The organism is Pseudomonas sp. Z1-14, assembly GCF_051132005.1.
Lineage (GTDB): Bacteria > Pseudomonadota > Gammaproteobacteria > Pseudomonadales > Pseudomonadaceae > Aquipseudomonas.
The window spans coordinates 1294721-1350745 of sequence record NZ_CP071646.1 but is presented as its reverse complement, the minus strand read 5'-3'; the positions used below and the strand labels follow the sequence as shown (position 1 = coordinate 1350745).

Genomic DNA, 56025 nt, shown 5'->3' with positions numbered 1-56025 from the left:
CCATGAGCACCATCCCGAATGTCTGCGAAGTGGTCCCGGCAAAAATGGAATATGAAGATTCCAAGGGCCAGCGCCACATCATGCGCTACAGCGTCATGGGCACCGGCTGCTCCAACGGCTGATCACAACTGATAGTTCTCAGGGCCCGATTTCGATCGGGCCTGGTTGTGTCTGGAGCCACCAAAAACCGCCAGCAAACACAACATGTAGTGCAAAACGGCAAAAATCGATCATTTTCTGAGCAAAAAAGCCCGCCATCCGATCCATGCAAAAAAAATCTTCAACGGCCAAAGCCTTGTAAACCCTCGCTCCCATGCGGGTATGCCCCCCGCGACCTCTTCTGTGAGCTATTTCGCCGCACCACGTAGGCAAAAAAGTCCTTATAATGCCGCCTTAAACGGGCCTGCAATATCCCCTTACAGGGATCAAAGCCAACCTGAAGCCTGCGTAACGGCCGACCATGCCGATGCGTGCAAGCCGCTTCAGTACAACCCGTACATTTTTCTGTTTATTGCCTGCGTCAGCTGCTGCAACAAACGACTTTCCAAGATCCACCGCGGCCAGTAGGCCTTTCAATGGGCATCTGGCCCTCACGCAGGAGACGACACGTCATGCTGAGCTGGGACGAATTCGACAAAGAAGACGACGGCGAAGTCGCGGTAAAAGGCGCCAACGCCGGCCACGCTTCTGAAGCCAACATGGACCGCCTCGACAGCGCCGGCGGTGCCGCCGCGCTCGAAGCCCGCGCCGTGACGGCCAGCGACTCGGCCGCGATCATTCGCGCCAAGGCCGCCCTCGACAAACTCGACGTCGCCGAAGGCCTCGCCGAACTCGAAGGCGCCTCCGCCCGTGTCGCCGTCGATGAAAAGCGCATGATCAACTGCCGCGCCGACCTCAACCAGCTCGTGCCTTTCAAATACGACTGGGCCTGGCAGAAGTACCTGGACGGCTGCGCAAACCACTGGATGCCGCAAGAAGTCAACATGACCGCCGACATCGCCCTCTGGAAAAACCCGGAAGGCCTGACCGACGACGAACGCCGCATCGTCATGCGCAACCTGGGCTTCTTCTCCACCGCCGACTCCCTGGTTGCCAACAACCTGGTCCTGGCCGTGTACCGCCTGATCACCAACCCGGAGTGCCGCCAGTACATCCTGCGCCAGGCCTTCGAAGAGGCGATCCACACCCACGCCTACCAGTACTGCATCGAATCGCTGGCCATGGATGAAGGCGAAATCTTCAACATGTACCACGAGATCCCATCGGTCGCGAAAAAAGCCGCCTGGGGCCTGAAATACACCCGTTCGATCTCCGATCCGAAGTTCGAAACCGGCACCCCGGAAACCGACAAAGAGTTGCTGCGCAACCTGATCGCCTACTACTGCGTCCTGGAAGGCATCTTCTTCTACTGCGGCTTCACCCAGATCCTCTCCATGGGCCGCCGCAACAAAATGACCGGCGTCGCCGAGCAGTTCCAGTACATACTGCGCGACGAATCCATGCACCTGAACTTCGGCATTGACGTGATCAATCAGATCAAGATCGAAAACCCACACCTGTGGGACGCCGAAATGAAGGAAGAAGCAACCCAGATGATCCTGCAAGGGACCCAACTGGAAATCGAATACGCCCGCGACACCATGCCTCGCGGCGTGCTGGGCATGAACGCGGCGATGATGGAGGACTACCTCAAGTTCATCGCCAACCGTCGCCTGTCGCAGATTGGCCTGAAGGAAGAGTACCCAGGGACGACCAACCCGTTCCCTTGGATGAGCGAGATCATGGACTTGAAGAAAGAGAAGAATTTCTTTGAGACTCGGGTGATTGAGTATCAGACGGGTGGGGCTTTGAGCTGGGATTGATTTCTAGTCCTCATTGCACCATCAGCATTCTATTAAAAGCCCCGTGAAAACGGGGTTTTTAGTTTTCTACGGGAGCAAAACTGCGTTTAGCTCTGAGGCTGTAACGCTGTCTTTGCCCTACGCAAAACTCAGAATCGTTCCGTATTGACGCCGTATCGCCTCGTTACCTATCTTAGTCGCAGGTGCCTAAGAAACGCCCAACGTAGTAGCTAATCGCCGAACATAGAACCGCATACTGTCTAAGGACATTTGCATTTCTGTGTGGAGAAGAAGCTGGTTGGGATTTCTTACATCCTCTACGTCGGGCTCGCGCCGCTAACCTTCTAACGTAGAGGTCGTCATGCCCACAAAAACGCAGCTCTGTTCTCCGTGCACCTCGGAGACCCATCATGTCTGATGCTTACATTCCGGCGGTTTTCACCCGTCATAGTCTCAATCTTCATGCCCTTCTAGTTGAAAACCAGGCCTGGTTCAGCGCATCCGATTTGGGTCGTTTGATGGGTAAGCACCTTGATGAGCGCATGACCCGCAAGCTTGATCCTGACCAGCGCAGGATGATGCTCATGCACATCCATGGCTTGACCGAAGAGCGTCTGATGCTGAGCGAGTCGGGCGTCTATGCATTGCTGGTTTATCACTACTGCCCTGAGTATCGGTTGCTGCGTGAATGGATCACGCATCAGGTGGTGCCAACCCTGCGGGATGAGCGCTACTCGCATAAGGTGGAGCGGCCGATGTTGAGTGTGCTGGATTGGCCGAAGATGTCGCTCTGCATGCTGCACTGGCAGGATGAGCCATGGATTCGTTTGCGGGATATGCCAGCGGTGTTGGTGGATGATCCGTTTAGCCAGCATGAATCCTGGTGGCGGAAAGCTTCTCGGATTTTGCGAGGGTTTTGAGTATTCAAGCAGAAGCCGTCGTCCGTGTTCGGGCGACGGCTTCTTGTTTGGGATTGGAGTTGGGGCTGCTGCGCAGCCCAGCGGGAGCAAGCTCCCTCGCCACAGGTATGGCTGAGGTATTTTGTTGAAGTCTCGGATCAAAAAGATTCGTCTGCACTCAGAGCCGGCCCTCAAAACCATCGGTGACGTCAACGGGAGTGCGGTCGAAATCCGCCGACATCCGGATCTTCCCCTTCAACCGCCCAGGCTTGCGCGCCTGCGGTGTATCAGGATGGGGCAGCAGATCCAGATAAGGCTTGCCGGCGTTGGTGATCACCACCCTGTCGCCCCGCCATGCACGTGCACCCAGTTGAAAGAGCTGGGACTTTGCTTCGTGTAGGGTTACTCGCAGTTGCTCTCTCATACACCGCTCCATTGATTTAGCTGGACCAAGCTTGAGCGCTCGATAGGTTCTAGCTGGCGCTTCTAGTCGCTGTCCTGAGGATTGTCACTTAATCGGCCTTGCCGCCATCCTTGGTCTTCGTAACAACGCTACCAAGCTGTGCTGCGGTTTTGCGTCGGGGATTAGCGCCGCGAACAGGCGTTTCAGGATCCGTTTTTCGTTTCTGTGGAGGCGGTGCGTAGATGGATGTTGCAGCCTTCGTCAGCCCCAGTCGCAGCCCGAACTTTCTCAGAATACATTCGAGCGTGTTGATGGTCGGGTTACCCTTGTCCTTCTCGATCTGGTACAGGGCCTTGGTCGACATCTTGCACATGACAGCAAAGGTTTCCTGATCCAGCCCGGTCACCTCAAGCCGTAGTCGGCGAATAGCGGTTCCCAGGGTTTCAACTCCCGTCACATGCTGCGTGACGATGTCATCGATGATCTCCCTGCGTTGTTCGACGCTTGTCTCTTTCATCGAAGTTTCCTAGTCGCTGTTTCAGGTATTTTATTGCCGACTATCTGAGAGATCGGGCTATAACCGGCATTATGGTACCGATTGCTTCGTGTAAGGAACTGCAGAACGAGGGCTGCTTCGCAGCCCAGCGGGGATAAATCCCCTCGCCACGGGTTGCTGTCAGGGCACAAGTACAGGGCAGGCTTGATGGTCGGATTGGGGATTGGGCATCGCAAGCAAGCTCGCTCCCACAGAGTTTTGTGGTGTGCTTGAAACTTTGGGTGCAGCCCGCCGCGTCCTTCGGTATTAATACACTTCCTTTCACGGACCCGAGCCTCGATGAAATTCGACACTGCCTACTGCCTCAGCCTCGATGCCAAGCTTTCGATCTATGACGTTCGGGATCTTAATTTCGACGAGACCATGGCATTCGACTCGGCCAAGGAGCGCTTTCAGTGCCCCAACGATGTGTGTCGGGCGGCGTTTGATGAGGAGAATCGGCTGACGACGTTCAACGCGAAGAACGTCAATTACATCCGTACGCCACATTTCAAGAATCAGCCAACTACCCGGCATATCGAGGGTTGCCCGTATGTCAGTCCGAAGACGCCGGGGTTGGATCTGGGGAGTGGCGAGGCAGGAATGGATGACGGCCGTGAAGAGCATTTTCCGTCGGAGCTGTTGCTGACTCGGCGTGAGTACATTCGCAAGCCGGCGGATCAGCCGAAGGATGTTGATGCGACTCGGCCCACGTCGAACCTCCCATCGTCCCACGGCGACAACGCCCATTTCGCTCAGGACTCAACGCCCGACAAGACCAGCGTCTTCGCCCACCCGGTGGAGTGTTTCGTCTCGAATTTCGACAACAAGGATCTGCTCAAGCGCATGCCGCTGAAGATTGGCGAGCACACCGCGCCCTACAGTTCTTTTTTCAAGAAAATCGATTTTTTGCTGGATAACAGAGGACTGATCTACTGGGGCAAGATCAAGGAGATCAAGGATTACACCCAAAGCTTTCGCATCGATTTCGAAGCGAAGGTCTGGTTCAAACAGCCGGACGAGGCGAAGAAGAAGCCTTATTCGGTCAACGTCTACCTGAGCAAGAAGCTGATCGATAACTACCGCAAGCGCAAGGCGTTCCTGGAAGAGATCAAGCACGCCATCGACAGTGACGCGCCATTGTATTGCTTCTTTTATGGCGTGACGCCGGAGTTGAAGCAGGTGCCGAGCAAGAAGAACCCCGAGCAGACGTTCGGGGTGTTCAGCGCCAATATCGAGAACCTGGATCACTTCCTTATTCGGGAGGCGCCCGGACTGACTGAGTCACTTTAAAAAAGCCAGGGCCTTGATTCGGGCAGCAAATTCCCGACCTTCAGTTCATTGCGTTTCCCGGGCAAGTTCGCGTTCGTACGCCCAGATCTCCTGTTTCACTTCAATGTGCCGCTCATGTGCTGCCTGGGCCGCTGATTCATCCAGGCCGCCATAACGTCGTAACCAGTGAACAATCATCTCTTCATCCGGGTACTGATAGCCCTTGTATTCCTTACTGCCTCTGGGGACGTCGTTCATGCTGCCATCGAAGCGGCCTGCAGAGACCTCATTAGAGGGTAACGTGCCCCATTCAGCGGCGCAGTCCTCGAACGTCCAGGAAATCTCGTTGATGTGCTTTTGCGCACCGCGATGACCGCGCCTGTAAAAAACGTATTCGCGACAGCTCTCCTGGAAACGCTCCATCATCAGTTCGTCGTCAACCCAGTCAAGAAGATCGTGCAGCCCCGCCTGACGCATCAGGCCATCTATCCATCGTTCGGAAAACCGCCGGATAAAACCTTCGATGTCAGCCTTTTTAGCATCGGCGAAAATCATGCAGTAGCGGGTTCGTACGTGGATGACGAACAACACGTGTTTGCGCTGCACAGTGATCGCGTGAACCAGCCATTGTTCGTCGAGTTCACCCAGCTCATCGTCCTCGATAACAGGCGATGGTGGTTTTTCCATCGGGGTGATTTTCTTGCCTTTGCTCATACGGCTGAAAAAGTTGCTCGCCGCTTCGGTGCAGTTGAAGATCAACATTTGGGCTCTCGGAAAATGCTGGAAATACTAGGCGTCTTCGGCCCATTCAATCTCGAAGGGTGGCGATCAGCTTCAGAAATCCTTTCACGTAACTCCTCGCCCAGAACCGCCAATTCCTGATCGCTCAGCAGATCATATGCAACCAGCAATCTCAAAGAGTTTCGTCGGGTACTAGGCCACGCACCGAGCACCTGGCCGGAAACGACCGTTGGTCATTGATCAAGAAAATGAGATTGAAGCGGGATCAAAACAACTGTACAAAAACCCAGTATTTTTGAATCCACAGCTTTGGAGCACCCCCATGGCCTCTCTCGCAATCAAAACCACCCTGGAACGCATCGCCGTCTATCAATTCACCCCTGCCCACAGCGCACAGGCCCGAGCCATGCTGGGGTGGAGTGTCGACGAGCTGTCCCGTGAATCCGGGGTCTCGGTCCAGGCCATCCGACGTTTCGAGGCGGGCGGCGAGTTGCTCGATGTCACCCGCCTGGCCCTGGCGTTTCGATTCGAGGCCGAAGGCCTGGTGTTTTTCCCCGGCTTTACTCCTGGGCGCGGCATGAATATCAAGGGCGCGACGCCCAACCCGATGGAGCGGGCGGACTACGCCATGATCGAGTAGCGGCCCGCTATCAAGCCACGCCGGTCTGGTTCTGATAAACCGAGGGCTCCACGTCCAGCCACCAGGCGCGACCCCGTTGCGGTTGCGCCAGGTTGAAGGCCTCGCCCATTTGTGGCGTGGTGATGCTGACGTTGCGCTCCCAGGCCAGGGCCAGAATGCGATCGAAGGGTTCATACCAGGCGTGCATCGCCAGGTCGAACGTGCCGTTGTGGATCGGCAGCAGCCAGCGGCCCTTCAGGTCGATATGTGCTTGCAGCGTCTGCTCCGGCTGCATGTGGACGTGGGGCCAGTCGACGTTATAGGCGCCGGTTTCCATCAGCGTCAGGTCAAAGGGGCCGTATTGTTCGCCGATGCGTTTGAAACCGTCGAAGTAACCGGTGTCGCCACTGAAGAAGATCCGCGTGGCACCGTCGATCATGACCCAGGACGACCATAAGGTGCTGTTGCTGTCGAACAGGCCGCGTCCGGAAAAGTGCTGGGAAGGCGTAGCGATGAACTCGATACCGTCCACCTCGGTGCCTTGCCACCAATCCAGCTGACGCACCTTGCTGGCATCGACGCCCCATTTTATCAGGGTGTCGCCCACGCCAAGGGGCGCCAGGAAGTGGCGAGTCTTGGCCGCCAGCTTGAGGATGGCCTGATAATCGAGGTGGTCGTAGTGATCGTGGGACAGGATCACCGCTTCGATCGGCGGCAATTCTTCCAGGCTGATGGGCGGCTGGTGAAAACGCTTCGGACCGGCCCACTGCACGGGTGAGGCACGCTCGGCGAACACCGGGTCGGTCAGCCAGAACTTGTCTCTCAGCTTGAGCAGCACCGTGGAATGGCCAAGGCGGAAGACGCTGTGGTTCGGTGCGGCCAGCAGAACGTCCCGGGTCAGCGGCTTGACCTCGATGGTGCCTGCGGGCCGTGTGGTTCGCGGCTTGTGAAAAATCATGTTCCAGATGACGCGCAGGGTCGTACCGAATCCTTCGCGCGGAGTGAAGGCATGATTGCGAAACTTGCCTTGCTCATGCCGTGATGAGGGGTTGTCGGTGCGAAACGAGGGAGTGGTCATGGTGCGATAACTCCAAGGGCGTCAGCGCTGATGCGCTTCGCCGTCGTGGGACGCTGGATGGCCGTTGCATGCACGCTCAGCCGCTTGGCAAAAATTACACCGCACGGTGTAGTTTCTAGATTGCATGAATCCCGGGAGCAAGTAAACTGCCGAGTGTAAGTTCTCCCTTTCCAGCCGACGAGTGCCCATGACCGTACCGCAACGCCTTACCGAGCGAAAACGCGAAGCTATCCTCCAGGCCGCGATTGCCGAATTCCGCAGCAGCGGCTTCGAGATCACCAGCATGGACAAGATCGCGGCGACCGCGGGGGTGTCCAAGCGCACGGTGTATAACCACTTCCCGAGCAAGGAAGAGCTGTTCGCCGAGATTCTCAATCGGTTGTGGAACAGCATCACGGCGGAACAGCTCACGCCCTACAATTCGCAAACACCACTGCGCGATCAGCTGCGAACGCTGCTTCACGCCAAACTGCAGATGCTGGCCGACGAGAATTTCCTCGACCTGGCGCGCATCGCCATCGCCGCCACGATTCATTCCCCCGAGCGGGCCCAGGACATGGTTGCGCGCATGGGCGAGCGTGAAGAAGGCCTGACCGTCTGGGTTCGCATGGCCCAGGCCGATGGCCGGTTGAAACCCGTCGACCCGGCATTCGCGGCCCAGCAGATGCATGGGCTGATCAAGACGTTCGCTTTCTGGCCGCAGATTTCCATGGGCCAACCAAGCCTGGCGCCCCATGAGCAGACGCAGGTGATCGAATCGGCACTGGACATGTTCCTCGCCTGCTACCAGCTCTAAACCTCAGTTCAGCCGCAGGTTGCGCCCCAGCTCGTCGAACAGCGTCACCACCGAGCGCAACGCGCGGCAATCCGGCCGGGTCAGCAACCAGAGCGCCGTGTCATACCCGGCCAAGGGCTCGCCAATGGGCGTCAGGCCCTGGTTGCCATCGATCAGGAAATCCGGCAGCGCCGCAACGCCCAGACCGGCCCGCACCAGTTCAGTCACCGAGAGCATGCTGTTGCAGCGATAGGCAGGCACCACGCCAGGCAAGTGCTGGCGGCGCCAGGTCACGGTGGGGTGATCCGGCAGGAAATCGTCCGGCGCGATCCAGGTCATGGCGGCCAGGTCATCCGCATTGGCCGAGGGCAAATACGTGGCGCCGGCACATACCCGGTAAACCACGGGACCCAGGTTTCGACCCACCAGATGCTCCGGCGGCGTGCGGGTCAGCCGCAAGGCAATATCCGCATCGCGACGGCTCAGGTTGGCGAAGTCATTCGTGGTGCTCAGCTCCAGCGTCAACGCCGGATAGGCAGGCATGAACCTCGCTAAAGCGGGCAACAGCAATGCCTGCAGCACCGAGTCGGTACAGGTCAGGCGTACCGTGCCGCTGACCACGTTGCCGCCCTGCTCCACCCCGACACGCGCGGCCTCCAGCGCCTGCTCAGCGCGCTCGGCCTGCTCGGCCAGTGCCTGCGCGAGGCTCGTGGGTAAATATCCGGCACGGCTTTTCTCGAACAAAGGCTGGCCCAAAGCCGCTTCCAGACGGCGCACCGAGCGGAAAACCGTCGACACATCCACCTCCAGCAGCCGCCCGGCCCGGGCCAGCGAGCCGCCACGGACCAGCGCCAGGATCAGGGATAAGTCGGGATAACCGAGGCGATATTGCGTCGCTGCATTGAACACTTGGATAAACGCCAATATTGATTGCGTGAACGCCAATTTATAGTGGCGACCAGGAATCAACAAGCGGCGAGACTCTCATGGAAAAACAGCGCCCCATCCATATCGCCCTGATCGGCGATCATGACCCGCAAATCACCGCTCACCAAGCGATCCCCCTCGCACTTGAGCTGGCTGGCGAGCGAACCGGCTGTGACATCGGTTTCCAATGGCTGGCCACCGATCTCATCGTCGACGACACGCAGCTTGATAACTTCGATGGCATCTGGTGCGTGCCCGGCAGTCCTTACCGGAACGAAAGCGGGGCCTTGCAAGCCATCCGCTTTGCCCGCGAACAGCGGCGCCCGTTCCTCGGCACCTGCGGTGGTCTTCAGCATGCCGTACTGGAATATGCCCGCAATGTGTTGGGTTGGACCAACGCCGCCCATGGCGAAACCTCTCCAGAGGCGGAACGGGCGCTGCTGACGCCGCTGAGCTGCGCCTTGATCGAAACCATCGACAGCCTTCAGCTCGAAGTGGATTCGCTGATCGCCAAGGCTTATGGCTGCGCGACAGCGTTCGAGGGTTACCGTTGCCGCTTCGGGGTCAATCCGCATTTTGAACAGGACTTGCTGAATGAGCGGCTGCACGCCGTAGCCCGAGATTCGGCCGGCGACCTGCGAGCGGTGGAGCTGCGCGATCATCCGTTTTTTGTCGCAACGCTGTTCCAGCCTGAACGTGCCGCGTTGGAAGGCCGGGTGCCGCCGCTGGTCAAAGCGTTTGTCGAAGCCTGCGCGAGGCAAATGCCATGAACGACCATTATTACGCAGTGATCTTCACCTCGTTGCGTACCGAAGGGGACCAAGGCTACGCCGAAGCCGCCGAACGCATGCTGAACCTTGCCCGAGAGCAGCCCGGATTCCTGGGCGTCGAAACGGCCCGTGGCGATGATGGTCTGGGAATCACCGTGTCCTACTGGCGCGATGAAGCAGCCATCCTGGCCTGGAAGCAGCATCCGGAACACCGCGCGATCCGTGAGCGTGGTCGCTCCACCTGGTACAGCCAATGCCATACGCGGGTGTGCAAGGTCGAACGGGACTATGCCTTCCAACGCTAAACCTGATGCCAGGAAACAAAACACAAAACCTGTGGGAGCGAGCCTGCTCGCGAAGGCGGTATGTCAGCCACCGCTATGTTGACTGATCCAACGCCATCGCGAGCAAGCTCGCTCCCACACGGTTCTCGGTTCAGTTCAGGTTTTGTAGCTCAACCTCCCACCATCTGCCGCACCGCTACGATTTCCGGCAAGTCTTGGCGGGCCATGTACACCCACAGCGGTTCGGTAAGGTTGATCCGGTCGTCGATGTTCTGGTCAAGCAGCAGTTGGATTCGCTCGCGCCTGAGCGCCATGGCGCCGTCTGCCGCAGGAGCCCAAACGAATTCGCAGGTGGGGATGATGCCGTCGGCGGCCACGTCCATGCCAAAGGAGTCTTCGCTGAAACGCACGATGTAATGGCCGGTCTTGCGATTCAGGCCAACGAAGCCCCTGAGCTGGTCGGCGGCCTGGCAGATGAGTGTCGAAGTGGTGCGCATGGTAAACCTCATGGATGCGTCCCGAGAGACGTCTGATCGATGGTTTACACGCAAGGCAGGCGAACAATGAGGTTTCCCTCTACCGGGGAAACTGGTGACCAAGGGTACTTCAAAGCGACTCGAAAATGCGTGGGAAAATTCCTCTTGCATAGGTCAATGTCGGTATGGCGATAGCGTCCGCAGCGTTCAATTGTTAAAAGAGAGGTTTTACAGAACCCACGAAAGGAACTCGAGCATGCCCGTCACCTTTACCCGTAGCGCATTGATGCTGAGCCTGATGCTCGGTTTCGGCCCGGCACACGCCGCCGAGGTGCCAAGTCCCAAGGCCCTGGCAACCCAGCAGGGCATCCCCCATCCCGCGGTCATCGCCCATCGCGGCGCCTCGTTCGATGCGCCGGAGTCCACCGCCGCGGCCTACAAGCTGGCCCGTGACCTGGGCGCTGATTACCTTGAGCTCGACCTGCAACGCAGCAAGGATGGCGTGCTGTTCGTCCTGCACGACGATAGCCTGCTGCGCACCACCGATGTCGCCACCAAGTTCCCCGAGCGCAAGGACAGCACCGCCAACGAATTCACCATGGCCGAACTCAAGACGCTGGACGCCGGCAGCTGGTTCAACGCGGCCTACCCGGAGCGTGCGCGTCCTGCCTTTGTCGGCCTGAGGATCCTGACCCTGGATGAGGTCATCAATATCGCCGAGGGCAACCCGCAACAGAAGCCGGGGCTTTACATCGAAACCAAGGAACCGAAGCTGTTCCCGGGCATCGAGCGCGACCTCAAGGACAAGCTCCAGGACCGCGGCTGGCTGAGCCCGTCCGGTTCCAAGCTGGCCAAGCGCGCCCTCGGTGTGGGCCAGGGCAAAGGCAAGGTGGTATTGCAGACCTTCGAAAAGAGCAGCCTGGAACTGCTGCACAAGGAAATGCCCAAGGTGCCGAAAATCCTGTTGCTGTGGGTCGGCGAAGGCAATATCGAGCCCAAGTCCAAGGTGCCGTTTGCCGAGTCCGGCGAGACCGACAAGGCGGTTTACTACGCGAAACAGGAGCCCAAGGACAAGGCCGAATTCGAAAAATGGGTCCAGTACGCCAAGGCCCAGGGCGCCATCGGCACCGGCCCTTCGGCAGCATTGACCCACGGCGGCAGCCAGAGTTATGCGGATCTGGTGAAACCCTGGATGAACCAGTACACCCACGATCAGGGTTTGCTGGTACATGTCTATACGGTGGATGAGCCGGTGGACTTCAAGAAAGTCATGGATGCCGGTGTGGACGGCATTTTCACCAACCGGGCCAGCGAATTGCTCAAGTACTTCAAACGTCCTGAAACAGGCAGCGTGACGCAACTTCTGCAGAAGAACGGTTACTGACGGACAGCAGCGGATCGGCGCATTCGCTGCAAGTTTTCCGAATTAAGGGTGAGTTAAGTTGCCAGAGATAATCTGAACCCACTTAAACGAATCAACCTTAACGACACCAAGGAAAGACAATATGAAAACTTTGACTGCCCTGTTCACCGCTGCCGCCCTGACCCTCACCGCCGGCCTGGCCCAGGCTGATGTACGAATCGACCAGGTTCCTCAGTTGGTCAAGGACGGCAAGATCAAGTCCTTGGAATCGATGAATGCCGAAGCCCTGAAGTTGCACCCAGGCGCTACCATCACCGATACCGACCTGGACAATCACTTCAACGGCTACGAATATGAAGTGGAACTGAAAACTGCCGATGGCAAAGAGTTCGACGTTGACTTCGATGCAACAACCGGCAAAGTCCTGAGCAACAAACAAGATACTTAATCAGTCGTACAAAGAAGCCGCGCAACTTCCAGGTTGCGCGGCTTTTTTGCATCCGAAAATAAATCGCTGCTGACCCGCCAACCCAGTCCAACCGTCACAAAACATTCAAACAACCCTGCAATGATGCCGCTCAAGTGAACCTGTCATCGCCACGACAGGCACTCCCGCCAGCGAGCCCGCATGAATCACAGCATCGATCAAAGCCACCGCGATCCGGATCTGTTCGGCCTGCTCTACGGGTTTCGCTTCCGCCCCGGCGAGCGCGGGCGAGAGATCGATTCGGCCCAGGCCCTGCGATGCCTGCAGCAACCGGAGGACGCCGACGAATTCCTCTGGCTGCATCTGAACCTGGCTCATGCCGCTTGCGAGCGCTGGATGAAAAACCATCTGGCCTTGCCCGAGGAGTTTTTCGAAGCCCTGCACGAAGGCTCGCGCTCGACCCGCATCGAGCACGTCGACTCGGCCTTGCTGGCCGTGGTCAACGATGTGGTATTCAACCTCAGCAACCTGGTGTCGTCGGACGTGTCCACGTTGTGGGTTTGCGTTCACAGTCGGCTGATAATCAGCGCACGCCTGCAGCCATTGCACTCGGTGGACAAGCTGCGTTCGTCGGTCAAGGCTGGCGAGTGCTTCCGTTCGCCGCTGGAATTGCTCGTGCATCTGCTGCGTGACCAGGGCGAAGTGCTGACCCAGATCGTGCGCAAGACCAGCCTCAGCGTCGACCAGATCGAAGACCAGTTGCTGTCCTCGCGGGTGTCCAACAACCGCGCCGAATTGGGTAGCCAACGGCGGATACTGGTGCGTCTGCAACGCCTGCTGGCATTGGAGCCGGGTTCGTTGCTGCGGCTGCTCAATCGCCCGCCACAATGGTTGCAGAAAGAAGACGTCAAGGAGCTGCGCAAATCCACCGAGGAATTCGCCCTGATCATCAACGACCTCACCGCGTTGGGCGAGCGGATCAAATTGCTGCAGGAAGAAATCGCCGCCAACCTCAATGAACAGAGCAACCGCACGCTGTTCACCTTGACCGTGGTCACGGTGCTGGCCTTGCCCATCAACATTATTGCCGGTTTTTTTGGCATGAATGTCGGCGGCGTGCCGCTGGCCGATGATGCCCATGGCTTCTGGATTCTTGTCGCACTGGTGGCGACGTTCACGCTGATCGCCGGACGCTGGGCGTTCCGCAAGCGCCGTGATTATTGAATCGATCCCTGTTTGCCGCTCGTATGAGCTTTTGTGGCGAGGGAGCTTGCTCCCGCTCGGCTGCGCAGCAGTCGTAAGTTTTTTCCTGATGCACCGCATTGAATGGCTAAGGGGCTGCTACGCAGCCCAGCGGGAGCAAGCTCCCTCGCCACAGGTTTCAATCAGGCCCTATTCCAAGCGGTCAATGCACTCAAGCACTCAACCGCGCCGTCACTTCATTCAACTGCCCGGACAACCCGTGCAGATCCCGGCTCGCCGCTTCGGTGCGCTGCACGTTGTCCAGGTTGGTGCTGGCAATGCAGGTGATTTCCGTCAGGTTGCGCGAGATGTCCTCGGCCACCGAGGTCTGCTCTTCCGCTGCCGTGGCGATCTGGCGGTTCATGTCGCGAATCGCCTCGACTGCCTGGGTGATGCGTTCGAGCATCTCGCCGGCCTGGGTCACCTGCTCGACACTTTCCTCACTGCGCGACTGCCCGCTTTCGATGGCCTGGGCCGCGTCCACCGCCCCGGTCTGGACGGTCTGGATGATCTGATTGATCTCGATGATCGACGACGCCGTGCGTTGAGCCAGGCTGCGTACTTCATCGGCGACCACCGCAAAACCACGCCCCGCCTCACCGGCCCGGGCGGCTTCGATGGCAGCGTTCAGGGCCAGCAGGTTGGTCTGTTCGGCGATCCCGCGGATCACTTCCAATACCTTGCCAATGCGCCCGCTATCAGCTTCCAGGCGACGAATCACCGTGGCCGTGTTGGCAATTTCGCCACGCATCTGCGTGATGGTGTGGATAGTACCTTGCATCACTTTCTCGCCCTGCTGCGCCGAATGATCGGCGTCATCGGCAGCGCGCGCCGCATCGGCGGCATGGCGGGCAACTTCCTGGGCGGTGGCGGACATCTCGTTCATCGCCGTCGCCACCTGATCGGTACGCTCGAATTGCTCGCTGGTGCCCTGGCTCATCAGGCTGGCAATGGCATTCAACTCGCCGCTGGCACTGTCCAGCTCGGTGGCACTGCGTTGCAGGCGGGTGAAGGTTTCGGCAAGGAAATCGCGCAGCGTGTTGGCCGCCAGGGCCAGGTCGCCCAGCTCATCCTGGCGCGTGCTGGTGACACGCTCGGCGAAACGCCCGCGGCTCAGTTGAGTCACGTACTCGATCAGCTTACGGATCGGCTGCACCAGGTTGCGGTTGACCAACCACAGACTCAGCAACCCGATCAGCACTCCCGAGACGAGCATGATCACCGTCCCCAGCAGGATCGTGCGATCGGCACCGGCACTGATCAGCGCCGACTGCTCATCACCCAGTTTGTGCAGCTCGACCACCAGCTCGCTCATCTGCTCGCTGGTCGCACGGTCCACGCCCTTGACCGCGGCATCACCTGCCGCCGCGTCGGCGCCCGCCGCAACATAGGCATCACGGCCCTTTTGATAGGCCGCGCCCAGTTGGGCATGCTCGCCCCGCAGGCGTTCGATGCGCGTCTTGACCTGCGCCGGAACACCCTCATGTTTGATCAGGTCGCCAAGGATGCCCTGGACATCGCGTTGACGGTCTTCGAATTGCTTCCAGTATTTCTCCAGATCCGCCGGCTGCTTGCCACGCAGCAGGACGTTTTTCCATTCCTGGACCTGGACCTTGAATTGCAGGTTGGCCTCGTCGATCAATTGCGACGCACGCAACGGGCCATCGATCAGGTTGCGATAATTCTGGATACCATCGGACAGAAAATGAAAGGACGCCAGGGCGATCAGCAGCATTGCCAGCAAGCTGCCGCTCAGCAACGCCAGAATCTGGGCTTTCAGGGATTTTTGTAAAAACATGAAGTCGATCTCTCGGCAAAAAGGACCGTCCATGTCCAAGGTCCACTGTCGCAACTGAGCGTGCGGGATATAGCATGCCATCGGCACGTATACCCTGTTCTTGAGCCTTGGCGACCACCGGTAATGGCGTCGTTTTCCGTGAGTGAACATGACCTGTCCGGACAACTCCTTTTGTCGCTCCGCCTGGATTAAAAAGTCTTTTTGTCATTTCTTCTGGGGTATCCTGCCCACGCTTTGTACAAGCGCGGATCTACCCGATCGATCAACAGACTTTGCGAGGAGCGCGAAATGCACGAGATTCCGAATCTCCCCTTCCCAAGCCTGCACGAACCTGAGCAGACGCCCACGCTACAAGCCGGGGGGCAACCCGACGCCCAGCAACCCGAGCCGCCGCAAGCCACTGAACGCCGCCAGGCCGACAGCGAAGACTGATACACCCGCACCAACAGACTGTGTGGAAAGCGCTAAGATGCGCTTTCCACACCGCCTGAATCCGAGCCCTGCACCATGACCGACGACACTTCCTCCTTCAGCCCGGCCCAGGCCAGCGTACTGATCGACACCGCCGAGAAAATGGTCGACATCTGGACCCGCCTCTCACCCGAGAAACAAGCCGCCCTGCTGGCCCGCTTCGGCACGGAAGAAAATGCCCTGGCCGCTCTCGTCACCACGCATCTGGTCGCTGGCAAAACCCCTGGCGAGACGCCGTCCGGCAAATAGTTCTACTTTTCCAAGCTTCGCCCGCACGGTCGCCGTTATCATAAGCAGCCTATCTATCCAGCTGCCCCGTGGACCTTTCACCCATGCCAGATTCCCAGCGCCCCTTGGCGGTCACGCTGCAAGTCGTCTCCATCGTCCTGTTCACCTTCATCGGTTATCTGAACATCGGTATTCCCTTGGCCGTACTGCCCGGCTTCGTTCATGGCGAGCTGGGCTTCGGCGCGGTGATCGCCGGGCTGGTCATCAGCGTGCAGTATCTGGCCACCCTTCTCAGCCGGCCTTATGCGGGGCGCATCATCGACAACCTGGGCAGCAAACGGGCGGTCATGTTCGGCCTGGCCGGATGTGGCCTGAGCGGCGTGTTCATGCTGGTCTCGGCCTGGACCGCGGGCATGCCGGCCCTGAGCCTGGGCAGCCTGCTGATTGGACGCCTGGTGCTGGGCAGCGCGGAAAGCCTGGTAGGCTCCGGCTCGATTGGCTGGGGCATCGGCCGGGTCGGCGCGGCCAATACCGCCAAGGTGATTTCCTGGAACGGTATCGCCAGCTACGGCGCATTGGCGATCGGCGCGCCGCTGGGGGTCTGGCTGGTCAAGTCCCTGGGGCTGTGGAGCATGGGCGTCAGTATCATCCTGCTGGCGGTGCTCGGGCTGGCACTGGCCTGGCCGAAAACCGCAGCGCCGATCGTCACCGGCGAACGCCTGCCATTCATGCATGTGCTCGGGCGCGTACTGCCCCATGGTTGCGGCCTGGCCCTGGGCTCCATCGGTTTTGGCACCATCGCCACCTTCATCACCCTGTATTACGCCACCCGGCATTGGGATAACGCCGTGCTCTGCCTGAGCCTGTTCGGTGCGAGTTTCATTGGTGCACGCTTGCTGTTCGGCAACCTGATCAACCGTCTCGGTGGCTTCCGGGTGGCGATCGCCTGCCTCTCGGTGGAAACCCTGGGCCTGCTGCTGTTGTGGCTGGCGCCGGATGCGCAGTGGGCCCTGGCGGGGGCTGCGTTGAGTGGTTTCGGGTTTTCGCTGGTATTCCCGGCGCTGGGGGTGGAAGCGGTCAACCTGGTACCGGCCTCCAGCCGTGGGGCGGCAGTGGGCGCGTATTCACTGTTCATCGATCTGTCGCTGGGCATCACCGGTCCGTTGGCCGGCGCGATTGCCGCGGGTTTCGGCTTTGCCTCGATCTTTCTGTTCGCCGCGCTGGCAGCCCTCGGTGGGCTGGCATTGAGTGTCTACCTGTATCGCCAGGCCCCTCGGTATCGCGAGGAGCGGGACAGGCGCTAGAAATCCACTTTGCCGCGCCCGGCCTTGATCGAGCCGCGCTTGGTCTTGGATTCGAGACGACGTTTTTTCGAACCCAGGGTCGGCTTGGTCGGACGGCGTTTCTTTTCGACCTTGGTGGCGCTGAGGATCAGCTCGACCAGGCGCTCCAGCGCATCGGCCCGGTTCTGTTCCTGCGTGCGGTATTGCTGGGCCTTGATGATCAATACGCCGTCGCCGGTGATGCGACTGTCGCGCAGGGCCAGCAGCCGCTCCTTGTAGAACTCGGGCAGCGACGAGGCCGGAATGTCGAAGCGCAAGTGCACAGCGCTGGAAACCTTGTTGACGTTCTGCCCGCCGGCGCCCTGGGCGCGGATGGCCGTCAGCTCGATCTCGGCGTCCGGGATGTGCACAGTGTTGGAAATGACCAGCATGGAAAGCGTCCGGTGTCAGGCTCCACAGGATACCGCGAATTCCCCATCCACCCCCTGCCCTTTGGGAATGGTTGGGAACCAACTCTATGAACACTGCAGAACCAATGTGGGAGCGAGCCTGCTCGCGAAAGCGGTGGGTCAGTTGTAGTGATATTGACTGTACTGCCGCCTTCGCGAGCAGGCTCGCTCCCACAGGGGGGTTGTGTTTGGCGTTGAATAACAAACCCGGCACTTGGCCGGGTTTGTCGTACTGGCGAAAAACTTACTTGGCGGCAGCCGCCACGGCCAGTTCATGCCGGGCACTGCGCTTGTTCTTGATCACGTAGCACACCCACATGAACACCACCCACACCGGAATCGCGTAGACCGAAACCTGGATGCCCGGGATCAGCAGCATCACGCCGAGGATGAACACCACGAACGCCAGGCAGACGTAGTTGCCGTACGGGTACCACAACGCCTTGAACAGCGGCGTCTGGCGAGTCTGGTTCATGTGCTGGCGGAACTTGAAGTGCGAGTAGCTGATCATCGCCCAGTTGATCACCAGAGTGGCAACCACCAACGACATCAGCAACTCCAGCGCATGCTGGGGGATCAGGTAGTTCAGCAGCACCGCCACCAGAGTGATCGCCGCCGAAGCGAGGATCGACCGCACCGGCACGCCACGCTTGTCGATTTTCGCCAGCGCCTTGGGCGCATCGCCCTGCTCGGCCATGCCCAGCAACATGCGGCTGTTGCAGTAGGTGCCGCTGTTGTACACCGACAGCGCGGCGGTCAGCACCACGAAGTTGAGGATGTGCGCCGCGGTGTTGCTGCCCAGCATCGAGAACACCTGCACGAATGGGCTGCCACTGTAGGCATCGCCAGAGGCGTTGAGGGTGGTCAACAGACTGTCCCATGGTGTCAGCGAGAGCAGCACCACCAGCGCACCGATGTAGAAAATCAGGATCCGGTAGATCACCTGGTTGATGGCCTTGGGGATCACGGTTTTCGGCTTGTCGGCTTCGGCAGCGGTGAAACCGAGCATCTCCAGGCCGCCGAAGGAGAACATGATGATCGCCATGGCCATCACCAGGCCGCTGACGCCGTTGGGGAAGAACCCACCGTGGGACCACAGGTTGGTAACCGAAGCCTGCGGGCCGCCGTGACCGCTGACCAGCAGGTAACTGCCCAGGGCGATCATGCCGACGATCGCTACCACCTTGATGATCGCGAACCAGAACTCAGCCTCGCCAAACACTTTGACGTTGGCCAGGTTGATCGCGTTGATGAGGATGAAGAACGCTGCCGCCGAGGCCCAGGTCGGGATGTCCGGCGCCCAGTAATGGATGTATTTGCCGACGGCGGTCAGCTCGGACATGCCCACCAGGATATAGAGGATCCAGCAGTTCCAGCCCGACAGGAATCCGGCGAAACCGCCCCAGTATTTGTGCGCGAAGTGACTGAAGGAACCGGCCACCGGCTCTTCGACAATCATTTCGCCCAACTGGCGCATGATCATGAAGGCGATGAAGCCGCAGATTGCGTAGCCGAGGATCATCGACGGGCCGGCTGATTTCAGCACCCCCGCCGAGCCGAGGAACAACCCGGTACCGATCGCGCCACCGAGGGCGATCAGTTGGATGTGGCGATTTTTCAGGCCGCGCTTCAGCTCGCCTGAATGCGTATTTTCTACAACGGTCATGCGTCACCTATTTGTTTTTATCTGTGACGAAATCGGACCCGACACGCTTGTGGCGTGGCGGAGTGAACAAGGCGGATAACCTTGAAAGTGCGTGGGTACGCGAAGGGTCACAGTAAAACGCGGCGCATTGTACACTGCACTACCCTCGCTGCCAGACACCAGCAGACCAGCGTCTCACCCCGCACTTGAGGTCTGGCGCGCATCTGACCCTTCCCGCGGGCTTGAAACAAGCGCTGCGCAGTATCAAAAAACGCGTCAAGCCGAGCCACTCGGCAGTTTTTTCTTACAGCCCTCCCAAATGCCGATACCGGTTCGCTCGACCGGTCAAAACCGTCAGTATTCCTTTACAAGCCGTAACGTAAACTTTCCATGCAGGAATTTTCCGTAGGCTGACTGCAAATTGACGGTAGCTAGCTACCTATCAAAAAAAGCACCTCAGCCAGCTGTTTTTCAACGGGTAAATTCGCTTAAAAAAATAGAACAAAAAGTTCAAACGAAAAAAATAAAATTTTTTTTTGCATTCCAAAAAACCCTCGACTAGGTTTTCAGCCACTTGCCCAGGCATCGTGCCGGCGAGTTTTTGCGGTGCCGATTCAGTTGGGTCCTGCCCGCCGGATCGGCCCGCGTTTTCCGCAAAAGTCATCTAGGAGATTCACTATGCAAGCACTGGACAAAGACTTGGAAACCGAACTGCAACTGGATGAATGGTTCGAAGCACCGACCCATGAAGCCGCCGTTGAAATGATGCAAGCCGACGCCGTTGTGCCGTTCGGCACGGCAATGTGGCCCCTGTAAGCGCTACCCGGCGGAGCTGATCCGGCCGGTCGGCTCTGCCATTTACCGCGAGGGACGCCACATCAATCGCCAAGGAAGAATAAGCATGGACACCCAACGAGCCATCTCCCATTTCCTTTACTACCTCGAACATCATCCCGCCCTGGCCGGCATCCAGCCCGCCAAGGTATTGCTCGGCCACACGGCCGACTACGAAGCCCTGACCGGCGCGATTGCCGAACAGGCCGGCAGCGGCTCACCGTTCAGGTTCAGCGCCATGCGCCTGGATCTTGAACCTACGGAGCGCCTGTCCCAGGCAATTGCCGACAGCGATCTGTACATTTTTTTCTATGACTCTTCGACCCTGCCCAATCCCCGCCCCGACGGCCCGGACTTTGTCCGTGCGCTGCAAGGCGTGATGGCGGAAAACTGGAAGAAATCGCTGCTGTTCAAGGATTACGGCGAATATTTCTACGACACCTTCAGCGTCATTCCGCAACGCATCGCCGGGCTCAACAGCCACCTCATCCGCCGCATGTCCCAGGCTACGACGTTGAGCTTCGAGGATGAGCACGGCTCGTATTTCGACACGGCGCTGAACAGCGTCAAGAAGTGGACCGATATCAATGGCGTCGGCAATTACGACCTGGCGCCAGGCGAAATCGCTACCCACAGCGACACCATCAATGGCCGGGTGAAATTTGTCGGCACGTTTCTCAGTACGATTCCCTTCGCGCGCAAGTACGGCGTGTTGCAATCGCCGCTGGAGCTGTGGATCGAAGATTCCACCATCCAGAAAATCGCCACCGACGTACCGGGCCTGGAGCACGACTTCAACAAGTACCTGGACGCCAACCCGTCCAACCGCCGCATCGAGGAACTGGGCATCGGCACCAACGAAGGGGTCAAGGGCCTGTACGCGCGCAATGCCGGTTTCGAAGAGCGCCATTGCGGCTTGCACCTGGGGCTCGGTGGCGGGGCCAAGGGTAGCCATCACCTGGATCTAATTTTCCAAGGGGGTGTGCTGGCGCTGGACAAGGAGCCGGTGTTTGAGGGGCGGTTTGTGCTTTAAAAGCAGCTTCGAGCGGCGAGCTTCAAGCGGCAAGAAGAAAGGACAATCTTTTGAATAGCGGTGGGATTGCTGGCCTCTTCGCGAGCAGGCTCGCTCCCACAGGGGCGCTCAATGAGGTCAAATGTGGGAGCGAGCCTGCTCGCGAAGGCGGACCCAAAGGCACCACATCACTGAAGCCAGACCAAAAAAAACGCCAACCCAACGGTTGGCGTTTTTTCTTGCAGCTAGAAGCTTGTAGCTCGCAGCTGTATTACTCCGGCTTACGACGCCCAAACCCCGGACGCTGCCCCGAACCTGCCGGCGCGCCACGGCGCTTGCCCGACGGTGCATCACGGTCGGCCAGGATGATACCCGGGCGTTTTTTTGGCGCCGGCTTGGCCGGACGCTTGGTGTCGGCCGGACGATCGGCGACCGGCGTACCACGACCCGCCGGCGCACCACGACCTTCGCCGCGCTCGGTACGACCGTTGGCCGGACGTGGCGTACGCGGGCCGCGCTCGCCGTCCTGGCGTGGCGCGGGTTTGCGGGCCGGACGCTCGCCTTCGATCTGTGGCTCACGGGAAGGACGCGGGCCAGTCGCTGCGCCTTCGGCCGCCGGACGCAGCGTACGCACGCGCTCGGTCTTGCCCATCGGACGCGAGGACTTGCGCTGCATCCGCTCCAGCTTGTCCTTGCTCTTGGCGGTCATCTGCGGCATGGAGACAGGCTTGAGGCCCACTTCGGCTGCGAGGATGTCGACTTCCTGCTGGGTCATTTCACGCCAGCGGCCCATCGGCAGGTCGGAGTTGAGGAACACCGGGCCGAAACGCACGCGCTTCAGGCGGCTGACCACCAGGCCCTGGGATTCCCACAAGCGCCGCACTTCACGGTTACGGCCTTCCATCACCACGCAGTGGTACCAGTGGTTGAAACCTTCACCGCCCGGCGCCTGCTTGATGTCGGTGAAACGCGCCGGGCCGTCTTCCAGCACGACGCCAGCCTTGAGGCGCTCGATCATCTCGTCATCGACTTCGCCACGCACGCGCACGGCGTATTCACGGTCCATCTCGTAGGACGGGTGCATCAGGCGGTTGGCCAACTCACCGTCCGTGGTGAACATCAGCAAACCGGTGGTGTTGATGTCCAGGCGACCGATGTTGATCCAGCGGCCTTCTTTCGGACGCGGCATCTTGTCGAACACCGTCGGACGGCCTTCCGGGTCGTCACGGGTGCAGATTTCGCCGTCGGGCTTGTTGTACATGATCACGCGGCGCACCGTTTCGGCGGCCTCTTCGCGCTTGATCACCTTGCCATCGATGGTAATGGCGTCGTGCATGTCGACACGCAGGCCCAAGGTGGCGTCTTTGCCGTTGACCTTGATGCGGCCCTGGGTGATCCAGGCTTCCACGTCACGGCGCGAACCGACGCCTATACGGGCGAGGACTTTTTGCAGTTTCTCGCCTGCTGGGCCGATTTCCTGGCTGTCGTTCTGGTCTAGGTCTTTCATTTCTGGGCACCTCCCGGTGTGGTCGAGTCAGGCTTGGCCTGACACTTTGAAAACGGGTCTTTCGGCGAAGGGATCGCCAAAGGGTCGCGAATCATACGCTCGTTGAAGGATTCGCGCATCAGAGACTAGCTGATGGAAACGCGCTCAGCGTTTTTTCCGCCGACCGGTGGCACCCAGCTTGATCAGGCGTAGCGCCGCTTCGGCCAGCACGGCGCGCTTGTCGTCCTTGTCGAGTTTTTTCCAGGCCTTGATCTCGCGCTTGCTGCGCCCGCAACCGATGCAAATATCTTCGTCGAACTTGCAGAGGCTGATGCAGGGGTCTTTGGTGGAGCTCATGATTCACCCAACAGTTAATGTGGGAGCGAGCCTGCTCGCGAAGGCGGCGTATCAGCCAAAATCATGTTGACTGAGCGGACGCTTTCGCGAGCAGGCTCGCTCCCACAAGGGACGGCGGTGTGTCAGTCGTCGAACTGGCGCCGTTCGTTTTCGATCGCTTCGGCCAGGGCGCGGGCTTCGGCTTCTTCGTCGCTCAGCTCGGGTTCTGGCGGCTCAAGGGCGGCGACGGCGGCCAGCAGTTTTTCCCGGGCTTGGGCAACGCCGAGGATGTCTTCTTCAGGTTCAGGTTCCCATTCCGCTTCAGGCTCGGGCTCCACCGCGCTATCGGGCTCCGCCAGCTCATCCGACTCACCTTCAGGACCAGGAGCGTCACGCAGCAGGTCATCGAAGTCGGTCTTCAAGCCCTCCTCCATGGTGTCCAGCTCCAGCAGCAACGAGTGGAAACTGGTCTCTTCCTTCGGCTCTTCGGGCTCGGCGCTGGCGTCGGCCAATTCCTGCAAGGCCTGGGGCACCGGGGCGTCGTCGAATTCGAGCATCGGCTCGGGCTCCAGTTCCCGCAGTTCGGCCAGCGGCGGCAGGTCGTCGAGGTTCTTCAGGTTGAAGTGATCGAGAAACGCCTTGGTGGTGGCGAACATCGCTGGCTTGCCCGGCACATCGCGATAGCCGACGACGCGGATCCACTCACGTTCCAGCAAGGTCTTGACGATGTGGCTGTTGACCGCCACGCCACGCACGTCCTCGATCTCGCCCCGGGTGATCGGTTGGCGATAGGCGATCAGCGCCATGGTTTCGAGCATCGCACGGGAATAACGCTGCGGCCGCTCCTCCCACAGGCGCCCGACCCAGGGGGCGAATTTTTCGCGGATCTGCAAGCGGTAACCGGACGCTACCTCCTTGAGTTCGAAAGCCCGGCCTTCGCAGGATTTACCCAGCAGCGTCAGGGCTTTCTTGAACACGGCAGGCTCAGGCCGTTCGCCTTCTTCGAAGAGTTCGAACAGGCGCTCCATCGACTGTGGCTTTCCAGAGGCCAACAAGAAAGCTTCAAGCAAGGGCGCCAGTTCACGGGGTTCGGTCAGATTCATCGGTTTGCTCGTTATTCGGCTCGGGCCCGCACATGGATCGCTGCGAACGGCTCATTCTGCACCAGCTCGATCAAGGATTCCTTGACCAATTCCAGGACCGCCATAAACGTCACCACCACGCCCAGCCGCCCTTCCTCGGCGGTGAACAGCTCGACAAAGGGCACAAAACTGCCGCCCTTGAGCCGCTCCAGCACATCGCTCATGCGCTCGCGGGTGGACAATGCCTCACGGCTGACCTGGTGACTTTCAAACATGTCGCCTCGGCGCAGGACCTCGGCCATGGACATCAGCAGTTCTTCCAGGCTCACGTCCGGCAGCAACTTGCGCGCCCGCGCCTCGGGTGCGTCGAGCCTGGGCACCAGCACATCGCGCCCGACCCGACTCAAGCCGTCGATGCCTTCGGCCGCGGCCTTGAAGCGCTCGTACTCTTGCAGGCGACGGATCAGCTCGGCCCGAGGATCGTCCTCTTCCGCCTCGACCTCGGCCGAGCGCGGCAGCAGCATGCGCGATTTGATCTCGGCCAGCATGGCCGCCATTACCAGGTATTCCGCCGCCAGCTCCAGGCGCACCGACTGCATCAATTCGACGTAGCCCATGTACTGCCTGGTGATTTCCGCCACGGGGATGTCGAGGATGTTGATGTTCTGTTTGCGGATCAGGTACAGCAACAGGTCGAGCGGCCCTTCAAAGGCTTCGAGGAAAACTTCCAGCGCATCCGGCGGGATGTACAGGTCCAGGGGCATTTCCATGACCGCCTGGCCATAGACCATGGCGAACGGCAGCTCCTGTTGCGCGCCGGCCTGGCTGTCGACATTTTCGACCGCGGTTTCCACAACCGACATTCAGGCCTCGACCATGAACGGCGTCGGATCGCCGCAGCCGACGCGTACCACTTGCGGTTCGCCGTCGGCCAGGTTGATCACCGTGGACGCCTTCATGCCGCCGTAACCGCCGTCGATGATCAGGTCGACCTGATGCTCCAGCAGTTGGCGCATTTCATAGGGGTCGGTCAGCGGATCGGTCTCGCCGGGCATGATCAGCGTCACGCTCATCAACGGCTCACCGAGTTCCGCCAGCAGCGCCAGGGCAATGGGATGGCTCGGCACCCGCAGCCCGATGGTGCGCTTCTTTGGGTGCAGCAACAGCCGCGGGACTTCCCGGGTGGCATTCAGGATAAAGGTATAAGGGCCCGGCAGATGGGCCTTGAGCAGGCGGAAAGTGCCGGTGTCGATCTTGGCGAACAAGCCCAACTGCGAGAGGTCGCTGCAAATGAGCGCGAAGTTGTGCTTGTCGTCCAGCTGACGCAGGCGTCTTACCCGCTCGACCGCGTTTTTATCGCCGATCTGGCAACCAATGGCATAGGACGAGTCGGTGGGATAGACCACGACGCCACCGCCACGGATGATTTCCACAGCCTGTTTGATCAGGCGCGCTTGCGGGTTTTCCGGATGAATCTGGAAAAATTGACTCACGTGTTCTACCTGTTCAGACGGCGGCGATAACGGGATCATGTTTGAATCTACACCATAGTGGTGGCAGATCTTCCGGCAACGGGCGGTATTCGCCAATCTCGGACCAGCCTCCGGGGCCGTGGAAATCACTCCCGGCGGTCACCAGCAGGCCAAACTCCCGGGCGAGGATCGCCAGGCTGCCGACCTGCTCGGCCGGCTGATGGCCATTGACCACTTCGATGGCATGGCCCCCTGCTTGAATATAGTCGGCTATCAGGCGGCGGCGCTTGCTGCGGGTGAATTCATAATGCCAGGGATGCGCCAGGCTGACCCACGCCCCGGCGGCCCGCAGAGTCTCGACCGTTTCTTGCAGGGTGGGCCAGTGCTGCTTGACGTCCCCCAGCTTGCCGGCCCCCAGCCATTTTCGGAAGGCTTCGGCGCGGTCCTTGACGAAGCCCTCGCGCACCATCCAGTCGGCAAAATGCGGCCGGGCCGGGGCGTTGCCGCTGTCGCCCAGTTCCTGCTGGACCTGCCGGGCGCCTTCCAGCGCGCCGGGCATGCCCTTGAGGGCCAGTTTGCGGCTGATCTCCTCGGAGCGCAGCCAGCGACCGTCGCGCAATTCGGCAATGGCCCGGACCAGTGACGGTGCATTCACATCAAAGCCGTAGCCCAGCACGTGGATGGTCGCACCGCCCCAAGTGCAGGACAGTTCGACGCCGTTGACCAGTTGCATGCCCAGCGCGGTGGCGGCGCTACGCGCTTCGTCGAGGCCTTCGAGGGTGTCGTGATCGGTCAGGGCCAGGACTCGCACGCCGTGCTCGAACGCCCGCGCCACCAGAACCGCAGGCGCCAGGGCGCCATCGGAGGCCGTGCTATGGCAGTGCAAATCAACATTCACGAGACTTTGTTACCTCAAATCAGCTGGCCCTATCGCGGCCAAGGATGTTTGTTATTATGCCGCCACATCCTGCTTCTGGCTGCCACTGTGAAACAATTCATCGATTTCATCCCGCTCCTGCTGTTTTTCATCGTCTACAAACTTGATCCACGGACCGTCGACGTCGCCGGCCACTCCTTGACTGTAGGCGGTATCTACAGCGCCACCGCGGTGCTGATCATCAGTTCCCTGGTGGTCTACGGCGCGCTGTTCGTGTCCCAGCGCAAGCTGGAGAAGAGCCAGTGGCTGACCCTGATCGCCTGCCTTGTATTCGGCAGCCTGACCCTGGCCTTCCACAGCGAGACCTTCCTCAAATGGAAAGCCCCGGTGGTCAACTGGCTGTTCGCCCTGGCCTTCATCGGCAGCCACTTCGTCGGTGATCGCCTGCTGATCAAGCGCATCATGGGCCACGCGCTGAGCCTGCCGGACGCGATCTGGACCCGATTGAACATCGCCTGGATCGCCTTCTTCCTGTTCTGCGGCGCCGCCAACCTGTTCGTTGCGTTCACGTTCCAGCAATACTGGGTCGACTTCAAGGTCTTCGGCAGCCTGGGCATGACCTTGCTGTTCCTGATCGGCCAGGGCATCTACCTGTCCCGTCACCTGCACGATGCCGAACCCACCACGCCAAAAACCGAGGACTGACATGCTCTACGCAATCATTGCCACCGACGTCGCCGACTCCCTGGAAAAACGCCTGGCCGCGCGCCCGGAGCATCTTGAGCGCCTGCAAAAGCTCAAGGCTGAAGGTCGCATCGTACTGGCCGGCCCACACCCGGCGGTGGACAGCAACGACCCAGGCGCCGCCGGTTTCACTGGCAGCCTGATCGTGGCCGAGTTCGAATCCCTGGCTGCCGCACAGGCGTGGGCCAAGGCCGACCCGTTCGAGGCGGCCGGCGTCTACGCCGAGGTCGTGGTCAAGCCGTTCAAGCAAGTCCTGCCGTAAATCCCCAGGGGCAATGAGCCTGCGCGGCTCATTGTCCTGTTGCTCATCTTTCTCATTTGCCTGCCGACAACCTGTCTAATCTCGATTGGAATTCAGGAGTTGCAATGCGCAAAGGTCGGTTGTGCCTGTTGTTGGTCTCGTTGGCGATTGGAGCCCCCGCCCACGGCGAGGAAAGCACCGAGGCTGCTCATTCGGCGCCCTTGTCCCTGAGCGCGGGCGGCCAGATCGCCGAATTGCAGCAGCGCCTGAAAGACAGCGAGCGCATGCGTGAAGCACTCACCCAGCAACTGCAGAACACCAACGGCGAACGCGAGAGCGCGCTGGTGGGACGGCTGCGCCAGGAGAACCAGCGCCTGAAGTTGCAACTCAAGGAAGCCCAGTCCAGCCCGCTGCCGCGCCTGCTGACCGAACAGCAACAGTGGTTCGTCGTCGGCGCCGGGGTAGCGCTATTGGCCCTGCTCTGCGGTATCTTTGCCAGCGGTGGACGTAGACAACGTCGGCAATGGCTAAATTGAGTGAGTCATGAGCGAGCTGTTACTGATTGATGATGACCAGGAGCTGTGTGAGCTCCTCGGCAGTTGGCTGGGCCAGGAAGGTTTCCAGGTCCGCGCTTGCCACGATGGCCAGAGCGCCCGCAAGGCCCTGGCCGAAACCGCCCCGGCGGCGGTGGTGCTGGATGTGATGCTGCCCGACGGCAGCGGCCTGGAACTGCTCAAGCAGTTGCGCAACGATCACCCGGAATTGCCGGTGCTGATGCTCTCGGCCCGCGGCGAACCGCTGGATCGCATCCTTGGCCTGGAGCTGGGGGCTGACGATTACCTGGCCAAGCCTTGCGACCCGCGAGAGCTGACCGCCCGCCTGCGCGCCGTGCTGCGCCGCAGCCATCCCGCCGCGGTTTCCAGCCAGATCGAACTGGGTGACCTGACCTTCAGCCCGGTGCGTGGCGTGGTCAGCATCGATGAACAGGAACAGACCCTCACCGTCTCCGAAAGCCGCCTGCTCGAAGCACTGCTCAAGCAGCCGGGTGAGCCGCTGGACAAGCAGGAACTGGCGCAGATTGCCTTGGGCCGCAAGCTGACCTTGTACGATCGCAGCCTCGACATGCACGTCAGCAACCTGCGCAAGAAGATCGGTCCCCACCCCGACGGCCGCCCGCGCATCGTCGCCCTGCGTAGCCGGGGCTACTACTACAGCCTCTGAGAACACTGCTTGGACCGAGGAACATGGCTAACCCTGTGGCGAGGGAGCTTGCTCCCGCTCGGTTGCGCAGCAACCGCAAAAGCTTGGGGCCGCTTCGCCCGAAGCGTCGGACCGGCCCAGCGGGAGCAAGCTCCCTCGCCACAAAAGCGCCCTCACCCTAGCAAGCTCCCTCGCCACGGGGTTTTGTACAGGCTGTTTGTCAGCATTGCACCAAACCGTCTTTACCCAAGCTTTACCCACCCCTGACCGCCGCTGACCTTGATCTTTGTAATCTGCACACATCCGGAACTGACCGGGAACGAGACAAGGAGAGACACCATGCGCAAGACCCTTACCGCTCTGATGTTCGCCGCCGCCCTGCCGACCGTGGCCATGGCCATGCCCGAAGGCCCGGGGCCGATGGGCCCGATGGACGGTTCGCGTCACGGTGGCCAGATGCACGATAAAGGCCCCTTCAGCCAACTGGACCTGACCCGCGAACAACGCGAGCAGATTCGCCGGATCATGGGTGAACAGCGCCATGAGCAACGCGAACTGGTCGACAAGTACCTGGCCAAGCTGTCGCCAGCCGACCAGAAAGCCATGCAGGACGAAATGGAAGCCCGGCACCAGAAAGTCGATGCCCAGATCCGTGGCTTGCTGAAGCCCGAGCAACAGAAAGAGTTTGACGCCATCCAGAAAAAACGCGCCGAACGTCGGGCCGAGTGGGCCGAATTCAAAGCCTGGAAAGCGCAACAACCGCAAAAAGCGCAATAATGCGCTGAAGCACCCCTAGCCCAACGGCATGCCGCCGTTGGGCTTTCCTGGTTTTCGAGGATAAATCCGTGCGTTCACTGTTCTGGCGCATCCTGGCCAGTTTCTGGCTGGCCATCGCCCTGGTCGCGGGGCTTTCGATCCTCATGGGCCACATGCTGAACCAGGACGCCTGGATCCTCAGCCGCCATCCTGGGCTCAACACCCTGGCCGAAGAATGGACGCAATCCTACGAAAGCCAGGGCGAAGAGGCCGCGCAAGACATCCTGCAACAGCGCAAGCGCAAGTATCACATCGACGTCCAGGTGCTCAACGAGAGCGGCGACCCGGTGGTGCGCGGCACCTTTCCCCATCGCGCCGCGGCTTTCGAAGCGCGCCAGAACAACGACGACCGACGCCTCCCCTGGCGGCGCTTGACTGACGAGTTCACCAGCGCCAAGACCGGTGACACTTACCTCTTCATCTACCGCATCCCCCATCCCGAACTGGACGCCTGGCACCGCGACAGCCTGCTCTGGCCCCTCAGCGCCCTGGCCATTGCGCTGGTGGTACTGACCTTATTCAGCCTGTTAGTGACGCTCTCCATCACCCGCCCGCTGAGCCGCCTGCGCGGCGCGGTGCATGATCTGGGGCAAGCCACGTACCAGCAGAACAGCCTCGCCAAACTGGCCAACCGCCGGGACGAATTCGGCGTACTGGCCACTGACTTCAATCGCATGGGTGCGCGCCTGCAAAGCCTGATCGCCAGCCAGCGCCAATTGCTGCGCGATGTTTCCCATGAACTGCGCTCGCCCCTGGCCCGGCTGCGCATCGCCCTGGCGCTGGCGGAGCGGGCGAGCCCCGCCGAGCGTGAAAAACTCTGGCCGCGCCTGACACGCGAATGTGACCGCCTGGAAGCATTGATCAGCGAAATCCTGGTGTTGGCCCGGGTCGACGCCGACAACGCCAGCGCTGAGGAAGTCGACCTCAACGGTTTGCTGGAGAACCTGCAAAAAGACGCCCAGCTGGCTTCACCGGAGCAACACGTGCGCCTGGAAACCGAGCCGCAACTGACGCTCAAGGGCTGGCCCACCATGATCGAGCGGGCGGTGGACAATCTCCTGCGCAACGCCCAGCGCTTCAACCCTGCCGGGCAGCCCATCGAAATGCGTGCCGCGCGCCAAGGCGAAAGGATAGTGATCAGCGTGCGCGACCACGGCCCCGGCGTAGAGGCGGAACACCTGGGCCAGTTGAGCGAACCGTTTTATCGCGCCCCCGGCCAGACCGCCCCCGGGCATGGTCTCGGCCTGGCGATCGCGCGCCGTGCGGCGGAACGGCATGGCGGAACCCTGGGATTGGCGAACCACCCCGACGGCGGATTCATCGCCACCTTGGAATTACCGCTGGTGCCGGGCGCGGTGGTGCAACCTTGAGCACCAAATGAAGGCTTGACCTTTCGAGTAGATGATAAGCATTATCATCTACTCGAACCGGACCGAGCCCTACCGTGAGCCAATCACGCTTCCATCATGTGTTCCTCGCCCAGCGCCTGCCGCTGCTGCGCACCCTCGAACGCATGGTCAACAACCCCAGCACCGCCGAAGACCTGCTCCAGGAAACCTACCTGCGTGTCACCCGCGCCCTGAACGAGCGCACGGTCGAGCATCTCGAACCCTTCGTCTTCCAGACCGCCCGCAACCTGGCGCTCGACCATTTGCGCGCGCGACGCATCCAATCACGCACGCTGCTGGACGACGTGCCGATGGATGTGGTGAACAACGTCATCGCCCCGCAAAGCAGCGCCGAGGATGCCGCCCATGCCGGCCGGTTACTCGAACAACTCAACCTCAGCCTGCAGTCGCTGAGCCCGCGCCAACAGCAGATCTTCATCCTCAACCGCCTGCATGGCCACAGTTACCAGGACATCGCCGAACGCTTGGGCGTGTCGATGAGCACCGTGCAGAAAGAACTGAAACTGATCATGGCGATTTGCGTGGGCGTAGCCGAACGCCTGGACGCCGATTGAGTCTGCAGGACACTGGCGGCCAACGACCACGCCGATTGCGTTGGCCGACGAGCCTGCTAGTCTTGGTCGCCTGATTACAAGCAGCCGTGCACAGACACTGCCGAGGAACCACCGTGACGGACAACCATCGCTCCCCTGAAGCCGCTGCGGCACAGGACACCACCCACGCCATGGACCAGGCGCTGGATTGGCTGGTCCTGCTCGACAGCCCCAGCGATGAACAGACCCGACAGTTCCAGGCCTGGCTGGCGGCAGATCCGCGTCATGGCGAAGCGTTCTCCAGAGCCCAGGCGATCTGGAACGGCCCGCAGATCATCGAAAGCGCCCGGCAGCTCCAGGCCCGCCCCAAGGCCACCGCGCTGTCGCGTCTTCGAGCCCATTGGAAACCCCTGGCCACCGCCGCCGTGCTGTTGCTCGGGTTGTTCAATTTCAGCGACCTGCCCCTGCAATTGCAGGCCGATCACCTGACCGTGGTCGGTGAGCGCCAGCGGCTGCAACTGGAAGATGGTTCCAAGGTCCTGCTGAATACCGACTCGGCGTTTTCCAGTTCCTTCGACGAACAGCGGCACGTGGCCCGCCTCTACAAGGGCGAGGCTTTTTTCGAGGTGCCGGCCAGTCGCAATGTGCCGTTGGAGATCGACGCCGGGCCGGTCACCGCCAGTGTCAGCGACACCACGTTTGCGGTGCGTTACCTGGACGGCGTCGCTCAGGTCCAGGTGCAGCGCGGCGATGTCGACCTGCGTGCGACCCGCTACGATGCCCATGTCCGATTGTCGGCAGGAGAAAGCATCCGCATTGGTCCCAACGGCTTCGACCGCCCGGCACGCCTCGATGTCGGTACGGACCTGGCGTGGGTCCAGGGTCGGCTGGTGTTCGAGAATCGGCCGCTGGGCCAGGTACTGGCGGAGTTGCGACGCTACTACCCGGGCTGGATCATCAACAACAACCAGCAGTTGGCCGGCGTGGCAGTGACAGGTAACTATCGCCTCGACCAGCCGCTGGACGTGGTGCGTTCCCTGGCCCATATCACCTCTGCCCGCCTCCAGGAATTCCCGGCGCTGGTAATCCTGAACTGAATGAGAATTATTTTTACTCGATAGCTTTCGCTGGTTCGTCTCGTTATAGCCAATGCAATTGATTCGCATCTCGCGATGCGATCTGCACCTATAACAGATGCGACACGGAGCGCTATCGATGTCCTCTCGCCTTACTTGCCGGTTTCTTGCCCCCTCTTGCACGCTGTCACTGCTGACCGCCGCCATCCTGATGGCCGGTACCGCGCCGGCGGCCCTGGCTGCCACCGCCGAGCAACCGCCAGCGCGCAACATGGGCGACTACACCTTCAGCATCGCCCGGCAACCACTGGTTTCCGCCCTGAACGCATTTACCGCCGTCACCGGCTGGCAGGTGGGGCTGCCGGCAGAGCTGGCCGAAGGCGTCGCCTCGCCGGGGGTGAACGGCTCGCTGCCGCCGGAAAAAGCCCTGGAGCGCCTGTTGGTGGGGACCAACCTGAGCTATCGCAAACTGGGCAATAACAACATCGTCCTGGAAAAGCGCAGCGCCAGCAGCGCGCTGGAGTTGCAACAGGTGACCATCAGCGCCACCCGCCAGGAACAAGACATCGCCAGCGTACCGAGCACCGTTTCGATCCATGATCGCCAGGAGCTGGACCGCAACAACGTCAACACCATCAAGGACCTGGTGCGCTATGAGCCCGGCGTGTCGGTGGGCGGCGCGGGCCAGCGCGGCGGCATCAGCGGTTACAACATCCGCGGCATCGACGGCAACCGGATCCTGACCCAGGTCGACGGCGTGGAAATCCCCGGCGGTTTCTTCAACGGCCCGTACGCCAAGACCCAACGCAACTACGTCGACCCGGAAATCATCAAGCGCGTGGAGATTCTGCGCGGCCCGGCCTCGGTGCTGTACGGCAGCAACGCGATCGGTGGTGTCGTCAGTTATTTCACACTCGATCCGGACGACATCATCAAGCCCGGCAAGGACGTCGGCGCGCGTCTCAAGACCGGCTACAGCTCCGTCGATGAGAGCTGGCTCAAATCCGCCACCGTCGCCGGCCGCAGCGGGCCGTTCGACGGGTTGTTGCATTACAGCCAGCGCGACGGCCACGAGACCGAGTCCTACGGCAGCAACAACGGCACCGGCCTGGACCGCACCGCCGCCAACCCGGAAGACGTGCGCGCCAACAACGTGCTGGCCAAACTCGGCTGGGACTACAGCGATGACGCACGCCTGAGCCTGGTGTACGAGAAGTACAAGGACGATCGCGACGTCGACCTGAAAAGCGCTTACGGCGGGCCCTATGCCAACGGCCAACCAGCCATTTCCGCCTCCATCCTGCCCGGCGGCATGTACCAGTGGCGCACCGGTAACGATACGATCACCCGCGAGCGTTTCGGCCTGGAGCACAGCTTCGCCCTCGACAGCCTGCTGGCCGACAACATCAAGTGGAGCCTCAACCACCAGATCGCCAAGACCGACCAGCGCACCGCCGAGTTTTATTTCCCGGTCACCCGCCGGGTGTTGCGCACCCGTGAAACGCTCTATGAAGAAAAACAGTGGGTCTTCGACGCGCAGGCAGACAAGTCATTCAGCTTGGCCGACACCGATCACACACTGACCTACGGCACCACGCTCAAGCATCAGAAAGTCACCGGCTCACGCAGCGGCAACGGCGTGTGCCTGGCGATCGGCGTGGGCTGCCCCGCCGTCGGCGCCATCAGCACCCGGGACGTATTGGCAAAAGCCAGCGACTTCCCCGACCCGACCATCAACACCTACAGCGTTTTCGCCCAGGACCAGATCAGCTGGGACAAATGGACCTTCACGCCAGCGCTGCGCTACGACTACACCCGGCTCAAGCCACGCCTGACCGAGGAATTCCTGCGCACCGTGGACCCCACCAACGGCGGTACGGTGAGCGGCGAGGACAAGAACTGGCATCGCGTCTCGCCGAAGTTCGGCCTGACCTACGCCCTGACCGACCAGTACACCTGGTACGGCCAGTACGCCGAAGGGTTCCGCACCCCGACCGCCAAGGCCTTGTACGGACGTTTCGATAACGCCGGCGTGGGCTACAGCGTGGAACCCAATCCCGACCTGGAACCGGAAAAAAGCAAAAGCTACGAAACCGGCCTGCGCGGTCGTTTCGACTCCGGATCGTTCGACGTGGCGGTGTTCTACAACAAGTACCGCGATTTCATCAACGAAGACGCCATCACCCCCGGCGCCGACCAGTTGACCTTCCAGAGCAACAACATCAAGCACGCCACCATCAAGGGCATCGAAGCTAAGGGACGCCTGGACCTGGACGTGTTCGGTGCGCCAAAAGGCCTCTACACCCAAGGCTCGGTGGCGTACCTGTATGGCCGCAACAACGACACGGGCGAGCCGCTCAACAGCGTCAACCCGCTTACCGGCGTGTTCGGCCTGGGCTACGACCAGGAGCAGTTCGGCACCTTGCTCAGCTGGACCCTGGTCCAGAAGAAAAACCGCGTCGACGACAGCAACTTCAATTCGCCCGACGGCGTCAGCGGCCAGTTCAAGACGCCGGGCTTCGGCATTCTCGACCTGAGCGGCTACTACAAGGTGACTCACGACGTCACCGTCAGCGGCGGTCTCTACAACCTCACCGACAAGAAGTACTGGCTGTGGGATGACGTACGCGGCTACGACAGCGTCGGCGAAGCGGCGGTGCTGAGCCCGGCCAACCTCGATCGCCTGACGGCGCCGGGGCGCAACTTCGCGGTCAACCTGATCTGGGATATCTGATCCGGTTCCAGGCAAAAAGCCATCCGTGGCGAGGGAGCTTGCTCCCGCTGGGGTGCGAAGCGCCCCCAAGATCTAACGGTCGCTGCGCACTGGAGCGCCAGCCCGGCCGAGCGGGAGCAAGCTCCCTCGCCACGGTGTATTTCACTCCAAGGAGTTTTTCATGACCACCCCACGCCCCACTCTACGTTCCCAGCGCCTGAACCAGATCACCCACGAGCCCCACGGCAAGCTCGACGCCCTGGTCAAGGCCCACGCCCCATTCGAAACCAAGGCCAGCTACGCGCGCTTCGTCGTCGCCCAGTACCTGTTCCAGTCAGAACTGGTGGCGCTGTACAACGACGCGCAACTGGCTGCCCTGATACCCGACCTGGCGGCCCGCTGCCGCGCCGAAGCGGCCAAGGCGGATCTCGCGGACCTGGACACCGAAGTGCCCGCGCCGGTGGCCGGAGCGGTAAAAAACCCGAGCCAGGCCGAAGCGCTGGGCTGGCTGTTCGTTTCCGAGGGCTCGAAGCTCGGCGCCGCGTTCCTGATCAAGCGTGCCGTGGCCCTGGGAATGAACGAAACCTTCGGCGCCCGGCACCTGGCGGAACCGGCGGGCGGCCGTGCCGAAGGCTGGAAAACCTTCACCCGTACCCTCGACGGCCTGGCCTTCACCGAACAGCAGGAAGCCGAGGCGGACAAAGGCGCGCTGGAGGCCTTCAACCGGTTTACCGTGCTGCTGGAACACGCCTATGCGGCCGAGTTGGCCTGAAAACTCTTCTCCGGGCCTTGGTGGGAGCGAGCCTGCTCGCGAAGACAGAAGATCATCCGCCACAACTGTTGGCTGACACACCGCCTTCGCGAGCAGGCTCGCTCCCACAGGGATTTTGCACATGATCAGAAACCCCCCATGAACCGTCCCCGAAAACCCAGCCAACTGCTCTTCGCCCTGCTCGCCTACACCAGCCTGGCCATCGGCCTCATCGCCTTGGTCGTGCCCGGCCTGCCGACCACCGAGTTCATCCTGCTCGCCGCCTGGGCCGCGACCCGCAGTTCGCCGCGTCTGAGCGCCTGGCTGGAGCACCATCGGTTATTCGGACCGATGCTGCACAACTGGCGCAACGGCAAGGTCATCCCGCGCCGGGCCAAGGTCGGCGCCACGATCAGCATGCTCGGTTGTGCCGCAATGATGTGGCTGATGCTTGCCCACGGCTGGCCGATGTACCTGGCCATGGCCGGCATGGGCCTGGGCAACCTGTGGATCTGGTCACGCCCGGAAACTCGTGGCGAGGGAGCTTGCTCCCGCTGGGGCGCGAAGCGGCCCCCTACGCAATTTTGAACTATGATCGCTCTCTCGCCTGGAGGGCTTTCGATGTCAGATCTGCTCACATCCATGCAAACCGCCCTCGGTTTGCCCACGACTCCGATCCCCTTCACTGGCGAAGGCGCCCTGCCCTCTGCGTTCGCCGTTACCGAGTTGGCCTGCGCCAGCATCGCCACGGCCGGTCAAGCAGTCGCCGAACTCATTCATCAGCAGACCGGCCGCCTGCCGACGCTTGAAGTCGACCGGCGCCTGGCCTCGTTCTGGTTCGCCACGTCCCTGCGGCCCGTCGGCTGGAGCGTACCGCCGCTGTGGGACCCGGTGGCTGGCGACTACGCCACCGCCGACGGTTGGATTCGCCTGCACACCAACGCACCGCATCATCGTCTTGCCGCGGACAAGGTCCTCGGTACCTGCATCGACCGCGCCGACATGGCGAGCAAAGTTGCCCGTTGGAACAAGGCCGAACTGGAACAGGCCGTGGTCGACGCCGGTGGTTGCGCCGCACAGATGCGTTCCTGGCAGGCGTGGCAGGCCCATCCGCAAGGTTTGGCGGTGAACGCCGAACCGCTTGCTCACTTCGATGACATGAGTGCAGCTTCGCTTGAACCCTGGCTCGGCTCAGTCGCCCAGCCGCTGGCGGGCTTGAAGGTGCTTGACCTGACCCGCGTGCTGGCCGGCCCGATTGCCAGCCGTTTTTTGGCCGGGCTGGGCGCCGATGTGCTGCGTATCGACCCGCCGACCTGGAACGAACCCGGCGCGGTTCCGGAAGTTACCCTTGGCAAACGCTGCGCCCGCCTCGATCTGCATCAGCCCGCCGACCGCGCGACGTTCGAAGCATTGCTCAAGGATGCTGACATCCTCCTGCACGGCTATCGCGCCGACGCGCTCGAACGCCTGGGCTACGGCGCCGCACAACGCCGCCGACTGGCGCCTGGGCTGATCGACGTCAGCCTCAACGCCTACGGCTGGAGTGGCCCCTGGCAACACCGACGCGGCTTCGACAGCCTGGTGCAGATGAGCAGCGGCATCGCCGAGGCCGGCATGGCCTGGAAACAGGCAGACAAACCGACGCCGCTGCCCGTTCAAGCGCTGGACCACGGCACCGGCTACCTGATGGCGGCCAGCGCGATCGTACTGCTGGCTAGGCGCTTGGCCGATGGCCGTGGCGGTTCGGCACGCTTGTCGCTGGCCCGCACGGCGAAGCTGTTGATCGAGGCTGGCACCGGCGATGGGGCTGCGTTGCGCCCCGAAGACGAGGCCGACCAGGGACTGCTGGTGGAACAAACGCCCTGGGGCCCGGCGCACCGCCTGCAGGTGCCGCTGAAAATCACCGGCACACCGTTGCAGTGGGCCCTGCCAGCCACCGAACTGGGCGCACATCGCCCTCAGTGGTGATCGTTCGATCGCCATCGCGAGCAAGCTCGCTCCCACATGCTATTTTTTCGACAAACGCAGATCCCACGACCTACACAGAATCACCGTGGGAGCGAGCCTGCTCGCGAAGAGGCCGGCACATCCAACATCTCAATCGACTGACACACCGCCTTCGCGAGCAAGCCCGCTCCCACAGGTTTTGCATCCAGCCCTTTCAGCTCATGCTTCGCGGTTGAACTGACCCAGATCAGCTGTCGCCCCTTTGAATCGACTTAGGCTGTTGACTCTCCTTCGCATGAGAGTCCTGCAATGTCCGATACCCCCGGAAAACTTCGACTGGGCGCGCTGGTTGCGCTGGTAGTGGGTTCGATGATTGGCGGCGGGATCTTTTCCCTGCCGCAGAACATGGCCGCCAGCGCCGATGTCGGCGCCGTATTGATCGGCTGGGCCATCACCGCAGTCGGCATGTTGACCCTTGCATTCGTGTTCCAGACCCTGGCCAATCGCAAACCCAATCTGGACGGCGGGGTGTACGCCTACGCCAAGGCCGGGTTTGGCGACTACATGGGGTTTTCCTCGGCCTGGGGTTACTGGATCAGCGCCTGGCTCGGCAACGTCGGCTACTTCGTCTTGTTGTTTAGCACCCTGGGCTATTTCTTCCCGGTGTTTGGCGAAGGCAACACCGTGACGGCAGTGATCGGCGCTTCGCTGTTGCTGTGGGCCGTGCACTTCCTGGTACTGCGGGGCATCAAGGAAGCGGCGCTCATCAATCTGGTGACCACCGTCGCCAAGGTCGTGCCGCTGCTGCTGTTCGTGCTGATCGCGGTGTTCGCCTTCAAGCTGGATATCTTCACCGCTGACATCTGGGGCTTGAAAAACCCGGACCTGGGCAGCGTGATGGATCAGGTGCGACACATGATGCTGGTCACCGTGTGGGTGTTCATCGGCATCGAAGGCGCGAGCATTTTCTCGGCCCGCGCCGAAAAACGCAGCGACGTCGGCAAGGCCACGGTCATCGGCTTCATCACGGTGCTGTTGTTGCTGGTACTGGTGAACGTGCTCTCGCTGGGCATCATGACCCAACCTGAACTGGCGAAGCTGCAGAATCCGTCCATGGCCGCCGTACTCGAGCACGTGGTCGGTCACTGGGGCGCTGTGCTGATCAGCGTCGGCCTGGTTATCTCGCTGCTCGGTGCCCTGCTGTCCTGGGTCTTGCTGTGCGCCGAGATCATGTTTGCCGCCGCCAAGGACCACACCATGCCGGCCTTCCTGCGCCGGGAAAATGCCAATCATGTACCGGCCAACGCGCTGTGGCTGACCAACGCGATGGTCCAGCTGTTCCTGATCGTCACGCTGTTTTCCGCCAGCACCTACCTGTCGCTGATCTACCTCGCCACCTCGATGATCCTGGTGCCGTACCTGTGGTCGGCGGCCTACGCACTGCTGCTGGCGGTACGCGGTGAAACCTATGAAAACGCCCTGGCCGAACGGCGCAAGGACCTGTTCATCGGCGCCATCGCGCTGATCTACGCGATGTGGCTGCTGTATGCCGGCGGGATCAAGTACCTGCTGCTCTCCGCCCTGCTCTACGCCCCCGGCGCGATCCTGTTCGCCAAGGCCAAGCGCGAACTGGGCAAACCGGTTTTCACCTCGGTCGAGAAGCTGATTTTCGCCGCCGTGGTGGTCGGTGCCCTGGTGGCTGCCTACGGCCTTTATGACGGCTTCCTGAGCCTGTAGCCGGCTGACTGTTTCATCTGGAGGATTTTTAATGACCACGGAAAAAGTGAAATACGGCGTCCATTCCGAAGCTGGCAAACTGCGCAAAGTCATGGTCTGCTCACCAGGCCTCGCCCACCAGCGGCTGACGCCGAACAACTGCGACGAACTGCTGTTCGATGACGTGCTGTGGGTCAACCAGGCCAAGCGCGATCACTTCGATTTCGTCACCAAGATGCGTGAACGCGGTATTGACGTGCTGGAGATGCACAACCTGCTGACCGACATCGTCGCCATCCCCGAAGCGCTCGACTGGATCCTGCATCGCAAGATCACCGCCAACTCCGTGGGCCTCGGCCTGGTGCATGAAGTGGGCGCCTGGTTGCGCAGCCTGGAGCCACGCAAGATCGCCGAATACCTGATCGGCGGCGTCTCGGCCGATGACCTGCCGGACAGCTTCGGCGGCAAGACCATCCAGATGTTCCGCGACTTCCTCGGGCACTCCAGCTTCATCCTGCCGCCGCTGCCCAACACCCAGTTCACTCGCGACACCACCTGCTGGATCTACGGCGGCGTGACGCTGAACCCGATGTATTGGCCGGCCCGCCGCCAGGAAACCTTGCTTACCACCGCCATCTACCGATTCCATCCCGAGTTTACCCAAGCCGATTTCCAGATCTGGTACGGCGACCCGGACCTGGACCACGGTAAAGCCACCCTCGAAGGCGGCGACGTAATGCCCATCGGCAATGGCGTGGTATTGATCGGCATGGGCGAACGCTCGTCGCGCCAGGCCATCGGTCAACTGGCACTGAACCTGTTCAAGCACAACGCCGTCGAGCGGGTGATTGTCGCGGGGCTGCCACGTTCCCGCGCAGCGATGCACCTGGACACCGTGTTCAGTTTCTGTGACCGCGACCTAGTGACGATTTTCCCTGAAGTCGTCAGCCAGATCGTCGCGTTTTCGCTGCGCCCGGACGAGAGCAAACCCGGCGGCATCGACGTGCGGCGCGAGGAAGGCAGCTTCCTCAGTACCGTCGCCAGCGCCCTCAAGCTGCCCGCGCTGCGGATCGTTGAAACCGGCGGCAACAGCTTCGCCGCCGAACGCGAGCAATGGGACGACGGCAACAACGTGGTCGCCCTCGAGCCAGGCGTGGTCATTGGCTACGACCGCAATACCTACACCAACACCCTGCTGCGCAAGGCCGGGGTGGAAGTCATCACCATCAGCGCCGGCGAACTCGGTCGTGGCCGTGGCGGCGGCCATTGCATGACCTGCCCGATCGTCCGCGACCCAATCGACTACTGACCTCTGAGCCTGGGTCGTTTTATCGAAAACGGCCCAGGGGATAACCGACACCCAAGGAGATCCATGATGGCTTTCAATATGCGCAACCGCAGCCTGCTGAGCTTGATGCACCACACCCACCGCGAGCTGCACTTTTTGCTCGACCTGTCCCGCGACCTCAAGCGCGCCAAGTACACCGGCACCGAGCAACCGCACCTCAAAGGCAAGAACATCGCGCTGATCTTCGAGAAGACCTCGACCCGCACGCGTTGCGCCTTCGAAGTCGCGGCCCATGACCAGGGCGCCCACGTCACCTACATCGACCCCGTCTCGTCACAGATCGGCCACAAGGAAAGCATGAAGGACACCGCCCGGGTGCTGGGGCGGATGTTCGACGCCATCGAATACCGTGGCTTCGAGCAGGAGATCGTCGAGGAACTCGCCAAGTTCGCCGGCGTGCCGGTGTTCAACGGCCTGACCGCCGAATTCCACCCCACGCAAATGATCGCCGACACCCTGACCATGCGCGAACACAGTGACAAGCCGCTGCATGACATCAGCTACGCCTACCTGGGCGATGCGCGCTACAACATGGGCAACTCGCTGCTGATGATCGGCGCCAAGCTGGGCATGGACGTGCGCATCGGCGCGCCAAAAGCCCTGTGGCCGCATCAGGACTTCATCGACCAGTGCCAGGCCTTCGCCGCCCAAAGCGGTGCACGGATCACCATCACCGAAGACCCGGAAGAAGCGGTCAAGGGCGTGGACTTCATCCATACCGATATCTGGGTCTCCATGGGCGAGCCGGTGGAGGCCTGGGACGAGCGCATCCAGCAACTGCTGCCCTATCAGGTCAACGCGCAAATGATGAAAGCCTCGGGCAATCCGCGGGTGAAATTCATGCACTGCCTGCCGGCCTTTCATAACAGTGAAACCAAGGTCGGCAAGGACATCGCCGCGCGTTATCCGAACCTGGCCAACGGCGTGGAAGTGACCGAGGACGTCTTCGAATCCCCGGCGAACATCGCCTTCGAACAGGCGGAGAACCGCATGCACACCATCAAGGCGATCCTGGTGGCGGCATTGGCGGATATCTGAACACCGGCCCGATCCCCTGTTGGAATGCTCTTCACTGTGGGAGCGAGCTTGCTCGCGATGGCGGAGTGTCAGCTTGCATTGATGTTGGATGTGCCGCCGTCATCGCGAGCAAGCTCGCTCCCACAAGGGAACTGTTTTGTTCGATCTGACTTGAAAGGACAGCACCATGCGCATCGTCGTTGCCCTGGGCGGTAATGCCCTCCTGCGTCGGGGTGAACCCATGACCGCCGACAATCAACGCAGCAACATCCGCACCGCGACCGAACAGATCGCCAGGATCCATCCCGGCAACGAGTTGGTCATCGCCCACGGCAACGGCCCGCAGGTCGGCCTGCTGTCGCTGCAGGCGGCGGCCTACACCTCGGTCACGCCGTATCCGCTGGACGTGCTGGGCGCCGAAACCGAAGGCATGATCGGCTACATCATCGAACAGGAACTGGGCAACCTGCTGGACTTCGAAGTGCCCTTCGCCACGCTTTTGACCCAAGTCGAAGTGGACGCCAACGACCCGGCTTTCCAGAACCCGACCAAGCCCATCGGCCCGGTCTACAGCCGGGAAGAGGCGCAGCAACTGGCCGCAGAAAAAGGCTGGGCGATTGCCGCCGACGGCGACAAGTTCCGCCGGGTGGTCGCCAGCCCACGGCCCCGGCGCATCTTTGAAATCCGTCCGATCAAGTGGCTGCTGGAAAAAGGCAGCATCGTGATCTGTGCCGGCGGTGGCGGCATCCCGACGATGTACGACGCCGACGGCAACCTGCAAGGCGTCGAAGCGGTGATCGACAAGGACCTGTGTTCGGCACTCTTGGCCGAACAGCTGGAAAGCGATCTGCTGGTCATCGCCACGGACGTCAACGCCGCTTTCATCGATTTCGGCAAGCCGACCCAGAAAGCCATCGCCCAGGCTCACCCCGACGAGATGGAAAAACTGGGCTTCGCCGCCGGGTCCATGGGGCCCAAGGTGCAAGCCGCCTGCGAATTCGCCCGCCACACCGGCAAGGTCGCGGTGATCGGGTCGCTGTCGGACATCGAGGCTATCGTCCAGGGCACCGCCGGCACGCGCATCAGCACGGCAACGCCGGGGATTGTTTATCGGTAACCACAAAACTTATACGGCAGGCGCGGTGTCTGCCGTTCTCCACGCCTTCGAAGGAGAGACCCTTATGGCCACGTTCCAACCCGGTCACCTGCACATGGAACGCCATGCGCTGAACAAGGACGACTACAGCTACAACCTGTGCATCGATTACGAGGTGATCCAGGATCCCGAGGAAGGAACGGGCATGTCGTTCCGGCTGCACGGCACGGTGGAAGACAAGAGCGTGGACGAGACGTTTTTCCTGGCCAAGGACCAGGCCTTCGACTTCGCCCGCCACGCCACGCGCATCGCCCAGCAGTACGGCATGCCCAAGACCGCCAGCATCGGCTCGATGCACAAGTATTACGACGAGATGTTCGAAGACGTGCGGCACCAGCTCGACGTCAAGCCGGGTGATCCGATGAAGCCTGAGCATTTGGAATAATCCTGACACCCACTTCGGGCCTGCAAAGCACCTGTGGCGAGGGAGCTTGCTCCCGCTCGGTTGCGCAGCGACCGCAAAATCCTCGGGCCGCTGCGCAGCCCAGCGGGAGCAAGCTCCCTCGCCACAATGAATCCCTGCACCTGGCGCTATCAGTGGCCTGAATACCGGGCTACACACAAGACCCGCCCGACTGGCAACTCGCCATGGCTGACCTATGCTGAAAACAGTACCCCCGGGTATTCGTTCAGAGGTCATCGCCATGAACATCAAAACAAGAAGACGCCTCGCCATTTTTGTCACCTGCACGGCCACGCTAGCGCTGTATGGCACCGCGGCTTATCGGGTCGAACAGGCCAGGCAATTGCCCCGTGAATACGCCAGCTGCAACTTTGAACGCTGCATACCGCACAACGCATCCCTGAACGCTCTGCGCTGAAGCGGTTTCAGTCGTCCTGCTGATCGGCCTTTAGCCGGTCGCGGAAGGCCTTAGGCGAAATGCCCACACGCCGGCGAAACAGCCGGGTGAAATTGGTCGGGTCGGAAAAGCCGAGCAGTTCGGAGATCTCGTAGATGGTCATGCCGGTGTAGGTCAGCAGCCGCTTGGCCTCCAGCAGCTGACGCTCGTGCATGATCTGCAACGCCGGTTGCCCGGCCAGTTCGCGACAGGTGCCGTTGAGGTGCGATACCGAGATGCCCAGGCGATGGGCGAGGTCTTCGACCTTGACGTGCTGGCGATAGGTTTCCTCAACCAGTTGGATGAACCCGTTGAGATATTCCCGGGCCCGTTGCGGGCGCTGCGACGAGGTACGCCTGTCCATTACCTGGCGACTGACCCAGACCATGATCACGCTGACCAGTGCATGCATCAGCATTTCCCGGGCCGGTTCGTGGCCAACATATTCCGCCTGCAAGGCGCTGAAAAGGCTGTTGAGGTAGTCGGCGTTTTCGCCGGCCGGGTAGGCTTCGGCCTGGGCCAGGACATTCACCGAATGCCCGAGCTGCCCTTGCAGATGCGTCACCAGCGGCGCCGCCAGGGTAACCACGTAACCTTGCACATCCTCGGAAAAGCGAAAGCCGTGCACTGACAAGGGCGGCAGGATCTGCACGGCCGGCTCGTCGAGCCGGGTGCGCTGGCCTTCTATTTCCAGCTCGGCCTGGCCCTTGTAGACAAACAGTAACTGACACAGGTCCGCATGCCGATGGGGTTTGATTTCCCACTGGTGTTCGCTGCTGCGCGTGGAAATGGTTTCGCAATGCAGCAGGTCCGGCGTCGGCCAGTCCTGGCTCTCGCCGTAGAGCTTGAACACCGGTATCGAAGGCAGCTCGGTTTTCTTCATACGAGGGTTGGCCTCGGGTTACGGGCGGTAATCGCACCGATTGGCAGAAAGTACAGGTTTCAGCGCAGTTTTCCCCTTCAATTGACAGGTTCGCAAGCGAAAAATGCAGGCCAGGATTACTAATAATAAACACCGACCCTGGTCGCGTGCTCTTGCGAGTCATAACAACAATGAAAACCCTCAAGACCCAAGTCGCCATTATCGGCGCCGGCCCCTCTGGACTGCTGCTCGGCCAGTTGTTGCACAACGCCGGCATCGACACGCTGATCCTGGAACGCCAGACACCCGACTACGTCCTCAGCCGCATCCGCGCCGGCGTGCTTGAGCAAGGCATGGTGCAGTTGCTGCGCCAGGCCGGGGTCGGCCAGCGCATGGATGCCGAAGGCCTGCCCCATGATGGCTTCGAGCTGGTCCTCAATGGCCGGCGCGTGCACATTGACCTGAAGGGACTGACCGGCGGCCAGAACGTCATGGTCTACGGCCAGACCGAAGTCACCCGCGACTTGATGGCCGCCCGCGAGGCCTGCGGCGCGCAGACCATGTACCAGGTCGATAACGCCCAGCCCCACGACCTGCAGACCGACCAGCCCTTCGTGACCTTCGAGCATGCGGGCGAAACCTGGCGTCTGGACTGCGATTACGTGGCCGGCTGCGACGGCTTCCACGGTGTTGCGCGGCAATCGATCCCGGCGGAAAAACTCAAGGTCTTCGAGCGCGTCTACCCGTTCGGCTGGCTCGGCATCCTGGCCGACACCCCGCCGGTCCACGAGGAGCTGGTCTACGCCCGCCATGAGCGCGGCTTTGCCCTGTGCAGCATGCGCTCGCGGACCCGCACCCGTTATTACCTGCAAGTGCCCGCCGAGGAACAGATAGCCGACTGGCCGGACGAGCGTTTCTGGAGCGAGCTGAAAAACCGCCTGCCCGCCGACCTGGCCAAAGCGCTGGTGACCGGCCCTTCCATCGAAAAAAGCATCGCGCCGTTGCGCAGTTTTGTCGTCGAACCGATGCAGTACGGGCGAATGTTTTTGGTCGGCGACGCCGCCCACATCGTCCCGCCCACCGGTGCCAAGGGGCTGAACCTGGCCGCCAGCGACGTCAGCACGTTGTTCAACATCTTGCTCAAGGTCTATCGCGACGGTCGCGTGGATCTCCTGGAACGCTATTCGGCCATTTGCCTGCGGCGGGTCTGGAAGGCCGAACGGTTCTCCTGGTGGATGACTTCGATGCTGCATCGCTTCGACGACGATGCGTTCAACCAGCGCATCAGCGAAGCGGAGCTGGAATATTTCGTCGACTCCGAGGCCGGTCGAAAAACCATTGCGGAAAATTATGTCGGCCTTCCTTACGAGGCTATCGAATAGCCAACTATCGATTTAAACTGCGGGCTCCCGTCTATTCGCCTCCCCGGCGCGATGCCCGCAGGTCCAGCCTTGAATCAGCTCGATACGCCTCAAGTCCCGCAACCCGCCATCCGCAGCGTGCTGGTGGCGCTGATGCTGGCGATTTTCCTCGGTGCGTTGGACCAGACCATCGTCGCCGTCTCGATGCCGGCGATTTCCGCGCAATTCAAGGATGTCAGCCTGCTGGCCTGGGTGATCTCCGGCTACATGGTCGCGATGACCGTTGCGGTGCCAATCTACGGCAAACTGGGCGACCTGTACGGCAGGCGGCCATTGATGCTGTTCGGCATGGGCCTGTTCACGCTCGCCTCGCTGTTCTGCGGCCTGGCGCAGGACATGCAACAACTGGTAGTGGCGCGGATTTTCCAGGGCATCGGCGCTGGCGGGATGATTTCCGTGAGCCAGGCGATCATCGGCGACATCATCCCGCCCAGAGAACGTGGCCGTTACCAGGGCTACTTCAGCAGCATGTATGCGGTGGCCAGCGTCGCCGGGCCGGTGCTGGGCGGCTACATGACCGAATACCTGTCCTGGCGCTGGGTGTTCTGGATCAACCTGCCGCTGGGCCTGGGCGCCTGGCTCGTGGCCCGGCGCACGCTGGTGGGGCTGCCGGTGCCGCAACGCACACCCATCATCGACTACCTGGGCACCGTGTTGCTGATCATCGGCCTGACCGCCTTGCTGCTGGGCATCACCCAGGTGGGCCAGGGCCACGCCTGGCACAGCCGCGAAGTGCTCGGGCTGCTGAGTGGCGCCGTGGTCGTGCTGGGGGTATTCGCCTGGCATGAGCGCCGCGCCCGGGAGCCGTTGCTGCCCATGCACCTGTTCGTCAACCGCAGCGCGGTGTTGTGCTGGTGCACGGTGTTCTTCACCAGTTTCCAGGCGATCTCGCTGACGGTGCTGGTGCCGTTGCGCTTCCAGAGCGTTACCGGCGCCGGGGCCGACAGTGCCGCGCTGCATCTGCTGCCACTGGCGATGGGCCTGCCGATGGGCGCCTATTTCGCCGGACGGCGCACCTCGATCAGCGGTCGCTACAAACCGATGATCCTCAGTGGCGCCCTGCTCTTCCCGTTCGCCATCCTCGGCATGGCCTTCACCCCGCCCGCGGCATTCTGGCTCAGCAGCCTGTTCATGCTGCTTGGCGGCATCGCGTCCGGCATGCAATTTCCCACCTCGCTGGTGGGTTCGCAGAATTCGGTGCAGCAACGGGACATCGGTGTGGCCACCAGCACCACCAACCTGTTCCGCTCACTGGGCGGCGCGGTCGGCGTGGCATTGATGTCGGCGTTGCTGCTGGCGCTGTTGCAGGACTCGGGTTTCGCCCAGCTCGCCGGTTCGTCAATGATCGGCGAAGGGCATTCCGGCAACGTGCTGCTCGACGGCCTGAACGCCGCGCCGGGCGCGGCACGGGATGCCTTGCGCGAGGAACTGCAAGCGACGTTCCGGCATTTGCTGATGATCAGCGCGGCGGTATCGTTGCTGGGGTTGGCGGCGGCGCTGGCAATGCCCGATTGCCTGTTGCGCGGGCGAGAAGAAAAAACTCGCTAGTGCGGATGGCACTGACCCCTGTGGCGAGGGGATTTATCCCCGCTGGGCTGCGCAGCAGCCCTAAAACCGACGCCGCAATGTGTCAGGTTAGCTGAGTGTTTTTCTGGGGCTGCTCTGCAGCCCAGCGGGGATAAATCCCCTCGCCACAAAAGCTGTTTCGCCAGCAGTTAGTCTCAAGCAGTCGCCGCCACCCCACCCGGTTCCACCACCGCGCTCATCCCTTCCTTCATCCGCTGGGCATCGCGCACGAAGCAGCGAGAGGCCAGGAACAGGAACACCATGGTCAACAGCAGCGCCACCGGGATCAGGTACATCGCGTCATGCAGGCCGATCGCCTTGAACGCTTCGGTCATCTGCGGGGCGCCTGCGGCCGCCATGGCCGTGCGGGCGAAGTAATCCGACAGGCCGCCGACCACCACCGGCCCCAGGCCACCGCCGAGCAGATACAGCCCGGCAAAATACAACGCCATCGCCGTGGCCCTCAGGCGCGGCTCCACCACGTCCTGGATCGCGGTGTAGACGCAGGTGTAGAAGTTATAGGCAAACAGCCAGCCGACGCTGAACACGGCGACAAAAATGCCGATTTCGATGCGCCCGGCATGCAGGGCCCAAGCGGTAGTCACCGTGGAAATCGCCAGGCTGAAGGCCGCGAACAACAACCGGCCATTGGGCACGCGCTGGTGAATTTTGTCGGCCACCCAGCCGCCAAGGGTCAACCCGAACAACCCGGTCACACCGACCATGATCCCGGTCGCCACGGCCGCCTCGTGCAGCGGCATCCCGAAATAGCGCTGCAGCATCGGCACCAGGAAGGAGTTGCAGGCATACGTGGCGAAGTTGAAGCACAGCCCCGCCAGGATCAGCCAGAGAAAGGTCGGAATCGCCAGCAACCGGCGAATCGGCTTGTCGACCTTTTCCTGAGACACCGCCACGGTTTCCGCCGCGCCGCGCTTGGGTTCCTTGATGAAAAACATGAACACCGCCAGCACCAGGCCCGGCACCGCCGCAATGAAGAACGGCGCGCGCCAGCTGTCGAACGCCTTGACCATCGCGCCAATGGTAAAGAAAGCCAGCAGCAGGCCCAGCGGCAGCCCCAGCATGAAAATGCCCATCGCCCGAGCCCGACGGTGCGCCGGGAACAGATCGCCGATCAACGAGTTGGCCGCCGGCGCATAACTGGCTTCACCGATGCCCACGCCCATGCGCACCACCAGGAACGCCCAGAAACTGCCCACCAGGCCGTTTACCGCCGTCAGCCCACTCCAGGCCGCCAGGCCCCAGCCCATCAGTTTGCTGCGCGAACCGGTATCGGCCATGCGTCCCAATGGCAGGCCCGCGATGGCATAGACGATGGTGAAGGCGGTACCGATGATGCCGATCTGAAAATCGCTGAGGCTCCACTCCATGCGGATCGGCTCGATGATGATCGCCGGGATGGTGCGGTCGAAAAAATTGAACAGGTTGGCCAGGAACAGCAGGAACAGAATGCGCCAGGCATTCGCCGCTTGGGTCGAGTTCTGCATGGGTCCGTCTCTTCTTATTGTTGGGCGAGGCATCCGAGCCCGGAGTCTGCAATCTAGACAGCAGCGTGCGCGCTGTCTTCAATCATTCGCGCGGCTGATACCCGACCATGGTGAATGGCGCATCCATGACGACGGTCATTTTTCTGTAGGAAATGCCATCATTTTGCCCCTTCATGATTAAAGATCGTCCTACAGATGCCGATCCAGATAATCAGGAAAGATTCTCCCGAGCGGGGCCCAGGCATTGCCTGGACGCTTGGGCCGACCTTCGCGCGATCAAAAGACGCGAGCTCCCATCCGCGATGGTTCGATGACCCAATCGTCGAACCGACCAGTCAGGCATACGGCGCACAATGACCTCCAAAAAAACAGCCACTGCGGTTTCCGATCTGACCCTGAGCCCGGCCGCCAACGGCGCGGACGCCTCGGCGCTGTCGAGCAGCTCGCGATCCCTGGCGACCCAGCAATATCTGTATTTCACCGAGACCAACACCGACCGCATCCTCGACAACCTCGATGGCCTGCGTGATGCCGTATTCCCCCGCCCGCCGCACCTGGTGGATGACGAGAGCGAACGTGGCCAGCAGGAATTCCCCTCGGTGTGCCTGATCGGCCTCGGGCGCTGCGGCTCCAACATCGCCCTGGACGTAGCGGAACTGGTCTACAACGCGCGCAAGTTCTATCTCAACGAATTCAACGCCGAAGACAAGCACTACGGTGACAAGGGCTATCGCCCCGCTCAGTGGATGCGCAACCTGCGCCTGGGGACCGGCAAGGCCAGCAAACCGGTGTTCCTGGTGGAACCGCTGGTCATGCTCGGCGACCTGGACAAAGACATCGCCGGGCGTATTCGGTTTTCCCGCAAGGGCGAAAAAAGCGGGTTCTTGCGCGACTACAGCAAGATGAAAATCATGGACCTCTCCGAAGTCCACGCCGGTGGTGCCGGTAACGCGCCGATCCTCGGCCAGTACCTGGCGAAGATAATCCTGAACAAGGACACCCAGCGCTTCTCCAGCCCCGACTGGAAAATGATCCACTCGTACCTGATCGACAGCTGCGGCATCAAGGCCAACCAGTCGCGCCTGTACTTCTCGATCTTCAGCGCCGGCGGCGGTACCGGTTCGGGCATGGCTTCGGAGTTCGGACTGGCCCAGCAGTACTCGTACATGAACAAGACGTTCGACACCAAGCCGATGGACGAACACGACAGCAAGAGCGGTCATTCCTTCGTCTTCGAACCGATTTTCACCAGCGGCATCTGCGTGCTGCCGAACATTTCCGATCACCGCAGTGAAATGTCCGAGGCGCTGCACATCAACGCCGGACGGCTGCTGTGCAAATACCTCTCGGAAGAATGGGATTTTTCGTACAACTTCGCCAATGAAGACAGCAGCGAAGCCAGCGTCATGGGCCGTATCCGCCCATGGAACGCGATGATGCTGATCTCCAACGACATCATGCGCTACGCCGAAGAAAGCGATGACGGCAACATCCAGAACATCGATGTCAATGCCATGGAAAAGCACGCCAACCAGTACATTTCCCAACAGATCTTCAACATCCTCACGGCCCAGGCCGTGACCACCGACTACGACCAGAACTACTTCCGGCGCGCCGGCATCGACATCGGCGAAACCATTCGCCTGGATGCCAACGACCTGTTCATGAGCCTGGCCGGCCCGGTGGCGATTGCCTACGCCGAATCCGTCGTTCCGGAAACCCCGGCGCCGAGCGGCGACAAGTTCAAGGTGTTCGAAAAAGAGCCGCCGCGCCTGAACATCGACGACCTGTTCTTCCGCTCCATCGACCTGCCGCACTTCAACAAGGTCACCCAGGCCATCGAAGGCATCAGCCTGTTGCCGATCGAGTCAAAGCGTTACCGGGCCTCGCTGGAGCAATACAAGAATTCCGGCTATGACGCCGCCGCCCTGCACGACCTGCACTTCTTCAAGAACTGCTCGTCGGTGGTGTCGATCGTCTCGCTGCCCAAGGACTACAAGCTGTCCTACATGGACCTGAACCGGCTCAAGACCCACCTCAACAGCCTGTTCCCGAACACCACGCTCAAGCGCTATGCGCTGGTGATCGGCGCCTCGGCCAACTTGTCGCTGACTACCCTGATCGCCAAGAGCCCGTGCCTGTCGGATGACTTCCTGACCCTGATCGTGGCGTTCATCAAGCGCTGCTTTGCCCGCACGCCGTATCGCTTCGACGAGACCCTGGACAACTCGATCCTGGACTTCATCATCAATGAAGAATTCGATGAAGGACGCATCGATGAGTTGCTCAACGAATTCGAGAACCCGGCGAAGATCCTCGACACCAACTGGTACGCGATCAAGCCGATGTACGAGAAGAAGTACCGCGAGCTGATCAGCGACAAGGACAAGTTCGTCTCGATCAATGACATCCGCCTGTCCCGCGACTGCGTGAAGAAGTCCATCAAGTATCTGCGTGAGATCTACCGTCACCGGATTGGCAAGACCAAGGTTATTTCGCTTAATAACCATACTGGCAAGAGTTACTGAGGCTGGCGTGACACCGAGGCGCCCGATTCGCGAGCAGGCTCGCTCCCACAGGATTTGTGAACACAGATCCCTTGTGGGAGCGAGCCTGCTCGCGAAGGGGCCTTGAGCGGCACCGCAAAAACAATATCCAGAAACAATTAGGCAGCCCACCGGCTGCGCAAAAAACTGTTCCCGTTACGTATACGTCACCCTGCCCTGTGGCGTTTCGCCACGGCAGGCTGCCATCACGCTACTCACCTACACACTTTCGAAGATGCAAAAACACGAACCAACTTGGTGCACCGATCAATTCGACGCCCTTTCCTGGACCATTATCCACGGCGAAACCACCACGGCCCACAGCAGCGGATCACGCTCGAGAAAATCCAGCGCCCGCGTTTCAGACAGCTTGGCGAGCTGCCCGCCGGCCAGCCAGGCGGCGACTTTGGTACCTTCGTCCTCGGCAATGGCCTCGGCGGCGGCGATCAGATCCAGTGCTGGATCGACCCACAATAGGGCACCCTTGGCAAAGAACGGTTCCAGCTCCTTCCAGGTAATGGATGCGGTTTCACCGAGCAATTTGGCATAGAGGGTGCTAGGTTCTTGATTCATGGGAGCTGTCCGGAAAAGAAATCGGCGCGAATGATAACGTCGGTGGTCTGGCAGAAAAACCCGGTTGCAATTGCAGCACCGATTGAAAAGCGCAGGAAAGCCAAGGATTGCCGATTTGACCGGACAAACCCCGCCGCGAATCTGTCTTTTTCTTTCAATAAAGCGACACCCCCAGGTTTTGCCCCCAAGCGCCAGCTTCCCTTGCCAACAATCGGCGCTCTACACTGTACCGGTACAGTTGCCGGGGGCATTTTCCGCGAGGGTATCCAAGATATCTGACCCGGTTCTGCTGCTACGGCGCCAGGACTATAAAAACTACAACAGCATGAGTGGAGCACTATGACTAAGGCTACTAAGCAGATTTCCAAACTGTTTGCCGCTATGGTTCTGGCCGGGGTTGCCAGCCATTCGTTCGCCGCCGACACCATCAAGATCGGCATCGCCGGCCCGAAAACCGGCCCTGTAGCCCAATACGGCGACATGCAGTTCAGTGGCGCGAAAATGGCCATCGAACAGATCAACGCCAAGGGCGGCGTCGACGGCAAGAAACTCGAAGCCGTTGAATACGACGACGCCTGTGATCCAAAACAAGCGGTCGCGGTCGCGAACAAAGTCGTCAACGACGGCATCAAGTTCGTGGTCGGCCACCTGTGCTCCAGCTCCACCCAGCCCGCTTCCGACATCTACGAAGACGAAGGCGTGATCATGATCACTCCGGCGGCTACCAGCCCGGACATCACCGCTCGCGGCTACAAGATGATCTTCCGTACCATCGGCCTGGACAGCGCCCAAGGTCCGGCGGCAGGCAACTACATCGCCGACCACGTCAAGCCGAAAATCGTTGCGGTCCTGCACGACAAGCAGCAGTACGGCGAAGGCATCGCCACCGCTGTGAAAACTACCCTCGAGAAGAAAGGCACCAAGGTTGCCGTGTTCGAAGGCGTCAACGCCGGCGACAAGGACTTCTCCTCGATGATCGCCAAGCTCAAGCAAGCCAATGTCGACTTCGTCTATTACGGCGGCTACCACCCGGAGCTGGGCCTGATCCTGCGTCAAGCCCAGGAAAAAGGCCTGAAAGCCAAGTTCATGGGTCCGGAAGGCGTGGGCAACGACTCGATCTCGCAGATCGCCAAGGAAGCTTCCGAAGGCCTGCTGGTGACCCTGCCGAAATCCTTCGACCAGGATCCGGCCAACGTCGCCCTGGCTGATGCGTTCAAGGCCAAGAAAGAAGACCCGAGCGGTCCGTTCGTATTCCCGTCCTACTCCGCTGTGACCGTGATCGCCGACGCGATCAAGGCTGCCAAGAGCGAAGACGCGACCAAAGTGGCTGAAGCCATCCATGCCGGCACTTTCAAGACGCCAACCGGTGACTTGAGCTTCGACGACAAGGGCGACCTGAAGGACTTCAAGTTCGTGGTTTACGAGTGGCATTTCGGCAAACCTAAAACCGAAGCTTCGCCTCAGTAAGGCCTGGCCTGACTGACTGCCAATAAAGCCCACGGCGTGCCGTGGGCTTTGTTTTAAATGTATTGGGCCGCGCTGGCGTGATCCGCCAGTCTCCCCACCTGAAAATCTCAAAACCGTCATCAGCGGTTCGCTGGCAAACCTCGTGTTCGAAGTGGATGCAGATCCACGGGACCCGGGCGGGAAAATGACTCCACCAGTGAAATGCGTATCAGGTTTTTAGGAGCGCTGTAATGCCTGACATCTATCACTTCTTCCAGCAGCTGGTTAACGGCCTGACCGTTGGCAGCACGTATGCCCTGATCGCCATCGGCTATACGATGGTCTACGGCATCATTGGAATGATCAACTTCGCCCACGGCGAGGTATACATGATCGGCTCCTACGTGGCGTTCATCGCCATCGCCGGGCTGGCCATGATGGGACTCGACAGTGTCCCGCTGTTGATGACCGCAGCTTTCATCGCGAGCATCGTGGTTACCAGTTCCTATGGCTACAGCATCGAACGGATCGCCTACCGCCCGCTACGCGGCAGCAACCGTCTGATCCCGCTGATTTCCGCCATCGGTATGTCGATCTTCCTGCAGAACACGGTACTGCTTTCGCAAGACTCCAAGGACAAATCCATTCCCAACCTGATTCCGGGCAACTTCGCCATCGGGCCAGGCGGGGCACATGAAGTGCTGATTTCCTACATGCAAATCGTGGTGTTCGTGGTGACCCTGGTCGCCATGCTCGGCCTGACGCTGTTCATCTCCCGTTCCCGCCTGGGCCGCGCCTGCCGCGCCTGCGCCGAGGACATCAAGATGGCCAACCTGCTGGGCATCAACACCAACAACATCATCGCCCTGACCTTCGTCATCGGTGCGGCCCTGGCGGCCATCGCCGCGGTGCTGTTGAGCATGCAATATGGCGTCATCAACCCCAACGCCGGTTTCCTCGTGGGCCTGAAAGCCTTTACCGCCGCGGTGCTCGGCGGCATCGGCAGCATCCCCGGCGCGATGCTCGGCGGATTGGTGCTGGGCGTGGCGGAAGCCTTTGGTGCCGACATCTTCGGCGACCAGTACAAGGACGTCGTGGCGTTCGGCTTGTTGGTTCTGGTTCTGTTATTCCGGCCGACCGGCATCCTGGGCCGTCCGGAGGTTGAGAAAGTATGACTAGGCATCTCAAATCGGCGCTCTTCAGCGCCCTGCTGGTCTGGGCCGTGGCCTATCCGGTACTCGGTCTCAAACTGACCATCGTTGGTATCAACCTGGAAGTGCACGGCACCAGCCCGACCATCCTGGCGACCATCGCCGTATGTTCCGTCCTGATGTTCCTGCGGGTGCTGTTCAGCACGCAGATCGGTGCGGCGTGGAAAGCGTCGCCCGGCGTGCCGGTGATCCCGGCCAAGGCCAGCAACTTCCTGACCCTGCCGTCGACCCAGCGCTGGATCGTGCTGGGCCTGATCGTCGTGGCCCTGGTATGGCCGTTCTTCGGCTCTCGCGGCGCGGTGGACATCGCCACGCTGATCCTGATCTACGTGATGCTCGGCCTCGGCCTGAACATCGTTGTAGGCCTGGCCGGCCTGCTGGACCTGGGTTATGTCGGCTTCTACGCCGTCGGGGCCTACAGCTACGCGCTGCTGTCGCACTACTTCGGCCTGAGCTTCTGGATCTGCCTGCCGATCGCCGGGATGATGGCCGCCACCTTCGGTTTTCTGCTGGGGTTCCCGGTCCTGCGCTTGCGCGGCGACTACCTGGCGATCGTGACCCTGGGTTTTGGCGAGATCATCCGTCTGTTCCTGCGCAACCTGACCGACATCACCGGCGGCCCGAACGGCATCAGCAACATCGAGAAGCCGACGTTCTTCGGCCTGACCTTCGAACGTAAAGCCGCCGAAGGCCTGCAGACCTTCCACGAGTACTTCGGCCTGCAATACAACTCGATCAACAAGGTGATCTTCCTCTACCTGGTT

The 56025-nt window shown here is 61.0% G+C and carries 59 protein-coding genes (2 of these 59 only partly in view); 41 read left to right on the top strand and 18 right to left on the bottom strand.

The genetic code is table 11. The annotated features are described in order from the left end of the window. The 3 genes from J3P89_RS06425 to J3P89_RS06415 form a co-directional block, all read left to right on the top strand. Positions 1-122, top strand: the final stretch of a protein-coding gene (locus J3P89_RS06425; RefSeq protein WP_305499325.1) for a DUF2790 domain-containing protein. Its footprint begins 142 nt before the window's first position; the window shows 122 of its 264 coding nt (coding positions 143-264); the start codon falls outside the window, past its left edge; it ends in the stop codon at positions 120-122. A gap of 489 nt (positions 123-611) precedes the next feature. Next, on the top strand, positions 612-1862 hold the full coding sequence (locus J3P89_RS06420) for a ribonucleotide-diphosphate reductase subunit beta (RefSeq protein WP_305499322.1): 1251 nt from the start codon (positions 612-614) through the stop codon (positions 1860-1862). Between the two features lie 389 nt (positions 1863-2251). Next, the gene (locus J3P89_RS06415; protein ID WP_434697050.1) at positions 2252-2761 is read left to right on the top strand and encodes a BRO-N domain-containing protein; all 510 of its coding nucleotides are present in this window, start codon (positions 2252-2254) and stop codon (positions 2759-2761) included. Positions 2762-2918: 157 nt separating this feature from the next. Here J3P89_RS06415 and J3P89_RS06410 read toward each other — a convergent pair whose 3' ends face one another. Both J3P89_RS06410 and J3P89_RS06405 read right to left on the bottom strand, forming a co-directional pair. Further along, on the bottom strand, positions 2919-3164 hold the full coding sequence (locus tag J3P89_RS06410) for a type II toxin-antitoxin system Phd/YefM family antitoxin (protein WP_434697049.1): 246 nt from the start codon (positions 3162-3164) through the stop codon (positions 2919-2921). A gap of 88 nt (positions 3165-3252) precedes the next feature. Beyond that, a complete protein-coding gene (locus J3P89_RS06405; RefSeq protein WP_434697048.1) occupies positions 3253-3660 on the bottom strand; it encodes a helix-turn-helix domain-containing protein in 408 nt (135 codons plus the stop codon). 318 nt (positions 3661-3978) lie between these two features. On the opposite strand from J3P89_RS06405, the gene J3P89_RS06400 reads away from it, so the two are divergent. After that, positions 3979-4971 carry a hypothetical protein gene (locus J3P89_RS06400; protein WP_434697047.1) on the top strand — a complete coding sequence of 331 codons (993 nt, stop codon included), beginning with the start codon at positions 3979-3981 and terminating at the stop codon, positions 4969-4971. Between the two features lie 45 nt (positions 4972-5016). On the opposite strand, the gene J3P89_RS06395 is transcribed toward J3P89_RS06400, so the two are convergent. After that, positions 5017-5712, bottom strand: a complete 696-nt coding sequence (locus J3P89_RS06395) for a DUF6933 domain-containing protein (protein ID WP_434697046.1) — start codon at positions 5710-5712, stop codon at positions 5017-5019. Positions 5713-6013: 301 nt separating this feature from the next. Between J3P89_RS06395 and J3P89_RS06390 the strand changes: the two genes are divergently transcribed. Next, entirely contained in the window at positions 6014-6331 is a 318-nt protein-coding gene (locus J3P89_RS06390) for a helix-turn-helix domain-containing protein (RefSeq protein ID WP_434672653.1), read from the top strand. 10 nt (positions 6332-6341) lie between these two features. Here J3P89_RS06390 and J3P89_RS06385 read toward each other — a convergent pair whose 3' ends face one another. After that, on the bottom strand, positions 6342-7388 hold the full coding sequence (locus J3P89_RS06385; RefSeq protein ID WP_434697045.1) for an MBL fold metallo-hydrolase: 1047 nt from the start codon (positions 7386-7388) through the stop codon (positions 6342-6344). 187 nt (positions 7389-7575) lie between these two features. Between J3P89_RS06385 and J3P89_RS06380 the strand changes: the two genes are divergently transcribed. Next, the gene (locus J3P89_RS06380; RefSeq protein ID WP_434697044.1) at positions 7576-8184 is read left to right on the top strand and encodes a TetR/AcrR family transcriptional regulator; all 609 of its coding nucleotides are present in this window, start codon (positions 7576-7578) and stop codon (positions 8182-8184) included. A 3-nt stretch (positions 8185-8187) separates the two neighbouring features. Here the strand turns inward: J3P89_RS06380 and J3P89_RS06375 are convergent, their stop codons facing one another. Further along, on the bottom strand, positions 8188-9135 hold the full coding sequence (locus tag J3P89_RS06375) for a LysR family transcriptional regulator (protein WP_434697043.1): 948 nt from the start codon (positions 9133-9135) through the stop codon (positions 8188-8190). 14 nt (positions 9136-9149) lie between these two features. On the opposite strand from J3P89_RS06375, the gene J3P89_RS06370 reads away from it, so the two are divergent. Then, entirely contained in the window at positions 9150-9860 is a 711-nt protein-coding gene (locus J3P89_RS06370; protein WP_434697042.1) for a CTP synthase C-terminal region-related (seleno)protein, read from the top strand. After that, complete coding sequence (locus tag J3P89_RS06365; RefSeq protein ID WP_434697041.1) at positions 9857-10165, top strand: antibiotic biosynthesis monooxygenase family protein; 309 nt, start codon at positions 9857-9859, stop codon at positions 10163-10165. Before J3P89_RS06370 ends, J3P89_RS06365 begins: the two co-directional genes overlap by 4 nt. A gap of 149 nt (positions 10166-10314) precedes the next feature. Here J3P89_RS06365 and J3P89_RS06360 read toward each other — a convergent pair whose 3' ends face one another. Then, complete coding sequence (locus J3P89_RS06360; protein WP_434697040.1) at positions 10315-10641, bottom strand: DUF2025 family protein; 327 nt, start codon at positions 10639-10641, stop codon at positions 10315-10317. A gap of 235 nt (positions 10642-10876) precedes the next feature. Between J3P89_RS06360 and J3P89_RS06355 the strand changes: the two genes are divergently transcribed. The 3 genes from J3P89_RS06355 (at position 10877) to J3P89_RS06345 (ending at position 13634) form a co-directional block, all read left to right on the top strand. Continuing rightward, entirely contained in the window at positions 10877-12004 is a 1128-nt protein-coding gene (locus J3P89_RS06355) for a glycerophosphodiester phosphodiesterase (RefSeq protein ID WP_434697039.1), read from the top strand. 121 nt (positions 12005-12125) lie between these two features. Beyond that, entirely contained in the window at positions 12126-12431 is a 306-nt protein-coding gene (locus J3P89_RS06350; protein ID WP_039758030.1) for a PepSY domain-containing protein, read from the top strand. 180 nt (positions 12432-12611) lie between these two features. Then, positions 12612-13634 (top strand): transporter, encoded by a 1023-nt coding sequence (locus tag J3P89_RS06345; protein ID WP_305499288.1) that lies wholly within the window; start codon positions 12612-12614, stop codon positions 13632-13634. 190 nt (positions 13635-13824) lie between these two features. On the opposite strand, the gene J3P89_RS06340 is transcribed toward J3P89_RS06345, so the two are convergent. Further along, complete coding sequence (locus J3P89_RS06340; protein WP_434697038.1) at positions 13825-15450, bottom strand: methyl-accepting chemotaxis protein; 1626 nt, start codon at positions 15448-15450, stop codon at positions 13825-13827. A 288-nt stretch (positions 15451-15738) separates the two neighbouring features. Here J3P89_RS06340 and J3P89_RS06335 point away from each other — a divergent pair, with 288 nt between their 5' ends. The 3 genes from J3P89_RS06335 to J3P89_RS06325 all read left to right on the top strand — a co-directional run bounded on the left by J3P89_RS06335 (position 15739) and on the right by J3P89_RS06325 (position 17453). Then, the gene (locus J3P89_RS06335; protein ID WP_305499286.1) at positions 15739-15882 is read left to right on the top strand and encodes a hypothetical protein; all 144 of its coding nucleotides are present in this window, start codon (positions 15739-15741) and stop codon (positions 15880-15882) included. A 75-nt stretch (positions 15883-15957) separates the two neighbouring features. Then, complete coding sequence (locus J3P89_RS06330) at positions 15958-16170, top strand: hypothetical protein (protein ID WP_305499285.1); 213 nt, start codon at positions 15958-15960, stop codon at positions 16168-16170. An 83-nt stretch (positions 16171-16253) separates the two neighbouring features. Next, the gene (locus J3P89_RS06325) at positions 16254-17453 is read left to right on the top strand and encodes an MFS transporter (RefSeq protein ID WP_434697037.1); all 1200 of its coding nucleotides are present in this window, start codon (positions 16254-16256) and stop codon (positions 17451-17453) included. Here J3P89_RS06325 and arfB read toward each other — a convergent pair. Together arfB and J3P89_RS06315 are read right to left on the bottom strand one after the other, a co-directional pair. Further along, on the bottom strand, positions 17450-17863 hold the full coding sequence (gene arfB, locus J3P89_RS06320) for an alternative ribosome rescue aminoacyl-tRNA hydrolase ArfB (protein WP_030142489.1): 414 nt from the start codon (positions 17861-17863) through the stop codon (positions 17450-17452). The genes J3P89_RS06325 and arfB overlap by 4 nt on opposite strands. A gap of 262 nt (positions 17864-18125) precedes the next feature. Beyond that, positions 18126-19547 carry an amino acid permease gene (locus tag J3P89_RS06315; RefSeq protein ID WP_434628909.1) on the bottom strand — a complete coding sequence of 474 codons (1422 nt, stop codon included), beginning with the start codon at positions 19545-19547 and terminating at the stop codon, positions 18126-18128. Positions 19548-20204: 657 nt separating this feature from the next. On the opposite strand from J3P89_RS06315, the gene J3P89_RS06310 reads away from it, so the two are divergent. Continuing rightward, the gene (locus J3P89_RS06310; RefSeq protein ID WP_003178782.1) at positions 20205-20342 is read left to right on the top strand and encodes a hypothetical protein; all 138 of its coding nucleotides are present in this window, start codon (positions 20205-20207) and stop codon (positions 20340-20342) included. A gap of 85 nt (positions 20343-20427) precedes the next feature. Further along, positions 20428-21393, top strand: coding sequence for a leucyl aminopeptidase (locus J3P89_RS06305; RefSeq protein ID WP_434697036.1), 966 nt, complete (start codon positions 20428-20430; stop codon positions 21391-21393). Positions 21394-21643: 250 nt separating this feature from the next. On the opposite strand, the gene rluB is transcribed toward J3P89_RS06305, so the two are convergent. From rluB to J3P89_RS06275, 6 genes are all read right to left on the bottom strand, one after another. Beyond that, positions 21644-22879, bottom strand: coding sequence for a 23S rRNA pseudouridine(2605) synthase RluB (gene rluB / locus J3P89_RS06300; RefSeq protein WP_434697035.1), 1236 nt, complete (start codon positions 22877-22879; stop codon positions 21644-21646). A 144-nt stretch (positions 22880-23023) separates the two neighbouring features. Beyond that, a complete protein-coding gene (locus tag J3P89_RS06295; RefSeq protein WP_305499277.1) occupies positions 23024-23215 on the bottom strand; it encodes a DUF1289 domain-containing protein in 192 nt (63 codons plus the stop codon). A gap of 122 nt (positions 23216-23337) precedes the next feature. Continuing rightward, the gene (scpB, locus tag J3P89_RS06290) at positions 23338-24297 is read right to left on the bottom strand and encodes an SMC-Scp complex subunit ScpB (RefSeq protein ID WP_434697034.1); all 960 of its coding nucleotides are present in this window, start codon (positions 24295-24297) and stop codon (positions 23338-23340) included. An 11-nt stretch (positions 24298-24308) separates the two neighbouring features. Further along, positions 24309-25007: a segregation and condensation protein A gene (locus J3P89_RS06285; protein WP_434697951.1), complete on the bottom strand. Its 699-nt coding sequence runs from the start codon at positions 25005-25007 to the stop codon at positions 24309-24311. 132 nt (positions 25008-25139) lie between these two features. Then, positions 25140-25769 carry an L-threonylcarbamoyladenylate synthase gene (locus J3P89_RS06280; protein ID WP_305499273.1) on the bottom strand — a complete coding sequence of 210 codons (630 nt, stop codon included), beginning with the start codon at positions 25767-25769 and terminating at the stop codon, positions 25140-25142. 13 nt (positions 25770-25782) lie between these two features. Then, positions 25783-26646, bottom strand: coding sequence for a PHP domain-containing protein (locus J3P89_RS06275; protein ID WP_434697033.1), 864 nt, complete (start codon positions 26644-26646; stop codon positions 25783-25785). An 87-nt stretch (positions 26647-26733) separates the two neighbouring features. Between J3P89_RS06275 and J3P89_RS06270 the strand changes: the two genes are divergently transcribed. From J3P89_RS06270 to J3P89_RS06185, 18 genes are all read left to right on the top strand, one after another. Next, entirely contained in the window at positions 26734-27330 is a 597-nt protein-coding gene (locus J3P89_RS06270) for a septation protein A (protein ID WP_434628897.1), read from the top strand. A gap of 1 nt (position 27331) precedes the next feature. Next, positions 27332-27631: a YciI family protein gene (locus tag J3P89_RS06265; protein WP_434697032.1), complete on the top strand. Its 300-nt coding sequence runs from the start codon at positions 27332-27334 to the stop codon at positions 27629-27631. Positions 27632-27735: 104 nt separating this feature from the next. Further along, entirely contained in the window at positions 27736-28146 is a 411-nt protein-coding gene (locus J3P89_RS06260) for a translation initiation factor 2 (protein WP_434572302.1), read from the top strand. A 7-nt stretch (positions 28147-28153) separates the two neighbouring features. Then, complete coding sequence (locus tag J3P89_RS06255; protein ID WP_025215146.1) at positions 28154-28831, top strand: response regulator transcription factor; 678 nt, start codon at positions 28154-28156, stop codon at positions 28829-28831. 318 nt (positions 28832-29149) lie between these two features. Next, a complete protein-coding gene (locus J3P89_RS06250; RefSeq protein WP_434697031.1) occupies positions 29150-29587 on the top strand; it encodes a Spy/CpxP family protein refolding chaperone in 438 nt (145 codons plus the stop codon). A gap of 68 nt (positions 29588-29655) precedes the next feature. Next, positions 29656-30996 carry an ATP-binding protein gene (locus tag J3P89_RS06245; protein ID WP_434697030.1) on the top strand — a complete coding sequence of 447 codons (1341 nt, stop codon included), beginning with the start codon at positions 29656-29658 and terminating at the stop codon, positions 30994-30996. A gap of 74 nt (positions 30997-31070) precedes the next feature. Further along, a complete protein-coding gene (locus J3P89_RS06240) occupies positions 31071-31589 on the top strand; it encodes an RNA polymerase sigma factor (protein WP_434697029.1) in 519 nt (172 codons plus the stop codon). Between the two features lie 113 nt (positions 31590-31702). Further along, positions 31703-32665, top strand: coding sequence for a FecR family protein (locus tag J3P89_RS06235; RefSeq protein ID WP_434697028.1), 963 nt, complete (start codon positions 31703-31705; stop codon positions 32663-32665). Positions 32666-32783: 118 nt separating this feature from the next. Next, positions 32784-35378 carry a TonB-dependent receptor gene (locus tag J3P89_RS06230; protein ID WP_434697027.1) on the top strand — a complete coding sequence of 865 codons (2595 nt, stop codon included), beginning with the start codon at positions 32784-32786 and terminating at the stop codon, positions 35376-35378. A gap of 160 nt (positions 35379-35538) precedes the next feature. Continuing rightward, a complete protein-coding gene (locus J3P89_RS06225; RefSeq protein ID WP_434697026.1) occupies positions 35539-36129 on the top strand; it encodes a biliverdin-producing heme oxygenase in 591 nt (196 codons plus the stop codon). 138 nt (positions 36130-36267) lie between these two features. Beyond that, positions 36268-36696, top strand: a complete 429-nt coding sequence (locus J3P89_RS06220; RefSeq protein WP_434697025.1) for a YbaN family protein — start codon at positions 36268-36270, stop codon at positions 36694-36696. Positions 36697-36729: 33 nt separating this feature from the next. Next, complete coding sequence (locus tag J3P89_RS06215) at positions 36730-38076, top strand: CoA transferase (RefSeq protein WP_434697024.1); 1347 nt, start codon at positions 36730-36732, stop codon at positions 38074-38076. Between the two features lie 288 nt (positions 38077-38364). Continuing rightward, positions 38365-39792 carry an arginine-ornithine antiporter gene (gene arcD / locus J3P89_RS06210; protein WP_434697023.1) on the top strand — a complete coding sequence of 476 codons (1428 nt, stop codon included), beginning with the start codon at positions 38365-38367 and terminating at the stop codon, positions 39790-39792. Between the two features lie 31 nt (positions 39793-39823). Beyond that, positions 39824-41080, top strand: a complete 1257-nt coding sequence (gene arcA / locus J3P89_RS06205) for an arginine deiminase (protein ID WP_434697022.1) — start codon at positions 39824-39826, stop codon at positions 41078-41080. A 66-nt stretch (positions 41081-41146) separates the two neighbouring features. Then, positions 41147-42157, top strand: coding sequence for an ornithine carbamoyltransferase (locus J3P89_RS06200; protein WP_434572282.1), 1011 nt, complete (start codon positions 41147-41149; stop codon positions 42155-42157). Positions 42158-42323: 166 nt separating this feature from the next. Continuing rightward, positions 42324-43253 (top strand): carbamate kinase, encoded by a 930-nt coding sequence (arcC, locus tag J3P89_RS06195; protein WP_434697021.1) that lies wholly within the window; start codon positions 42324-42326, stop codon positions 43251-43253. A gap of 64 nt (positions 43254-43317) precedes the next feature. Beyond that, positions 43318-43677: a DUF5064 family protein gene (locus tag J3P89_RS06190; RefSeq protein ID WP_434697020.1), complete on the top strand. Its 360-nt coding sequence runs from the start codon at positions 43318-43320 to the stop codon at positions 43675-43677. A 259-nt stretch (positions 43678-43936) separates the two neighbouring features. After that, positions 43937-44113 (top strand): hypothetical protein, encoded by a 177-nt coding sequence (locus J3P89_RS06185; RefSeq protein ID WP_305499247.1) that lies wholly within the window; start codon positions 43937-43939, stop codon positions 44111-44113. Positions 44114-44120: 7 nt separating this feature from the next. On the opposite strand, the gene J3P89_RS06180 is transcribed toward J3P89_RS06185, so the two are convergent. Then, positions 44121-45014 (bottom strand): helix-turn-helix domain-containing protein, encoded by an 894-nt coding sequence (locus J3P89_RS06180; protein WP_434697019.1) that lies wholly within the window; start codon positions 45012-45014, stop codon positions 44121-44123. A gap of 170 nt (positions 45015-45184) precedes the next feature. On the opposite strand from J3P89_RS06180, the gene pobA reads away from it, so the two are divergent. Both pobA and J3P89_RS06170 read left to right on the top strand, forming a co-directional pair. Continuing rightward, positions 45185-46375, top strand: a complete 1191-nt coding sequence (pobA, locus tag J3P89_RS06175) for a 4-hydroxybenzoate 3-monooxygenase (protein WP_434697018.1) — start codon at positions 45185-45187, stop codon at positions 46373-46375. 51 nt (positions 46376-46426) lie between these two features. Then, entirely contained in the window at positions 46427-47962 is a 1536-nt protein-coding gene (locus J3P89_RS06170) for an MDR family MFS transporter (RefSeq protein ID WP_434697017.1), read from the top strand. A 173-nt stretch (positions 47963-48135) separates the two neighbouring features. Here the strand turns inward: J3P89_RS06170 and J3P89_RS06165 are convergent, their stop codons facing one another. After that, the gene (locus J3P89_RS06165) at positions 48136-49485 is read right to left on the bottom strand and encodes a spinster family MFS transporter (protein ID WP_434697015.1); all 1350 of its coding nucleotides are present in this window, start codon (positions 49483-49485) and stop codon (positions 48136-48138) included. Between the two features lie 353 nt (positions 49486-49838). On the opposite strand from J3P89_RS06165, the gene J3P89_RS06160 reads away from it, so the two are divergent. Further along, a complete protein-coding gene (locus J3P89_RS06160) occupies positions 49839-52013 on the top strand; it encodes a hypothetical protein (protein WP_434697013.1) in 2175 nt (724 codons plus the stop codon). 285 nt (positions 52014-52298) lie between these two features. Here the strand turns inward: J3P89_RS06160 and J3P89_RS06155 are convergent, their stop codons facing one another. Then, the gene (locus J3P89_RS06155) at positions 52299-52604 is read right to left on the bottom strand and encodes a DUF2288 domain-containing protein (RefSeq protein WP_434628858.1); all 306 of its coding nucleotides are present in this window, start codon (positions 52602-52604) and stop codon (positions 52299-52301) included. A 30-nt stretch (positions 52605-52634) separates the two neighbouring features. Here J3P89_RS06155 and J3P89_RS06150 point away from each other — a divergent pair, with 30 nt between their 5' ends. The 4 genes from J3P89_RS06150 to J3P89_RS06135 form a co-directional block, all read left to right on the top strand. Beyond that, entirely contained in the window at positions 52635-52883 is a 249-nt protein-coding gene (locus J3P89_RS06150) for a hypothetical protein (protein WP_434697012.1), read from the top strand. Positions 52884-52943: 60 nt separating this feature from the next. Next, positions 52944-54071: a branched-chain amino acid ABC transporter substrate-binding protein gene (locus J3P89_RS06145; protein WP_434697010.1), complete on the top strand. Its 1128-nt coding sequence runs from the start codon at positions 52944-52946 to the stop codon at positions 54069-54071. 230 nt (positions 54072-54301) lie between these two features. Beyond that, the gene (gene livH, locus J3P89_RS06140; RefSeq protein WP_014336891.1) at positions 54302-55225 is read left to right on the top strand and encodes a high-affinity branched-chain amino acid ABC transporter permease LivH; all 924 of its coding nucleotides are present in this window, start codon (positions 54302-54304) and stop codon (positions 55223-55225) included. After that, positions 55222-56025: the 5' portion of a high-affinity branched-chain amino acid ABC transporter permease LivM gene (locus tag J3P89_RS06135; RefSeq protein WP_434697008.1), read on the top strand. 453 nt of this gene lie beyond the right edge of the window; 804 of the gene's 1257 nt are visible here — the first part of the coding sequence; the start codon lies at positions 55222-55224; its stop codon lies off the right edge, out of view. Before livH ends, J3P89_RS06135 begins: the two co-directional genes overlap by 4 nt.

Bases quoted from the DNA above. Each gene is read 5' to 3' on its own strand.
- J3P89_RS06380 (WP_434697044.1), top strand. From the start codon at position 7,576: ATGACCGTACCGCAACGCCTTACCGAGCGAAAACGCGAAGCTATCCTC.
- pobA (WP_434697018.1), top strand. From the start codon at position 45,185: ATGAAAACCCTCAAGACCCAAGTCGCCATTATCGGCGCCGGCCCCTCT.
- J3P89_RS06360 (WP_434697040.1), bottom strand. From the start codon at position 10,641: ATGCGCACCACTTCGACACTCATCTGCCAGGCCGCCGACCAGCTCAGG.
- J3P89_RS06335 (WP_305499286.1), top strand. From the start codon at position 15,739: ATGCACGAGATTCCGAATCTCCCCTTCCCAAGCCTGCACGAACCTGAG.
- J3P89_RS06145 (WP_434697010.1), top strand. From the start codon at position 52,944: ATGACTAAGGCTACTAAGCAGATTTCCAAACTGTTTGCCGCTATGGTT.
- J3P89_RS06150 (WP_434697012.1), top strand. From the start codon at position 52,635: ATGATAACGTCGGTGGTCTGGCAGAAAAACCCGGTTGCAATTGCAGCA.
- J3P89_RS06345 (WP_305499288.1), top strand. From the start codon at position 12,612: ATGAATCACAGCATCGATCAAAGCCACCGCGATCCGGATCTGTTCGGC.
- J3P89_RS06260 (WP_434572302.1), top strand. From the start codon at position 27,736: ATGCGCAAAGGTCGGTTGTGCCTGTTGTTGGTCTCGTTGGCGATTGGA.
- livH (WP_014336891.1), top strand. From the start codon at position 54,302: ATGCCTGACATCTATCACTTCTTCCAGCAGCTGGTTAACGGCCTGACC.
- J3P89_RS06255 (WP_025215146.1), top strand. From the start codon at position 28,154: ATGAGCGAGCTGTTACTGATTGATGATGACCAGGAGCTGTGTGAGCTC.
- J3P89_RS06340 (WP_434697038.1), bottom strand. From the start codon at position 15,450: ATGTTTTTACAAAAATCCCTGAAAGCCCAGATTCTGGCGTTGCTGAGC.
- J3P89_RS06295 (WP_305499277.1), bottom strand. From the start codon at position 23,215: ATGAGCTCCACCAAAGACCCCTGCATCAGCCTCTGCAAGTTCGACGAA.
- J3P89_RS06180 (WP_434697019.1), bottom strand. From the start codon at position 45,014: ATGAAGAAAACCGAGCTGCCTTCGATACCGGTGTTCAAGCTCTACGGC.
- J3P89_RS06390 (WP_434672653.1), top strand. From the start codon at position 6,014: ATGGCCTCTCTCGCAATCAAAACCACCCTGGAACGCATCGCCGTCTAT.
- J3P89_RS06310 (WP_003178782.1), top strand. From the start codon at position 20,205: ATGCAAGCACTGGACAAAGACTTGGAAACCGAACTGCAACTGGATGAA.
- J3P89_RS06385 (WP_434697045.1), bottom strand. From the start codon at position 7,388: ATGACCACTCCCTCGTTTCGCACCGACAACCCCTCATCACGGCATGAG.
- J3P89_RS06220 (WP_434697025.1), top strand. From the start codon at position 36,268: ATGAACCGTCCCCGAAAACCCAGCCAACTGCTCTTCGCCCTGCTCGCC.
- arcC (WP_434697021.1), top strand. From the start codon at position 42,324: ATGCGCATCGTCGTTGCCCTGGGCGGTAATGCCCTCCTGCGTCGGGGT.
- arfB (WP_030142489.1), bottom strand. From the start codon at position 17,863: ATGCTGGTCATTTCCAACACTGTGCACATCCCGGACGCCGAGATCGAG.
- J3P89_RS06330 (WP_305499285.1), top strand. From the start codon at position 15,958: ATGACCGACGACACTTCCTCCTTCAGCCCGGCCCAGGCCAGCGTACTG.
- J3P89_RS06410 (WP_434697049.1), bottom strand. From the start codon at position 3,164: ATGAGAGAGCAACTGCGAGTAACCCTACACGAAGCAAAGTCCCAGCTC.
- J3P89_RS06190 (WP_434697020.1), top strand. From the start codon at position 43,318: ATGGCCACGTTCCAACCCGGTCACCTGCACATGGAACGCCATGCGCTG.
- J3P89_RS06165 (WP_434697015.1), bottom strand. From the start codon at position 49,485: ATGCAGAACTCGACCCAAGCGGCGAATGCCTGGCGCATTCTGTTCCTG.
- J3P89_RS06155 (WP_434628858.1), bottom strand. From the start codon at position 52,604: ATGAATCAAGAACCTAGCACCCTCTATGCCAAATTGCTCGGTGAAACC.
- J3P89_RS06415 (WP_434697050.1), top strand. From the start codon at position 2,252: ATGTCTGATGCTTACATTCCGGCGGTTTTCACCCGTCATAGTCTCAAT.
- J3P89_RS06215 (WP_434697024.1), top strand. From the start codon at position 36,730: ATGTCAGATCTGCTCACATCCATGCAAACCGCCCTCGGTTTGCCCACG.
- rluB (WP_434697035.1), bottom strand. From the start codon at position 22,879: ATGAAAGACCTAGACCAGAACGACAGCCAGGAAATCGGCCCAGCAGGC.
- J3P89_RS06225 (WP_434697026.1), top strand. From the start codon at position 35,539: ATGACCACCCCACGCCCCACTCTACGTTCCCAGCGCCTGAACCAGATC.
- J3P89_RS06350 (WP_039758030.1), top strand. From the start codon at position 12,126: ATGAAAACTTTGACTGCCCTGTTCACCGCTGCCGCCCTGACCCTCACC.
- J3P89_RS06305 (WP_434697036.1), top strand. From the start codon at position 20,428: ATGGACACCCAACGAGCCATCTCCCATTTCCTTTACTACCTCGAACAT.
- J3P89_RS06170 (WP_434697017.1), top strand. From the start codon at position 46,427: ATGCCCGCAGGTCCAGCCTTGAATCAGCTCGATACGCCTCAAGTCCCG.
- J3P89_RS06160 (WP_434697013.1), top strand. From the start codon at position 49,839: ATGACCTCCAAAAAAACAGCCACTGCGGTTTCCGATCTGACCCTGAGC.
- J3P89_RS06250 (WP_434697031.1), top strand. From the start codon at position 29,150: ATGCGCAAGACCCTTACCGCTCTGATGTTCGCCGCCGCCCTGCCGACC.
- arcD (WP_434697023.1), top strand. From the start codon at position 38,365: ATGTCCGATACCCCCGGAAAACTTCGACTGGGCGCGCTGGTTGCGCTG.
- J3P89_RS06355 (WP_434697039.1), top strand. From the start codon at position 10,877: ATGCCCGTCACCTTTACCCGTAGCGCATTGATGCTGAGCCTGATGCTC.
- J3P89_RS06400 (WP_434697047.1), top strand. From the start codon at position 3,979: ATGAAATTCGACACTGCCTACTGCCTCAGCCTCGATGCCAAGCTTTCG.
- J3P89_RS06265 (WP_434697032.1), top strand. From the start codon at position 27,332: ATGCTCTACGCAATCATTGCCACCGACGTCGCCGACTCCCTGGAAAAA.
- J3P89_RS06185 (WP_305499247.1), top strand. From the start codon at position 43,937: ATGAACATCAAAACAAGAAGACGCCTCGCCATTTTTGTCACCTGCACG.
- arcA (WP_434697022.1), top strand. From the start codon at position 39,824: ATGACCACGGAAAAAGTGAAATACGGCGTCCATTCCGAAGCTGGCAAA.
- scpB (WP_434697034.1), bottom strand. From the start codon at position 24,297: ATGAATCTGACCGAACCCCGTGAACTGGCGCCCTTGCTTGAAGCTTTC.
- J3P89_RS06370 (WP_434697042.1), top strand. From the start codon at position 9,150: ATGGAAAAACAGCGCCCCATCCATATCGCCCTGATCGGCGATCATGAC.
- J3P89_RS06200 (WP_434572282.1), top strand. From the start codon at position 41,147: ATGGCTTTCAATATGCGCAACCGCAGCCTGCTGAGCTTGATGCACCAC.
- J3P89_RS06405 (WP_434697048.1), bottom strand. From the start codon at position 3,660: ATGAAAGAGACAAGCGTCGAACAACGCAGGGAGATCATCGATGACATC.
- J3P89_RS06420 (WP_305499322.1), top strand. From the start codon at position 612: ATGCTGAGCTGGGACGAATTCGACAAAGAAGACGACGGCGAAGTCGCG.
- J3P89_RS06315 (WP_434628909.1), bottom strand. From the start codon at position 19,547: ATGACCGTTGTAGAAAATACGCATTCAGGCGAGCTGAAGCGCGGCCTG.
- J3P89_RS06395 (WP_434697046.1), bottom strand. From the start codon at position 5,712: ATGTTGATCTTCAACTGCACCGAAGCGGCGAGCAACTTTTTCAGCCGT.
- J3P89_RS06230 (WP_434697027.1), top strand. From the start codon at position 32,784: ATGTCCTCTCGCCTTACTTGCCGGTTTCTTGCCCCCTCTTGCACGCTG.
- J3P89_RS06365 (WP_434697041.1), top strand. From the start codon at position 9,857: ATGAACGACCATTATTACGCAGTGATCTTCACCTCGTTGCGTACCGAA.
- J3P89_RS06325 (WP_434697037.1), top strand. From the start codon at position 16,254: ATGCCAGATTCCCAGCGCCCCTTGGCGGTCACGCTGCAAGTCGTCTCC.